45 protein-coding genes are annotated in these 47,209 nt (G+C 71.2%); 32 read left to right on the top strand and 13 right to left on the bottom strand.

Annotated elements, in window-relative coordinates; translation table 11 throughout:
- Nucleotides 1-289 precede the first annotated feature (289 nt).
- On the bottom strand, nucleotides 290-976 hold the full coding sequence (locus AC1DQF_RS07555) for an MBL fold metallo-hydrolase (protein ID WP_477524594.1): 687 nt from the start codon (nucleotides 974-976) through the stop codon (nucleotides 290-292).
- Nucleotides 970-1,710 (bottom strand): maleylpyruvate isomerase family mycothiol-dependent enzyme, encoded by a 741-nt coding sequence (locus AC1DQF_RS07550; RefSeq protein WP_477524593.1) that lies wholly within the window; start codon nucleotides 1,708-1,710, stop codon nucleotides 970-972. Before AC1DQF_RS07550 ends, AC1DQF_RS07555 begins: the two co-directional genes overlap by 7 nt.
- A 166-nt stretch (nucleotides 1,711-1,876) precedes the next feature.
- On the opposite strand from AC1DQF_RS07550, the gene uvrA reads away from it, so the two are divergent.
- The 12 genes from uvrA to AC1DQF_RS07490 all read left to right on the top strand — a co-directional run bounded on the left by uvrA (nucleotide 1,877) and on the right by AC1DQF_RS07490 (nucleotide 15,398).
- On the top strand, nucleotides 1,877-4,858 hold the full coding sequence (gene uvrA / locus AC1DQF_RS07545; RefSeq protein WP_477524592.1) for an excinuclease ABC subunit UvrA: 2,982 nt from the start codon (nucleotides 1,877-1,879) through the stop codon (nucleotides 4,856-4,858).
- Nucleotides 4,859-4,952: 94 nt separating this feature from the next.
- Nucleotides 4,953-5,387 carry a QcrA and Rieske domain-containing protein gene (locus AC1DQF_RS07540; protein ID WP_477524591.1) on the top strand — a complete coding sequence of 145 codons (435 nt, stop codon included), beginning with the start codon at nucleotides 4,953-4,955 and terminating at the stop codon, nucleotides 5,385-5,387.
- 89 nt (nucleotides 5,388-5,476) lie between these two features.
- Nucleotides 5,477-7,477, top strand: a complete 2,001-nt coding sequence (gene uvrC / locus AC1DQF_RS07535) for an excinuclease ABC subunit UvrC (RefSeq protein ID WP_477524590.1) — start codon at nucleotides 5,477-5,479, stop codon at nucleotides 7,475-7,477.
- Complete coding sequence (gene rapZ, locus AC1DQF_RS07530) at nucleotides 7,477-8,343, top strand: RNase adapter RapZ (protein WP_477524589.1); 867 nt, start codon at nucleotides 7,477-7,479, stop codon at nucleotides 8,341-8,343. Before uvrC ends, rapZ begins: the two co-directional genes overlap by 1 nt.
- A gap of 4 nt (nucleotides 8,344-8,347) precedes the next feature.
- A complete protein-coding gene (locus AC1DQF_RS07525; RefSeq protein ID WP_477524588.1) occupies nucleotides 8,348-9,316 on the top strand; it encodes a gluconeogenesis factor YvcK family protein in 969 nt (322 codons plus the stop codon).
- Between the two features lie 89 nt (nucleotides 9,317-9,405).
- Nucleotides 9,406-10,392: a DNA-binding protein WhiA gene (whiA, locus tag AC1DQF_RS07520; RefSeq protein WP_457205829.1), complete on the top strand. Its 987-nt coding sequence runs from the start codon at nucleotides 9,406-9,408 to the stop codon at nucleotides 10,390-10,392.
- Nucleotides 10,393-10,581: 189 nt separating this feature from the next.
- Nucleotides 10,582-11,577, top strand: coding sequence for a type I glyceraldehyde-3-phosphate dehydrogenase (gene gap, locus AC1DQF_RS07515; RefSeq protein WP_477524587.1), 996 nt, complete (start codon nucleotides 10,582-10,584; stop codon nucleotides 11,575-11,577).
- Between the two features lies 1 nt (nucleotide 11,578).
- Nucleotides 11,579-12,781, top strand: a complete 1,203-nt coding sequence (locus tag AC1DQF_RS07510) for a phosphoglycerate kinase (protein WP_477524586.1) — start codon at nucleotides 11,579-11,581, stop codon at nucleotides 12,779-12,781.
- A 4-nt stretch (nucleotides 12,782-12,785) separates the two neighbouring features.
- Nucleotides 12,786-13,574, top strand: a complete 789-nt coding sequence (tpiA, locus tag AC1DQF_RS07505) for a triose-phosphate isomerase (RefSeq protein WP_477524585.1) — start codon at nucleotides 12,786-12,788, stop codon at nucleotides 13,572-13,574.
- A 30-nt stretch (nucleotides 13,575-13,604) separates the two neighbouring features.
- Entirely contained in the window at nucleotides 13,605-13,838 is a 234-nt protein-coding gene (gene secG, locus AC1DQF_RS07500; protein WP_056924563.1) for a preprotein translocase subunit SecG, read from the top strand.
- Nucleotides 13,839-13,903: 65 nt separating this feature from the next.
- On the top strand, nucleotides 13,904-14,266 hold the full coding sequence (locus AC1DQF_RS07495; RefSeq protein ID WP_082623847.1) for an RNA polymerase-binding protein RbpA: 363 nt from the start codon (nucleotides 13,904-13,906) through the stop codon (nucleotides 14,264-14,266).
- A gap of 148 nt (nucleotides 14,267-14,414) precedes the next feature.
- Nucleotides 14,415-15,398: a type IV toxin-antitoxin system AbiEi family antitoxin domain-containing protein gene (locus AC1DQF_RS07490; protein ID WP_477524584.1), complete on the top strand. Its 984-nt coding sequence runs from the start codon at nucleotides 14,415-14,417 to the stop codon at nucleotides 15,396-15,398.
- A gap of 94 nt (nucleotides 15,399-15,492) precedes the next feature.
- Here AC1DQF_RS07490 and pgl read toward each other — a convergent pair whose 3' ends face one another.
- The 6 genes from pgl to tkt are packed head-to-tail and all read right to left on the bottom strand — an operon-like array spanning nucleotide 15,493 to nucleotide 23,577.
- The gene (pgl, locus tag AC1DQF_RS07485) at nucleotides 15,493-16,221 is read right to left on the bottom strand and encodes a 6-phosphogluconolactonase (protein ID WP_477524583.1); all 729 of its coding nucleotides are present in this window, start codon (nucleotides 16,219-16,221) and stop codon (nucleotides 15,493-15,495) included.
- 2 nt (nucleotides 16,222-16,223) lie between these two features.
- Nucleotides 16,224-17,141, bottom strand: coding sequence for a glucose-6-phosphate dehydrogenase assembly protein OpcA (locus tag AC1DQF_RS07480; protein WP_477524582.1), 918 nt, complete (start codon nucleotides 17,139-17,141; stop codon nucleotides 16,224-16,226).
- Entirely contained in the window at nucleotides 17,138-18,673 is a 1,536-nt protein-coding gene (gene zwf / locus AC1DQF_RS07475; protein ID WP_477524581.1) for a glucose-6-phosphate dehydrogenase, read from the bottom strand. Before zwf ends, AC1DQF_RS07480 begins: the two co-directional genes overlap by 4 nt.
- An 11-nt stretch (nucleotides 18,674-18,684) precedes the next feature.
- Nucleotides 18,685-20,379: a glucose-6-phosphate isomerase gene (pgi, locus tag AC1DQF_RS07470; RefSeq protein ID WP_477524580.1), complete on the bottom strand. Its 1,695-nt coding sequence runs from the start codon at nucleotides 20,377-20,379 to the stop codon at nucleotides 18,685-18,687.
- The gene (tal, locus tag AC1DQF_RS07465; RefSeq protein ID WP_477524579.1) at nucleotides 20,376-21,497 is read right to left on the bottom strand and encodes a transaldolase; all 1,122 of its coding nucleotides are present in this window, start codon (nucleotides 21,495-21,497) and stop codon (nucleotides 20,376-20,378) included. The genes pgi and tal overlap by 4 nt, the downstream gene beginning before the upstream one ends.
- Nucleotides 21,498-21,543: 46 nt before the next feature.
- Entirely contained in the window at nucleotides 21,544-23,577 is a 2,034-nt protein-coding gene (gene tkt, locus AC1DQF_RS07460; RefSeq protein WP_477524598.1) for a transketolase, read from the bottom strand.
- A 234-nt stretch (nucleotides 23,578-23,811) separates the two neighbouring features.
- Between tkt and AC1DQF_RS07455 the strand changes: the two genes are divergently transcribed.
- Nucleotides 23,812-24,720 carry a heme o synthase gene (locus AC1DQF_RS07455; RefSeq protein ID WP_477524578.1) on the top strand — a complete coding sequence of 303 codons (909 nt, stop codon included), beginning with the start codon at nucleotides 23,812-23,814 and terminating at the stop codon, nucleotides 24,718-24,720.
- Between the two features lie 34 nt (nucleotides 24,721-24,754).
- On the opposite strand, the gene AC1DQF_RS07450 is transcribed toward AC1DQF_RS07455, so the two are convergent.
- Genes AC1DQF_RS07450 through AC1DQF_RS07440 form a run of 3 tightly spaced genes read right to left on the bottom strand, consistent with a single transcriptional unit; the run spans nucleotide 24,755 to nucleotide 27,401 of the window.
- Complete coding sequence (locus AC1DQF_RS07450) at nucleotides 24,755-25,660, bottom strand: COX15/CtaA family protein (RefSeq protein ID WP_477524577.1); 906 nt, start codon at nucleotides 25,658-25,660, stop codon at nucleotides 24,755-24,757.
- Nucleotides 25,657-26,454 (bottom strand): ABC transporter permease, encoded by a 798-nt coding sequence (locus tag AC1DQF_RS07445; RefSeq protein WP_477524576.1) that lies wholly within the window; start codon nucleotides 26,452-26,454, stop codon nucleotides 25,657-25,659. The genes AC1DQF_RS07450 and AC1DQF_RS07445 overlap by 4 nt, the downstream gene beginning before the upstream one ends.
- A complete protein-coding gene (locus tag AC1DQF_RS07440; RefSeq protein WP_477524575.1) occupies nucleotides 26,451-27,401 on the bottom strand; it encodes an ABC transporter ATP-binding protein in 951 nt (316 codons plus the stop codon). The genes AC1DQF_RS07445 and AC1DQF_RS07440 overlap by 4 nt, the downstream gene beginning before the upstream one ends.
- A 73-nt stretch (nucleotides 27,402-27,474) precedes the next feature.
- Here AC1DQF_RS07440 and AC1DQF_RS07435 point away from each other — a divergent pair, with 73 nt between their 5' ends.
- Both AC1DQF_RS07435 and AC1DQF_RS07430 read left to right on the top strand, forming a co-directional pair.
- Nucleotides 27,475-28,479, top strand: coding sequence for an ATP-binding cassette domain-containing protein (locus AC1DQF_RS07435; protein ID WP_477524574.1), 1,005 nt, complete (start codon nucleotides 27,475-27,477; stop codon nucleotides 28,477-28,479).
- Nucleotides 28,476-29,300 carry an ABC transporter permease gene (locus tag AC1DQF_RS07430; RefSeq protein WP_477524573.1) on the top strand — a complete coding sequence of 275 codons (825 nt, stop codon included), beginning with the start codon at nucleotides 28,476-28,478 and terminating at the stop codon, nucleotides 29,298-29,300. Before AC1DQF_RS07435 ends, AC1DQF_RS07430 begins: the two co-directional genes overlap by 4 nt.
- A 44-nt stretch (nucleotides 29,301-29,344) precedes the next feature.
- On the opposite strand, the gene AC1DQF_RS07425 is transcribed toward AC1DQF_RS07430, so the two are convergent.
- A complete protein-coding gene (locus tag AC1DQF_RS07425) occupies nucleotides 29,345-30,055 on the bottom strand; it encodes a LamG-like jellyroll fold domain-containing protein (protein ID WP_477524572.1) in 711 nt (236 codons plus the stop codon).
- A 181-nt stretch (nucleotides 30,056-30,236) separates the two neighbouring features.
- On the opposite strand from AC1DQF_RS07425, the gene AC1DQF_RS07420 reads away from it, so the two are divergent.
- The 14 genes from AC1DQF_RS07420 (at nucleotide 30,237) to AC1DQF_RS07355 (ending at nucleotide 41,781) form a co-directional block, all read left to right on the top strand.
- Nucleotides 30,237-30,929, top strand: a complete 693-nt coding sequence (locus AC1DQF_RS07420) for a helix-turn-helix transcriptional regulator (RefSeq protein ID WP_477524571.1) — start codon at nucleotides 30,237-30,239, stop codon at nucleotides 30,927-30,929.
- Nucleotides 30,926-32,344 (top strand): Fe-S cluster assembly protein SufB, encoded by a 1,419-nt coding sequence (sufB, locus tag AC1DQF_RS07415; RefSeq protein WP_477524570.1) that lies wholly within the window; start codon nucleotides 30,926-30,928, stop codon nucleotides 32,342-32,344. Before AC1DQF_RS07420 ends, sufB begins: the two co-directional genes overlap by 4 nt.
- 61 nt (nucleotides 32,345-32,405) lie before the next feature.
- Nucleotides 32,406-33,584 carry a Fe-S cluster assembly protein SufD gene (gene sufD, locus AC1DQF_RS07410; RefSeq protein WP_477524569.1) on the top strand — a complete coding sequence of 393 codons (1,179 nt, stop codon included), beginning with the start codon at nucleotides 32,406-32,408 and terminating at the stop codon, nucleotides 33,582-33,584.
- The gene (locus AC1DQF_RS07405) at nucleotides 33,584-33,919 is read left to right on the top strand and encodes a non-heme iron oxygenase ferredoxin subunit (RefSeq protein WP_457208262.1); all 336 of its coding nucleotides are present in this window, start codon (nucleotides 33,584-33,586) and stop codon (nucleotides 33,917-33,919) included. The genes sufD and AC1DQF_RS07405 overlap by 1 nt, the downstream gene beginning before the upstream one ends.
- On the top strand, nucleotides 33,916-34,677 hold the full coding sequence (gene sufC, locus AC1DQF_RS07400; RefSeq protein ID WP_477524568.1) for a Fe-S cluster assembly ATPase SufC: 762 nt from the start codon (nucleotides 33,916-33,918) through the stop codon (nucleotides 34,675-34,677). Before AC1DQF_RS07405 ends, sufC begins: the two co-directional genes overlap by 4 nt.
- 44 nt (nucleotides 34,678-34,721) lie before the next feature.
- Nucleotides 34,722-35,984, top strand: a complete 1,263-nt coding sequence (locus AC1DQF_RS07395; protein WP_477524567.1) for a cysteine desulfurase — start codon at nucleotides 34,722-34,724, stop codon at nucleotides 35,982-35,984.
- Nucleotides 35,985-36,431, top strand: a complete 447-nt coding sequence (sufU, locus tag AC1DQF_RS07390) for a Fe-S cluster assembly sulfur transfer protein SufU (RefSeq protein WP_477524566.1) — start codon at nucleotides 35,985-35,987, stop codon at nucleotides 36,429-36,431. It abuts the gene before it with no gap.
- Nucleotides 36,432-36,451: 20 nt separating this feature from the next.
- Nucleotides 36,452-36,823 (top strand): metal-sulfur cluster assembly factor, encoded by a 372-nt coding sequence (locus AC1DQF_RS07385; RefSeq protein ID WP_477524597.1) that lies wholly within the window; start codon nucleotides 36,452-36,454, stop codon nucleotides 36,821-36,823.
- Nucleotides 36,824-36,845: 22 nt separating this feature from the next.
- Nucleotides 36,846-37,232: a hypothetical protein gene (locus AC1DQF_RS07380; RefSeq protein WP_477524565.1), complete on the top strand. Its 387-nt coding sequence runs from the start codon at nucleotides 36,846-36,848 to the stop codon at nucleotides 37,230-37,232.
- 2 nt (nucleotides 37,233-37,234) lie between these two features.
- Nucleotides 37,235-37,780, top strand: coding sequence for an NYN domain-containing protein (locus AC1DQF_RS07375; protein ID WP_477524564.1), 546 nt, complete (start codon nucleotides 37,235-37,237; stop codon nucleotides 37,778-37,780).
- Between the two features lie 3 nt (nucleotides 37,781-37,783).
- On the top strand, nucleotides 37,784-38,383 hold the full coding sequence (locus AC1DQF_RS07370; RefSeq protein WP_477524563.1) for an acVLRF1 family peptidyl-tRNA hydrolase: 600 nt from the start codon (nucleotides 37,784-37,786) through the stop codon (nucleotides 38,381-38,383).
- A gap of 32 nt (nucleotides 38,384-38,415) precedes the next feature.
- Complete coding sequence (locus tag AC1DQF_RS07365; RefSeq protein WP_477524562.1) at nucleotides 38,416-39,306, top strand: ABC transporter ATP-binding protein; 891 nt, start codon at nucleotides 38,416-38,418, stop codon at nucleotides 39,304-39,306.
- Nucleotides 39,303-40,868, top strand: a complete 1,566-nt coding sequence (locus AC1DQF_RS07360) for an ABC transporter permease (RefSeq protein ID WP_477524561.1) — start codon at nucleotides 39,303-39,305, stop codon at nucleotides 40,866-40,868. The genes AC1DQF_RS07365 and AC1DQF_RS07360 overlap by 4 nt, the downstream gene beginning before the upstream one ends.
- Before the next feature lie 10 nt (nucleotides 40,869-40,878).
- Nucleotides 40,879-41,781 carry a phosphotransferase gene (locus AC1DQF_RS07355; protein WP_477524560.1) on the top strand — a complete coding sequence of 301 codons (903 nt, stop codon included), beginning with the start codon at nucleotides 40,879-40,881 and terminating at the stop codon, nucleotides 41,779-41,781.
- Nucleotides 41,782-41,787: 6 nt separating this feature from the next.
- Here the strand turns inward: AC1DQF_RS07355 and ypfJ are convergent, their stop codons facing one another.
- Nucleotides 41,788-42,720 carry a KPN_02809 family neutral zinc metallopeptidase gene (ypfJ, locus tag AC1DQF_RS07350; protein WP_477524559.1) on the bottom strand — a complete coding sequence of 311 codons (933 nt, stop codon included), beginning with the start codon at nucleotides 42,718-42,720 and terminating at the stop codon, nucleotides 41,788-41,790.
- A 119-nt stretch (nucleotides 42,721-42,839) separates the two neighbouring features.
- On the opposite strand from ypfJ, the gene AC1DQF_RS07345 reads away from it, so the two are divergent.
- The 3 genes from AC1DQF_RS07345 (at nucleotide 42,840) to AC1DQF_RS07335 (ending at nucleotide 47,193) form a co-directional block, all read left to right on the top strand.
- Nucleotides 42,840-44,438 (top strand): ABC-F family ATP-binding cassette domain-containing protein, encoded by a 1,599-nt coding sequence (locus AC1DQF_RS07345; protein WP_477524596.1) that lies wholly within the window; start codon nucleotides 42,840-42,842, stop codon nucleotides 44,436-44,438.
- A gap of 94 nt (nucleotides 44,439-44,532) precedes the next feature.
- The gene (locus AC1DQF_RS07340; RefSeq protein WP_477524595.1) at nucleotides 44,533-46,416 is read left to right on the top strand and encodes an ABC transporter ATP-binding protein; all 1,884 of its coding nucleotides are present in this window, start codon (nucleotides 44,533-44,535) and stop codon (nucleotides 46,414-46,416) included.
- 21 nt (nucleotides 46,417-46,437) lie between these two features.
- A complete protein-coding gene (locus AC1DQF_RS07335) occupies nucleotides 46,438-47,193 on the top strand; it encodes an SDR family oxidoreductase (RefSeq protein WP_477524558.1) in 756 nt (251 codons plus the stop codon).
- The last annotated feature ends 16 nt before the right edge of the window (nucleotides 47,194-47,209 follow it).

The raw sequence follows: 47,209 nt of genomic DNA, 5'->3' as shown, positions 1-47,209 counted from the left end.
GGACGATGGCGTCAGGCTCGATGGTCGCCGGCATCAACGCGAAGTCAGCGGTTGAGGGGTTGTCGAGCAGGCCCTTCACGACGTTCGTACACGCCACCCGAGCGTCGGTGTCTCTTGCGCTCTGGCCGCTATCGCCGCCGCATCCGGTGAGCACGCCAATCGCCGTCGCCATCACAGCGACCCCCGTCCTCTTACGTTCCCCGTCACGCGGTCACGACAGGCAACAGCGGGGCACGGCGGGCCTGTTCGACCAACTCGGTCGCCTTAACTCAGGTCACGACCCGGGCGCTCACCAGCCGCGCTCGCGCCACTCGGCCACGTGTGGCCGCTCAGCGCCGAGGGTCGAGTCGTTGCCATGGCCRGGGTAGAACCACGTGCTGTCGGGGAGGGCGCCGAAGAGCTTGGTCTCCACGTCGCCGAGCAGCCGCTGGAAGGCGCCGGCGTCACCGCGGGTGTTGCCGACCCCGCCCGGGAAGAGAGAGTCGCCGGTGATGAGGTGTCCGCCGTCCTGCGGCCAGTACAGGCAGATCGAGCCCGGCGTGTGACCGGCCACGTGGATGACCTCGAGGTCGCACGTGCCGACGGCGATCCGGTCACCGTCACCGACCCGACGGGTCACCTCGACGCCGGTCTGCTCGGTGATGGCGTCGGCGTCCGCCTCACCGGCCACGACCGTCGCCCCGGTCGCGGCGACGACCTCGGCCAGCGCGCGGTGGTGGTCCCAGTGCTGGTGGGTCGTGACCACGGTGGTCAGCGACCGGTCCCCGATGAGCTCGAGCAGCCGGGGAGCCTCGGACGCGGCGTCGACGAGGACGAGCTCACCGGTCTCCGTGCACTCCAGGAGGTAGCAGTTGTTGGACATGTCGGCGTCGACCGCCACCTTGGTGACGGTCAGGCAGCGGATGCGGCGTACGTCGGGGGTGCCGCCGGGCGAGACGTCGCCCGTGTAGTCGTCCTGCTGGTCGTCGTTCACCACGAGGGCACCTCCGGGAGTCGGTCCTGGTCGACGGTGAGGTCCGCGCCGTCGCCGCGGCCGGTCAGCCACCACCCCAGGGAGGCGGCGTCGCCGGTGACGTTGGYCACGGCGGCGCCGTCGCCGAGGTCCCACGTCCGGGCCAGGTCGCGGGCCATCACGCGGAACGGCTGTGGGTAGGGACGCTTCGTCATCGACTCGATGAGCACGGCGCAGAACGCGTCGGGCCACTCGGTCGCCGAGTAGTCGGCGCCGAGGTCGGCGTGATGGATCTCCACCTCGCGCAGGCGCATCAGCGGCACGGAGGCCACCGCCATCGACTGGCCGCCGGGGGTCCGCTCGAAGTGGGCGTGCCAGGTGTCGCCGGCGAGCGCCGCCGCGGCCCGGTCGAAGGTGTGGGTCGAGGCCAGCAGACGCTCCCGCAGCTCGCTGACCTCGGCCTTTGCCAGCTCGTCGATGTCGGCGTCGCGCGACTCGGGGGAGGCGTACATGGGTCGCTCCTCGCCGCGCGCCGCGGCGCCCAGCACCTGCTCGAGGGCCTCGCCGTTGAGCGCCACGTGGGCCACGACGTGGGCTCGGGTCCACCCCGGCAGCAACGAGGGACGACGCATCTCGTCGTCGTCGAGGCCGTCCACCGTGCGCACGAGACGTGGGTTGGCCTCGGCCAGGAGGTCGAGCTGGGCGGGCACCCACGGTGGGGTCCCGGCCCCGGGTCGTGGGGGAGCGGTGTCGGTCATGGTTGTCATTCAACACACACGTAGGGGTGCTGTGCAGCCCCGTAGGATCGAGAACTGACCGCGCGGCGGGTTGCAACCCGGCGCGGTGTGACGAACACTTGTTCGAACCCATCGTCTGCTCGAGCGACCGCTCGGACCCGGACCCCCCTGTGCAGTGAGGACTACTGTGGCCGACCAGCTGATCATCCGCGGCGCCCGCGAGCACAACCTCAAGGACGTCTCGCTCGATCTCCCGCGCGACGCGCTCATCGTCTTCACGGGGCTCTCGGGCTCCGGCAAGTCGAGCCTCGCGTTCGACACGATCTTCGCCGAGGGCCAGCGTCGCTACGTCGAGTCGCTGTYGGCGTACGCACGCCAGTTCCTCGGCCAGATGGACAAGCCCGACGTCGACTTCATCGAGGGCCTGTCGCCCGCGGTGTCGATCGACCAGAAGTCGACCTCCAAGAACCCGCGCTCGACCGTCGGCACCATCACCGAGGTCTACGACTACCTCCGTCTGCTCTACGCGCGCGCCGGACGACCGCACTGCCCCGTCTGTGGGGCCCCGATCGAGCGGCAGACCCCGCAGCAGATCGTGGACAAGGTCCTGACCCTGGAGGAGGGTGCCCGCTTCCAGGTGCTGGCCCCGGTCATCCGTGGTCGCAAGGGCGAGTACGTCGAGCTGTTCCGGCAGCTGCAGACCGACGGCTTCAGCCGTGCCCGGGTCAACGGCGAGACCTACCAGCTCGCCGAGCCGCCCAAGCTGGACAAGCAGAAGAAGCACACCATCGAGGTCGTCGTCGACCGGCTCGCGGTCAAGGAGTCGAGCAAGCGCCGGCTGACCGACTCGGTCGAGACCGCGCTGCGCCTCGCGAGCGGACTGGTGGTCTTCGACTTCGTCGACCTCGACGCCAAGGACCCGGGCCGCGAGATGCGGTTCTCCGAGCGGATGGCGTGCCCCAACGAGCACACCATCGACACCGACGAGCTCGAGCCGCGCTCCTTCTCCTTCAACTCGCCCTTCGGTGCCTGCCCCCAGTGCCACGGCCTCGGCACCCGGATGGAGGTCGACCCGGAGCTGGTCGTCCCCGACCCTCGCGCCACCCTGGGCGAGGGGGCCATCCAGCCCTGGAGCAACGCCCACGTCGCCGACTACTTCCTGCGCCTGATGAACGCCCTCGGCGAGGAGCTCGGCTTCGACCTCAACACCCCGTGGGACGAGATCGGCCAGAAGGCCCGCACGGCGATCCTCGACGGCCACAAGACCAAGGTCCACGTGGTCACCAAGAACCGCTACGGTCGCCAGCGCTCCTACTACGCCGCCTTCGAGGGCGTCCGCCCCTACATCGAGCGGCGGCACAACGAGGCCGAGTCGGACACCAGCCGGGAGCGCTTCGAGGGCTTCATGCGCGAGGTGCCCTGCCCGGCCTGTCAGGGCAGCCGGCTCAAGCCCGTCTCGATGTCGGTGACCCTCGGCCAGCGCGAGGAGGGAGGCAAGAACATCGCCGAGGTCTGCGCCCTGCCGATCAACGAGGCCGCCGACTACCTCAACACCGTCGAGCTCTCCCAGCGGGAGAAGCAGATCGCCGAGCAGGTGCTCAAGGAGATCCAGCAGCGGCTCAACTTCCTGCTCGACGTCGGCCTCGACTACCTGTCGCTGGACCGGCCCTCCGGCTCGCTGTCCGGGGGAGAGGCGCAGCGCATCCGGCTGGCCACCCAGATCGGTGCCGGCCTCGTCGGGGTCCTCTACGTCCTCGACGAGCCCTCCATCGGTCTCCACCAGCGCGACAACCAGCGCCTCATCGAGACCCTGGTGCGCCTCAAGGAGCTCGGCAACACCCTCATCGTGGTCGAGCACGACGACGACACCATCCGCACGGCCGACTGGGTCGTCGACATCGGTCCCGGCGCCGGTGAGCACGGCGGCCAGGTCGTGCACAGCGGCAGCGTCAAGGACCTCTACGAGCACCCCGACTCGATTACCGGCCAGTACCTCTCGGGTCGCCGGCAGATCCCGGTCCCCGAGGTACGCCGCCCGCGCACGAAGGGTCGCGAGCTCACCGTGCACGGGGCCAAGGAGAACAACCTGCGCAACGTCGACGTGAGCTTCCCGCTCGGCGTCTTCTGTGCGGTGACCGGCGTCTCCGGCTCGGGCAAGTCGACCCTGGTCAACGACATCCTCTACACCTCGCTGGCCAAGCAGATCTACAACGCCCGGACCGTGCCCGGCCGGCACACCCGGATCAGCGGCACCGAGCACGTCGACAAGGTCATCCACGTCGACCAGTCGCCCATCGGACGCACGCCGCGGTCCAACCCCGCGACGTACACCGGTGTCTTCGACCACGTCCGCAAGCTCTTCGCGGCGACGCCCGAGGCCAAGGTGCGCGGCTACCTGCAGGGCAGGTTCTCCTTCAACGTCAAGGGCGGTCGCTGCGAGGCGTGCTCCGGCGACGGCACCATCAAGATCGAGATGAACTTCCTGCCGGACGTCTACGTCCCGTGCGAGGTCTGCCACGGCGCCCGCTACAACCGCGAGACGCTCGAGGTGCACTACAAGGGGAAGACCATTGCCGAGGTCCTCGACATGCCGATCGAGGAGGCCGCCGAGTTCTTCGCGGCCGTCCCGCCGATCGCGCGGCACATGAAGACGCTCTGCGAGGTGGGCCTCGGCTACGTCCGCCTCGGCCAGCCGGCCACGACGCTCTCGGGCGGCGAGGCCCAGCGCGTCAAGCTCTCCAGCGAGCTGCAGAAGCGCTCGACCGGCCGCACGGTCTACGTCCTCGACGAGCCCACCACCGGCCTGCACTTCGAGGACATCCGCAAGCTGCTGCTCGTGCTCGGCAAGCTCGTCGACGCCGGCAACACGGTGCTGGTGATCGAGCACAACCTCGACGTCATCAAGACCGCCGACTGGCTCGTCGACATGGGTCCCGAGGGTGGCTCGCGCGGCGGCATCGTGGTCGCCGAGGGCACCCCCGAGACCGTCGCCGCCCACCCCGACAGCCACACCGGGCGCTACCTGGTGCCGATGCTGGAGGGACGTGCGGCCAAGCAGCCCCGCGGACGCCTGTCGCCCAAGGAGGAGCCGCCCACGCGGCTGGCCAAGAAGGCCGCGAGGAATGCCGCGGCCAAGAAGTCGGCCGCCAAGCGCAAGGCGTCGACCTAGGAGCAGGTCCGGACGGCGCCTTCCGGCCGGGCCGCTGGGTGTCGTCGCCTACCGTGGACGACACCCGTTGACCTGATCGAGAGGCCACCCCCCCATGAGCACCGAGCACCCCGTCTCCCGTCGTCGCTTCACCGCGATCGCGTCCGCCGGGCTGACGCTCCCCGTCCTCGCCGCCTGCGGGTCCGGGGACTCGGGCACGGGGACCGACTCGTCCTCGGGTTCGTCCGGCGCGGGCTCGGCCGGCGGTGTCCTCGCGAGCACCTCCGACATCCCGGTGGGCGGGTGCGCGGTCTTCGAGGCCGACAAGGTCGTCGTCACCCAGCCGACCGAGGGCGACTTCAAGGCGTTCAGCTCCATCTGCACCCACCAGGGGTGCGCCGTCAGCGCGTCCACCGAGGGTGACATCCCGTGCAACTGCCACGGCAGCCGGTTCTCCCTGGAGGACGGCTCGGTCATCACCGGGCCCGCCACGGCCCCGCTCAACGGGGTCACGATCTCCGTCAAGGGCGACAAGATCACCTTGGCGTGACCGACCCCGGGCACCCGTTCGAGGGGGCCGTGCCGGGCCCCGGTCACCACCCCGCTGGGGCTGTCCCCGGCCGCCCGTAGGGTTGTCGTGTGGCCACCCCCAGCAGCTATCGACCCGCCCCCGGGTCGATCCCGACCGACCCGGGGGTCTACCGGTTCCGCGACGCCAAGGGGCGGGTGATCTACGTCGGCAAAGCCAAGAGCCTGCGTCCGCGCCTCTCGTCGTACTTCCAGGACATCGGCAACCTGCACCCCCGCACCGCGAGCATGGTGACCACCGGCGCGAGCGTCGAGTGGACCGTGGTCAAGACCGAGGTCGAGGCCCTCCAGCTGGAGTACAGCTGGATCAAGGAGTTCGACCCGCGCTTCAACGTGAAGTACCGCGACGACAAGTCCTACCCCTGGCTCGCCGTCACGCTCGGTGACGAGTTCCCACGGGTGATGGTGGGGCGTGGCGCCAAGCGCAAGGGCACCCGCTACTTCGGTCCCTACGGCCACGCCTGGGCCATTCGCGAGACCGTCGACCTGCTGCTGCGCGTGTTCCCCATGCGCTCGTGCAGCAACGGCGTCTTCAAGCGCTCCAGCCAGATCGGCCGTCCCTGCCTGCTCGGCTACATCGACAAGTGCGCGGCGCCCTGCGTCGGCAACGTCACCCCGGAGGAGCACCGGCGCATCGTCGAGGACTTCTGCGACTTCATGGCCGGCAACACCAATGCCTTCGTGCGCCGCATCGAGCGCGAGATGTATGCCGCCTCCGAGGCGATGGACTTCGAGAAGGCCGCCAGGCTCCGTGACGACCTCGGTGCGATGCGCAAGGCGCTGGAGAAGCAGGCGGTGGTGCTCGGCRACGGCACCGACGCCGACGTCATCGCGCTCGCCGAGGACCCGCTCGAGGTGGCGGTCCAGATCTTCTACGTGCGCGGCGGCCGGATCCGCGGCCAGCGTGGCTGGGTCGCCGACCGCTCCGACGACGGTGACACCCCCGCACTGGTCCAGGACTTCCTGCTCCAGCTCTACGGCGGCGCCGCGGCCGACGACGACGCCTCCTCGATCCCGCGCGAGGTGCTGGTGCCCGCCCTGCCCCCCGATGCGGCGGTGCTCGAGGACCTGCTCAGCGACATCCGGGGGAGCCGGGTGGCCATCCGGGTCCCGCAGCGGGGGGCCAAGCTCGACCTGCAGGGGACCGTCGGACGCAACGCGTCGCAGGCCCTCGCGCTCCACAAGACCAAGCGCGCCAGCGACCTGACCACCCGCAACCGTGCCCTCGAGGAGATCCAGAAGGCACTGGGCCTCGACGAGGTGCCGCTGCGCATCGAGTGCTACGACGTCTCCAACCTCCAGGGCACCGAGGTGGTGGCCTCGATGGTGGTCTTCGAGGACGGGCTGCCGCGCAAGGGGGAGTACCGCCGGTTCGTCATCAGGGGCGAGGACGGTGCCGAGCAGGTCGGGCAGAACGACGTCGCCCACATGCACCAGGTCATCACGCGCCGGTTCCGCCGGCTCCTCGACGAGCAGGCCCGCTCCGAGGCCGTGAGCACCGAGTCGGGTCCGATGCTGGTCGATCCCGAGACCGGTCGGCCACGCAAGTTCGCCTACGCACCCGGGCTGGTGGTCGTCGACGGCGGACCGCCCCAGGTGGCGGCGGCCCAGCAGGCCCTCGCCGAGCTCGGCATCGACGACATCCCGGTGTGCGGCCTGGCCAAGCGGCTCGAGGAGGTGTGGCTGCCCGACGAGGAGGACCCGGTGATCATGGCGCGCACCAGCGAGGGGCTCTACCTCCTCCAGCGGGTGCGTGACGAGGCCCACCGGTTCGCGATCACCCACCACCGCTCCCGGCGCTCCAAGACCATGGTGGAGAGCGTGCTCGACGACGTGCCCGGGCTGGGGGAGGTCCGTCGCAAGACCCTGCTCAAGCACTTCGGGTCCCTCAAGAAGCTCCGTGAGGCCGACACCGACGAGATCGCCCTGGTGCCGGGCATCGGCCCCCGCACCGCCGCGTCGATCAAGGAGGCGGTCGCCGGTGCGGCCGCGACCCGCAAGACTGGAGGCCCGCGGATCAACACCGCCACGGGCGAGATCGAGGAGGACTGATGGATCCGCAGCCGGCCGAGCTGGTCATCGTGACGGGCATGACGGGCGCCGGGCGCAGCACGGCGGCCAAGGAGCTCGAGGACCTCGGCTTCTTCGTCGTCGACAACCTGCCGCCCACCTTGGTGCGCGACGTCGTGCGCCTCGTCGACGACAACCACGGGATCGGCCAGCCCATCGCCGTGGTCGTCGACGTGCGCTCGGGCTCGTTCTTCGACTCCCTCCAGGCCAACCGCCACCAGGGCGTCACCGGGCGACCGACCACGTTGCTGTTCCTCGAGGCCACCGACGAGGTCCTCGTCCGCCGCCAGGAGGCCGCCCGGCGGCCCCACCCCCTGCAGGGCAGCGGCCGTCTCCTGCACGGCCTGCACCGGGAGCGTGAGGTGCTGGCCGAGCTGCGGGGCGACGCCGACGTGGTCATCGACACCACCAACCTCAACGTCCACCAGCTCACGGACCGCATCGCCGAGGCCTTCGGCACCGCGGAGTCGACGCGGCTCAAGGTCACCGTCACCAGCTTCGGCTTCAAGTACGGCATCCCGGTCGACGCCGACTTCGTGGCCGACATGCGCTTCCTGCCCAACCCGTTCTGGGTCCCGGAGCTGCGGGCGCTCAACGGGCGCGACGAGGCGGTCGCGACGTACGTCAAGGAGCGCCCCGGCGCCGCCGACTTCCTCGAGCAGTACGTCCCGGTGCTGGAGACCGCGGCGGAGGGCTACCTGCGCGAGGGCAAGCGATTCATGACGGTGGCCATCGGCTGCACCGGCGGCAAGCACCGCAGCGTGGCGATGACCGAGGAGATCGCCGCCCGCCTGCGCCACCTGGGTCACGACACCGGCGCCCGGCACCGCGACCTGGGCCGGGAGTGAGCTGATGGCACGCGACACCGCCCAGGCTGCCGTCGCCCTGGGTGGCGGGCACGGTCTGTTCGCCACCCTGAGCGCCCTGCGGCGCCTCGAGGCCGAGCTCACCATCGACTCGCTCACCGCGATCGTCACCGTCGCCGACAACGGCGGCTCCTCCGGTCGGCTCCGCGGGGAGTTCGGCGTGCTGCCGCCCGGCGACCTGCGGATGGCCCTGGCCGCCCTGTGCCGCGACGACGAGTGGGGTCGCACGTGGGCCGAGGTCGTCCAGCACCGCTTCAAGGGCGAGGGCGACATGCACGGCCACGTGATCGGCAACCTGCTGATCGTCGGGCTGTGGGAGCTGATGGGGGACCCCGTGCGGGCCCTCGACTGGGTCGGCCGGCTCCTCGGCGCCCAGGGTCGGGTGCTGCCGATGGCGGTGACTCCGATGGACATCACCGCCGAGGTGCGCGGGCTGGACGCCACGGACCGCGCCCGCACCACCACGGTGCGCGGCCAGGTGGAGGTCGCGACGACCGAGGGAGACATCGTCTCGGTGGCCCTGGACCCACCGACGCCGCAGGCCTGCCCGGAGTCCGTCGAGGCCATCATGGGCGCGGACTGGGTGTTCCTCGGCCCCGGCTCGTGGTTCACCTCGGTGATCCCGCACCTGATGGTCCCCGGCCTGCGCGAGGCCCTGGTGAGCACCGCGGCCCGGCTGGTCGTGGTCCTCAACCTCGAGCCGCAGGAGGGGGAGACCCCCGGCTTCGGGCCGGAGGACCACCTCTCTGCCCTGTTCGAGCACGCTCCCGACCTCAAGATCCACACGGTCCTCGCGGACCGGGGCAGCGTGGCGCACCCCGACGAGCTGCGCAGGCTCGTCACGTCCTCCGGCGCCGAGCTGGTGCTGGCCGACGTGGCGGCAGACGACGCCTCCGACCGGCACGACCACGCGCGCCTCGCGGCAGCCTTCGAGGAGATCGTCTCGCGCGTCTGAGACCCCCACCGCCCGTCGGGGTGAGGGGCGGCGACCGATCGCGTGCGTGATTGCCGGACATGATTGACCGGCATGGCAGGATCGGGGCCATGGCGATGACGGCACAGGTGAAGGCAGAGCTCGCCAACACCCAGATCACCAAGACCTGCTGCCGGAAGGCCGAAGTCGCCTCGATGTTGCGCTTCGCGGGCGGGCTCCACATCGTCAGTGGGCGCATCGTGGTGGAGGCCGAGCTGGACACCGGCGCTGCGGCCCGCCGCCTGCGCAAGGACATCGCCGAGGTCTACGGCCACCAGTCCGACGTGGTCATGGTCCAGGGCAACGGCATCCGCCGTGGCAGCCGCTACATCGTGCGCGTGGTCAAGGACGGTGAGGCGCTGGCGCGCCAGACCGGCCTGCTGGACCAGCGCGGGCGCCCGGTGCGTGGACTCCCGCCGGCCGTGGTCTCCGGCGGCGGCTGCGACGCCGTCGCCGCCTGGCGCGGTGCCTTCCTCGCCCACGGCTCGCTGACCGAGCCCGGTCGCTCCTCGTCCCTCGAGATCACCTGCCCCGGCCCCGAGGCCGCGCTCGCCATCGTCGGGGTGGCCCGCCGCCTGGGCATCTCCTCCAAGGCCCGCGAGGTCCGCGGCGTGGACCGCGTCGTGATCCGCGACGGGGACGCCATCGGTGCGTTGCTCACCCGTCTCGGGGCGCACGAGTCCCTGATGGCCTGGGAGGAGCGCCGGATGCGCCGCGAGGTCCGCGCCACCGCAAACCGGCTCGCCAACTTCGACGACGCCAACCTGCGCCGCTCCGCCCGCGCGGCCGTCGCCGCCGGGGCCCGCGTCGAGCGGGCCCTGGAGATCCTGGCCGAGGAGGTTCCCGACCACCTCAAGCTCGCCGGCCACCTGCGGCTCGAGCACAAGCAGGCCAGCCTCGAGGAGCTCGGGCAGCTCCACGACCCGGTGCTGACCAAGGACGCGATCGCCGGCCGGATCCGCCGGCTGCTCGCCATGGCCGACAAGCGCGCCGAGGAGCTCGGCATCCCCGACACCGAGGCGTCCCTGACGCCCGAGATGTTGGCCGAGGAAGCCTGAGCGGGACCGCGCCGGCGGACCCTGGGTCCGCGGTCCTGCGACCGTTCGCTGTTACCTGTACGTACGCCGATACGGCCCCCGGCACGCGACGAGCCAGCGCGATAGGGTCGTCGCAGACGCCGACGTGCGCGCCTGCGTGCCGTCGAGCCACCTGAACCCCACACGCTCGTTTCCCTGAGGAGTACCGCAGTGACTGTTCGCGTAGGTATCAACGGCTTCGGCCGCATCGGCCGCAACTTCTTCCGCGCCGTGCGCGCGTCGGGCGCCGACATTGAGATCGTCGGCGTCAACGACCTGACCGACAACGCGTCGCTCGCCCACCTGCTCAAGTACGACACGATCCTGGGCCGCCTCGACGCCGACGTGACCAGCGACGACACCTCGATCAAGGTCGGCGACCAGACGATCACGGCCTTCGCCGAGCGCGACCCGGCCAACCTCAAGTGGGGCGACCTCGGTGTCGACGTCGTCGTCGAGTCCACCGGCTTCTTCACCGACGCGACGAAGGCCCACGCCCACGTCGACGCCGGCGCCAAGAAGGTCATCATCTCGGCGCCCGCCTCCAACGAGGACATCACCGTCGTGATGGGCGTCAACCACGAGCTCTACGACCCGGCCAAGCACACGGTCATCTCCAACGCCTCGTGCACGACCAACTGCCTCGCCCCGATGGCCAAGGCCCTCCACGAGGAGTTCACGATCGTCAAGGGCCTGATGACGACCGTGCACGCCTACACGGCCGACCAGAACCTGCTCGACAACATCCACAAGGACCCGCGCCGCGCCCGCGCCGCCGCCCTCAACGTGGTGCCCACCTCGACCGGCGCCGCCAAGGCCATCGGCCTGGTCATGCCCGAGCTCAAGGGCAAGCTCGACGGCTACGCACTGCGCGTCCCGGTCCCGACCGGCTCCGCCACCGACCTCACGTTCGAGGCCGGCCGCGAGACCTCTGTCGAGGAGGTCAACGCCGCGGTCGAGAAGGCCGCCGACGGCCGCTACCTCAAGTACTCCACCGACCCGATCGTCTCCTCCGACATCGTCACCGACCCGGCGTCGTGCATCTTCGACGCACCGCTGACCAAGGTCATCGGCAACCAGGTCAAGGTCGTCGGCTGGTACGACAACGAGTGGGGCTACTCCAACCGTCTGGTCGACCTCATCGGTTACGTCGGCGAGACCCTCTGACGTGTCGGACATCGCCTCCCTGGGGGACCTGCGCGGCAAGCGCGTCCTGGTCCGCTCGGACCTCAACGTGCCGCTGGACGGCGGCCGCATCACCGACGACGGGCGGATCCGCGCGAGCGTCCCGACCATCACGCAGCTCTCCGAGGCCGGCGCCCGCGTCGTCGTGACCGCCCACCTGGGCCGTCCCGACGGCGCGCCGGACGCCAGGTACAGCCTGGCCCCGGTCGCCGCGCGCCTCGGCGAGCTGCTCGGGCAGGACGTCGCGTTCGCGACCGACACGGTGGGCGAGAGCGCCACCGAGACGGTCGCGGCGCTGCAGGACGGTCAGGTCGCCCTGCTCGAGAACGTCCGCTTCAACGCGGGCGAGACGAGCAAGGACGACGAGGTGCGCGCCTCGTTCGCCGGCCAGCTCTCCCAGCTCGCCGACGCGTTCGTCTCCGACGGCTTCGGCGTCGTGCACCGCAAGCAGGCCAGCGTGTACGACGTGGCGCTGCGCCTGCCGTCGGCCATGGGCGGCCTCGTGGCCAAGGAGATCGACGTGCTGCGTCGCCTCACGGTCGAGCCCGAGCGCCCGTACGTCGTCGTGCTCGGCGGGTCGAAGGTCTCCGACAAGCTCGGGGTGATCGACAACCTGCTGGGCAAGGCCGACAAGCTGCTCATCGGTGGCGGCATGGTCTTCACCTTCCTCAAGGCCCAGGGCCACGAGGTCGGCAAGAGCCTGCTCGAGGAGGACCAGCTCGACACCTGCCGGCGCTACCTCGCGGAGGCGACCGAGCGGGGTGTGGAGATCGTGCTGCCGACCGACGTCGTGGTGGACACCACGTTCCCGTCGGCCGACCACGATCCCGAGCCGCGGGTGGTGGCCGCCGACGCCATCCCCGCCGACGCGCTCGGTCTCGACATCGGACCCGACTCCGGTGCCGCGTTCGCGGCCGCGCTGGCCGACGCCCGGACGGTGTTCTGGAACGGCCCGATGGGCGTCTTCGAGGTCGACGCCTTCGCGGAGGGCACCCGTGCCGTCGCGCAGGCGCTCACCGAGGTCGACGGCCTGTCCGTGGTCGGTGGTGGCGACTCCGCCGCCGCGGTCCGCAAGCTGGGCTTCGACGAGGCCGCCTTCGGCCACATCTCCACCGGCGGCGGCGCCAGCCTCGAGTTCCTCGAGGGCAAAGAGCTGCCCGGCATCGCCGTACTCGAAAGGAAATGACCGCATGAGCCGCACCCCGATCATGGCCGGCAACTGGAAGAGCAACCTCAACCACCAGGAAGCCGTGGTGCTCGTCCAGAAGCTCGCCTGGACCCTGTCGGACAAGCGCCACGACTACGGCAAGGCCGAGGTGGTCGTGGTGCCGCCGTTCACCGACCTGCGCTCGGTGCAGACGATGGTCGACGGCGACCGTCTCTCCCTCAAGTACGGCGCCCAGGACGTGTCCATGCACGACGGCGGCGCCTACACGGGTGAGATCTCGGCGGCCATGCTGGCCAAGCTCGGCTGCTCGTACGTCGTCGTCGGGCACAGCGAGCGTCGCGAGCACCACGCCGAGTCCGACGAAACGGTCAACGCCAAGGCCCACAAGGCACTGGCCGCGGGCATGACGCCCATCGTGTGCGTCGGCGAGGGGCTCGAGGTCCGCAAGGCCGGCGAGCAGGTCCCCTACACCCTGGCCCAGGTCGACGGCTCGCTCGCGGGCTTCACCGCCGAGCAGGTCGCCGGCCTCGTGATCGCCTACGAGCCCGTGTGGGCCATCGGCACCGGTGAGGTCGCCACGCCCGAGGACGCGCAGGAGGTCTGCGGGGCGATCCGCGAGCGCATCCGCGAGGTCCACGGCGACGACGCGGCGGACGGCGTACGCATCCAGTACGGCGGCTCGGTGAAGGCGGCGAACGTCGCCGGGATCATGGCCAAGCCGGACGTCGACGGGTGTCTCGTCGGGGGTGCGAGCCTCCAGGTCGACGAGTTCGGCGGAATCTGCCGGTTCTACGAGATGCCGGTCCTCTGATCCGTGACCGTGTGACGTAGGCTTCCGCTCGTGATTCCGCTCTTCACCATCCTGCTCGTCATCACGAGCCTGATCCTCATCCTGCTGGTGCTGCTCCACAAGGGCCGCGGCGGCGGACTGTCGGACATGTTCGGTGGCGGGGTCTCCAGCACCCTGGGAGGTTCGTCCGTCGCCGAGCGCAACCTCGACCGGTTCACCATCGGGGTCGGCATCATCTGGTTCGCCTGCATCATCGCCTTGGGCCTGCTCAAGGCGTACACCTGACGTTCTGTTGACGGGGATCGTGTCCCCGGCGACCTCGTCGCCGGGTCTTGAGCAAGGAGAAACACGTGGCTGGTGGTGGCGGAAACGCGATCCGAGGTAGTCGGGTCGGTGCCGGCCCGATGGGCGAGGCGGAGCGCGGCGAGGCGGCTCCCCGCCAGGCGGTGACCTACTTCTGCTCGCACGAGCACCGGTCGGTGGTGACCTTCTCGGTCGAGGCCAACGTCCCCGAGTCGTGGGACTGCCCCAAGTGCGGCCTCCCGGCCAGCCTCGACAGTGACAACCCGCCGCCGGCGCCGAAGATCGAGCCGTACAAGACGCACCTCGCCTACGTGAAGGAGCGTCGCTCGGAGACCGAGGCGGCGGACATCCTCGACGAGGCGATCCAGCTGCTCCGCAGCCGCCGCAAGTCCGGCGACATCATCTTCTGACGCCGACCGGGCACTTCCTGGCGGTTCGCTGAGGCCGACCGGGCACTTCCGTGCCGTTTGAAGGCGCCGACCGGGCATCTCCGTGCGTTGTGCGCCGGCCTGTGGATGAAGGCCGACGTGTGACCCCGGATTCGGGCAGCGTGGGCGCATGGGCCGACGACTTCCAACCTGGTGTCGCGACGCGATCCTGCTCGGAACAGATGCGCCGTTCCCGGTCGACCGCCCGTTCACGGCGGCGTACGCCGAGTCGGCCGGCGTCGGTGCGCGCCTGAGACGTCGGCTCGTGGAGACCGGGCTGCTGCGTCCCGTGCTGCGGGGGGTGCTGGTCGCCACGCAGGTGCCCGACTCGCTGCGTCTCCGGGTGAGCGCGGTGCGGCTCGTGGTCCCCGACCACGCCGTCGCGGTGGACCGACTGGCGGCCTGGATCCACGGGGTCGATGCCCTGCCCCGCAGTGCGATCCACGAGATGCCGGCCCTCGACGTGTTCAGCCGGGACGGCAGCAGGATGCGGCGCGGTGGCGTCCACAGCGGCGTACGCGACCTGGTGCCGCGCGACGTCATGGTCATCGGCGGACTCCAGGTGACGACGCCACTGCGGACCGCGTGCGACCTCGGTCGGTTGCTCTGGAGGTACGACGCGCTGGGCGCGATCGACGGCTTCCTGCGGATCGGCGTCGACCAGGGCGAGGTGCTCCGTGAGGCGGAGCGCTTCAAGGGCTTCCGTGGAGTCGTCCAGCTCCGGGCGTTGGCGCCCCTGGGGGACAGCGGCGCGGAGTCGCAGCCGGAGAGCGCCCTCCGACTGCACTGGCACGAGGCGCAGCTGCCCAGGCCGCAGACCCAGATCTGGGTGTACGACGGCGACGTACCGCGGTTCCGCATCGACCTCGGTCACGAGGAGACGCGATACGGGGCGGAGTACTTCGGTGAGGAGTGGCACGACGAGGACCGGCGGGAGCACGACGAGGCGCGGATCCGCTGGCTGGAGGACGAGAGGGACTGGGTCATGGGCGTCTTCTTCAAGCACCACGTGTACGGCCAGGACCTCGTCGGTCTGCGCCTGCGGGAGGGGTTCGAGCTCGCGCGCCGGCAGCTCGGCCTGGGCGGGACGACGTACATCGATCTGGGTCGCTGACCATCCAAACGCGCGCAGGTGCCCGGTCGGCACGGTCCAGGCGCCAGGAAGTGCCCGGTCGGCACGGTCCAGGCGCCATGAAGTGCCCGGTCGGTCAGAGGGAGGACGCGGCAGCCTCGTCGAGAAGCCAGAGCGTCTCGTCCGTCCCGACCACACCCCGCGCGGGGATCTCGTGGACGTCGCCACCGGCGAGCGCGGAGGCGACGGCGTCGGCCTTCTCCGCCCCGCTGACCAGGAACCACACGGCCTTGGCGCGGTCCATGGCCTCGAAGGTCAGCGACACCCGGTCCGGCGGCGGCTTGGGAGAGTCGTGCACCGCGATCGCGATCTGGTCGGTCTCGTCCAGCCCCGGGTGACCGGGGAAGAGGGACGCGATGTGGCCGTCCGGCCCGACGCCGAGCATCAGGACCTCGAAGAACCCGACGCCCTGCGTGCGCATCGCGTGGGAGTACGCCGCCGCCGCGTCCTCCGCGGTCGCCACGGCGTCCGCGGCGGGGACCTCGTGCACGTTGTCCGGGTCCACACCCAGCCCGTCCAGCAGTGCCTCCCGGGCCTGGCGAGCGTTGCGGTCGGGGGAGTCGGCCTCCACGAAGCGCTCGTCACCCCACCAGAAGGCGACCCGGGTCCAGTCCACGGAGGAGTCCACCGCGCGACGGGCCACCTCGCGGTGGATGGCATCGGCGATGGTGCCGCCGGTGAGCCCGACGTGCGGGACCTCGCCCCGACCCTGTGCAGACTCGAGGCGGTCGAGCAGCAACGAGGCGACGTCGCCCGCCAACGTCTGGGCGTCCTCGTGCACGACGACGCGGGGAGCGTCGGCCATCGTCAGGCCTCCTTGTCGAGGGCGACGAGGCGCTTGGCGGTGGCGGCGTAGATGTCGTCCTCGTCGAGGCGGCGCAGCTCCTCGGTCAGCAGGGCCGGGACCTCGCGACGCTTGAGCGCGACCGGCCGGTCGGGGCGCCCGGGCGAGGAGAACGTGGCCAGCCGGCCGTCGTCGCGGGCGATGGTGATGGGGCCCTGCTTGGTGTCCATCACCACGTGGGTGATGCCCGGCCCGTCGGAGGTGTGCCGCTCGACGGGCACCTTGAGCCGGTCGTTGAGCCACGCCACGAGGAGGTCGGCGCTGGGACTGATGCGCTCCGCGGCCACCGAGGCCCGGGTCACCTTGAGCGGGTGCTGGTCCAGCGCCGCGGCCAGCAGCGCACGCCACGGGGTGAGTCGGGTCCAGCTCAGGTCGGTGTTGCCGGGCGCGTAGGCCTGGCACTGTCGCAGCATCACCGACGACTTGCCGCGCTTGGCGGCCGCCGAATCGGTGATCCGGCGCTTGGCGAGGGCGCCCAGCGGGTCCTCGGCCGGCTGGTCCGGCGGCTCGGTGGGCCACCAGATGGCGACGGGGGAGTCGGGCAGCAGCAGCGGCAGGACCACCGACTCGGCGTAGCGCACCACCTCGCCACTCAGGCGGATGAGGGCGTGCTCGCCACCCCACCCGCCGCCCGTGGCGACGGTCGCGTCCACCTGGGCCTTGCCCCGCCCGTCACCGAGGATGACGCCCAGCACCCGGGCGGGGTGCTCGCGCGAAGCCCGCTGAGCGGCCTGCATGGCGGTCTCCGCGTCGTCGTCGGGCACGACGATGATCAGCGTCATCACCATGCCCATGGCGGGCGAGCCGGCGCGGGTGCGGGCCCGCACGAACTCGGCCGCGATCCCCGAGGAGTTGGTGTTCTCGAGCTCGAAGGTGGTCATGGTCGCCTCCAGGTGCGTCCGTCGCGGGCGAGCATCTTGTCGGCCGACTCGGGCCCCCACGTGCCGGCCGGGTAGGCCTCCGGCTTCCCCTTGCGGGCCCAGTGCTCGAGGATCGGGTCGAGGATCTTCCACGACAGCTCGACCTCCTCGTGGCGCGGGAAGAGGGGCGGGTCGCCGAGCAGGACGTCGAGGATGAGCCGCTCGTAGGCCTCGGCGCTCGCCTCGGTGAAGGAGCCGCCGTACGCGAAGTCCATGTTGACGTCGCGGATCTCCATCGCGGTGCCCGGCACCTTGGAGCCGAACCGCATGGTGAGCCCCTCGTCGGGCTGCACCCGGATGACCAGCGCGTTCTGCGTGAGCTCCTCGGTCGCCGTGGCGTTGAAGGGCAGGTGCGGTGCGCGCTTGAAGACCACGGCCACCTCGGTGACCCGCCGCCCCAGGCGCTTGCCGGTGCGCAGGTAGAACGGCACCCCCGCCCAGCGGCGGGTGTCGACGTGCACGGTGATCGCGGCGTACGTCTCGGTCTTGGACGTGCGCCTGATGCCCTCCTCCTCGAGGAAGCCGATGACCTTCTCGCCCCCCTGCCAGCCCGGGGCGTACTGCCCGCGGGCCGTCGTGGTGTCGAGGCGCGACGGCAGGACCACCGACGAGAGCACCTTCTGCTTCTCGATCCGCAGCTGCTCGGCGTCGAAGGCGGTCGGCTCCTCCATGGCGACCAGCGCCATCAGCTGGAGGAGGTGGTTCTGGATGACGTCGCGGGCGGCGCCGATGCCGTCGTAGTAGCCGGCGCGCCCCCCGATGCCGATGTCCTCGGCCATGGTGATCTGCACGTGGTCGACGTAGTTGGCGTTCCAGATCGGCTCGAACATGTTGTTGGCGAAGCGCATCGCCAGGATGTTCTGGACGGTCTCCTTGCCGAGGTAGTGGTCGATCCGGAAGATCGATCCCGACGGGAAGACCGGAGCGAGTATGTCGTTCAGCTCACGCGCCGACTCGAGGTCGTGGCCGAAGGGCTTCTCCACGACCACGCGGCGCCACGAGGGCATCCCGGTGGAGTCGATGCTCGGCTCGGCGAGGCCGTGCTCCTTGAGCTGACCCACCACGGTGCCGAAGAAGCCCGGGGGGATCGCGAGGTAGAAGGCCGTGTTGCCGCCGGTGCCGCGCGCCTCGTCGAGCTCGCGCATCGTCCGGCCCAGGGTGGCGAACGCCTCGTCGTCGTCGAAGTTGCCCGGGACGAACCGGAAGCCCTCGGAGAGCTGGCGCCACACCTCCTCGCGGAAGGGCGTGCGCGCGTGCTCCTTGACCGCGTCGTACACAATCTGCGCGAAGTCCTGGTCGGCCCAGTCCCGGCGTGCGAAGCCGATCAGGGAGAAGCCCGGCGGCAGCAGCCCGCGGTTGGCCAGGTCGTAGATCGCCGGCATGACCTTCTTGCGGGACAGGTCGCCGGTGACGCCGAAGAGCACCAGGCTCGACGGTCCCGCGATGCGGGGGAGCCGCCGGTCCTGGGGATCCCGGAGGGGGTTGGTGCGCATCTCGCCGCCGATCAGCCGCGGTGGGCCAGGTAGTAGGAGACCAGGGAACGGGTGGAGGCGTCCTGCTCGGCCAGCGCGTCGGCGTCCCCGGCGACGGCCGGGCCCACCTGCTGGGCCAGCTGCTTGCCGAGCTCGACGCCCCACTGGTCGAAGCTGTCGATGCCCCACACCACGCCCTGGGTGAAGGTGATGTGCTCGTAGAGCGCGATGAGCTGTCCGAGCACGGAGGGGGTCAGCGACGGCGCCATGATCGACGTCGTCGGCCGGTTGCCGGTGAAGACCCGGGCGGGGACGACCGCCTCGTCGGTGCCCTCGGCACGCACCTCGTCGGCCGTCCTGCCGAAGGCCAGCGCCGCCGTCTGGGCGAAGAAGTTGGCGAGGAACAGCTCGTGCACGTCGGCACCCTGCCCGTCCCCGGCGGCATCGTCGCGCAGCGGGTACGCCGGGTTGGCGACGGCGATGAAGTCCGCCGGCACGAGCCGGGTGCCCTGGTGGATCAGCTGGTAGAAGGCGTGCTGCCCGTTGGTGCCGGGCTCTCCCCAGAAGACCTCGCCGGTCTCCGTGGTGACGGGGGTGCCGTCCCAGCGGACGCCCTTGCCGTTGGACTCCATGGTCAGCTGCTGGAGGTACGCCGGGAAGCGGTGCAGCAGCTGGCTGTAGGGGAGCACGGCGTGGGTCTCGGCGCCGAGGAAGTTGACGTACCAGACGTTGAGCAGCCCCATCAGCGCCGGCACGTTGTGCGCCAGGTCGGTGGTGCGGAAGTGCTCGTCCATGGCGTGCATGCCGGCCAGGAGGTCGGCGAACGCCTCCGGACCGATGGCGACGGCGAGCGAGGTCCCGATGGCGGAGTCCAGGGAGTAGCGCCCGCCGACCCAGTCCCAGAAGCCGAAGGCGTTGTCGGGGTCGATCCCGAAGTCGGCGACCTTGTCCAGTGCCGTGGAGACGGCCACGAAGTGCTTGGCCACGGCGTCGGCGTCGTCACCCTCCGACCCGTCGATCGACCCGGCGTCGCGCAGGYCGTCGAGCAGCCAGGCCTTGCACAGGCGGGCGTTGGTGAGCGTCTCGAGGGTGCCGAAGGTCTTGCTCGAGACGATGAAGAGCGTCGTGGCCGGGTCCAGGCCGGCCAGCGTGGTGGCGCAGTCCGTCGGGTCGATGTTGCTGATGAACCGGCACTCGAGGCCGTCCTGGACGTAGGGCGCCAGGGCCTCGTAGGCCATCACCGGACCCAGGTCGGACCCGCCGATGCCGATGTTGACGACCGTGGCGATCCGCTGCCCGGTCGCCCCGGTCCACTCCCCGGAGCGGACCCGCTCGGCGAACGCGTAGACCCGCTGGAGCACCTCGTGCACGTCCGGCACGACGTCGTGGCCGTCGACCTCGACGACCGCGCCCGCCGGCTGGCGCAGCGCGGTGTGCAGCACGGCCCGGTCCTCGGTGACGTTGATCCGCTCACCGCGGAGCATGGCGTCACGCCGCTCGGTCAGGCCCACCTGCTCGGCCAGCGCCAGCAGCGCCGCCAGGATCTCGTCGTCGACGAGGTTCTTGGAGAGGTCCACGAACAGGTCGCCGGCCGTGTGGGTGTGGCGCTCGACCCGCGAGGGGTCCTCGGCGAACCAGGCCCGGAGGTCCGGCGAGGAGCTCGCCGCGAGCGCGGCGAGCTCCGTCCATGCCGCGGTGGTCACCGCGTCGACGGGCGACGACGTCACGCCGGCGTGCCCTCACCCGCGGACTTGAGCTGGCCGGACACGGTGTCGAGCAGCTCGGCCCACGAGGCCTCGAACTTCTCCACGCCCTCCTGCTCGAGGGTGGCGATCACGTCGTCGTAGTCGACGCCGACGGCCGCGAGCCGGTCCATCACGGACTGTGCCTCGGCGTACGTCGTGGTGACCCGGTCGCCCTCGACCTCACCGTGGTCGGCGAAGGCCTCCATGGTCTTCTCCGGCATGGTGTTGACGGTGTCGCGGACCACCAGGTCGGTGATGTACATCGTGTCGCGGTAGTCGGGGTTCTTGACTCCCGTCGAGGCCCACAGCGGACGCTGGGCGTTCGCTCCGGCGGCCGCGAGCGCCTCCCAGCGCTCGCCGGAGAAGAACTCCTCGAAGTCGCGGTACGCGAGGACGGCGTTGGCCACGCCTGCCTTGCCGCGCAGGCCGAGAGCCTCGTCGCCGCCGATCGCCTCGAGCCGCTTGTCGATCTCGCTGTCCACCCGGGAGACGAAGAACGACGCGACGGAGTGGATCCGGGACAGGTCGTGGCCGTTGTCGCGGGCCTGCTCGAGACCGGCGACGTACGCCTCCATGACCCCGCGGTAGCGCTCGAGGCCGAAGATCAGCGTCACGTTGACGCTGATGCCCTTGCCCAGGACGGTGGTGATCGCCGGGGCGCCCTCGGTGGTGGCCGGGATCTTGATGAGCAGGTTGTCGCGATCGACCTCGGCCCACAGCTTCTCGGCCGCCGCGGTCGTGGCGTCGGTGTCGAAGGCCAGCGTCGGGGCGACCTCGATCGACACCCGACCGTCGACGCCGTTGCTGGCGTCGTACGCCGGCTTCAGGATGTCGCAGGCCTGGCGCACGTCGGTGGTGGTCAGCGCGAACACGGTGGCGTCCACGTCGGCGCCCTCGGCGGCGAGCTCACGCACCTGGGCGTCGTACCGCTCGCCCTCGGCCAGCGCGGCGGCGAAGATCGAGGGATTGGTGGTGACGCCGACGACGGAGCGCGACTCCATGAGCTCGGCGAGGTTGCCGGTCTCGATGCGCTCACGGGACAGGTCGTCGAGCCAGATGGACACGCCCGCGTCTGCGAGGGCCTTCATGCGATCACTCATGGTTCCTCCTGATGTCACTGCTTGAGGTGTCCGGCGAACCGGTGGTTCAGTCGGTGGAGACCCGGATGCTGTCGCGGGCGGCGTCGGCGACCGCCTCGCCGGTCAGGCCGTACTCCTGGTAGATCCGGGCGTAGTCGGCCGAGGCGCCGTAGGTGTCGATCGAGACGATGCGGCCGTGGTCGCCGACGATCTCGCGCCAGCCCTGGGCCACGCCGGCCTCGACGGAGACGCGGGCCTTGACGGTGGGCGGGATGACGCTCTCGCGGTAGGCCTGCTCCTGCTCGTCGAACCACTCGCGGCAGGGCATCGACACCACGCGGGCGCGGATGCCGTCCTCGGCGAGGAGGTCGCGGGCGGCCACGGCGATCTGGACCTCCGAGCCGGTGCCGACCAGGACCACGTCGGGCAGCCCGCCCTCGACGTCCAGCAGGACGTAGCCACCGCGGTGGACGTTGCTGGTGTCGCTGTAGCCCTCGGCTCCCCGGGGGAAGACCGGGACGTTCTGACGGGTCAGGGCGATGCCGGCGGGACGGTCGGTGTGCTGGAGCACCGCGTGCCAGGCGGCGGCCGTCTCGTTGGCGTCGGCGGGGCGTACGACGTCCAGGCCAGGGATGGCACGCAGCGCGGCGAGGTGCTCGATCGGCTGGTGGGTCGGGCCGTCCTCGCCGAGGCCGATGGAGTCGTGGGTCCACACGTAGGTGACGGGCAGTCCCATCAGCGCCGCGAGGCGCACCGAGCCGCGCATGTAGTCGGAGAACGTGAGGAACGTCCCACCGAAGACGCGGGTGCCGCCGTGCAGGGTGATGCCGTTGAGGATCGCGCCCATCCCGTGCTCGCGGATGCCGAAGTGCAGCACCCGGCCGGCCTCGGGGTCCCCGTCCCACTGGTCGGTCGAGCGGTCCTTGGGGATGAACGACGGCGCGTCGCTGATGGTCGTGTTGTTGGACTCGGCGAGGTCGGCCGACCCGCCCCACAGCTCGGGCATGACCGCGGCGACCGCGTTGATGACGGCCCCGGAGGCCTTGCGGGTCGCGACGCCCTTGGGGTCGGCGTCGTACGTCGGCAGGGCGTCGGCGAGGCCGTCGGGCAGGGCGCGGGTCTGCATGCGCTCCCAGGTGGCCAGCGTCTCCTTCGACGCGCTGTCGCGCCAGGCGGCGAACTGCTCGTCCCAGGCGGCCTGGGCCTCCTTGCCGCGGGCCACGAGCGACCGCGTCTGCTCCAGCACGTCCTCGGGCACCTCGAAGTGCTTCTCGGGGTCGAAGCCGAGGATCTTCTTGGTCGCCGCGACCTCGTCGGCGCCGAGGGCGGAGCCGTGCGCGGCGCCGGTGCCCTGCGCGTGCGGGGCCGGCCAGGCGATGACGGTGCGCATCACGATCAGGCTGGGCTGGTCGGTGACCGCCTCGGCGGCGCGCACGGCCTCGTGCAGCTGATCGATGTCCTCGACGTACTTCGTGCCGTCGTGGGTCCAGTCGACGGTCTGGACGTGCCAGCCGTAGGCCTCGTAGCGCTTGCCGACGTCCTCGGTGAAGGCGACGTCGGTGTCGCCCTCGATGGAGATGCGGTTGGCGTCGTAGATGACTGTGAGGTTGCCGAGCTGCTGGGTGCCGGCGATCGAGGAGGCCTCGGCGCTCACGCCCTCCTGCAGGTCGCCGTCGCTGCAGATGGCATAGACGTGGTGGTCGAAGGGCGATCCGCCCTCGGCGGCACCCGGGTCGAGGAGGCCTCGCTCACGCCGGGCGGCCATGGCCATGCCCACGGCATTGCCGACACCCTGTCCGAGCGGACCGGTGGTGGTCTCGACGCCCGCGGTGTGGCCGTGCTCGGGGTGGCCCGGGGTCTTGGATCCCCAGGTGCGCAGCGACTTGAGGTCCTCGAGCTCCAGGCCCCAACCGCCCAGGAAGAGCTGGGTGTAGAGGGTGATGGAGCTGTGGCCGGCCGAGAGCACGAACCGGTCGCGACCGGGCCAGTGCGGGTCGGCGGGGTTGTGCCGCATGACCTTCTGGAACAGCAGGTACGCCGCCGGCGCCAGGCTCATCGCCGTGCCGGGGTGGCCGTTGCCGACCTTCTGCACGGAGTCCATGGCCAGGACCCGCGCCGTGTCCACGGCCTTCGAGTCGAGTTCGTTCCAGTCGAGCGCGGGGGGAGTGGAAGGCACAGAGATCCTCTCGGACGTTCATGGGCAGGCACCTCCGAGCCTACTCATGTCGCGGGCTAGACTCGACAACGCATCAGTTCCCCTTCATCGAGGTTCCATACCGTGTCCCACGCCGGCCGATCGGCCTCCGCTGCCGTGCCGTCGACACCGTCGGGCGAGGTGGGTGGAGCTTCCGGGCGCGCACCCTTCCGCGACGTCGTCGCCGCGTACGTCGGCCTCACCAAGCCGCGCGTCATCGAGCTGCTGCTGCTCACCACCGTGCCCGTGATGTTCTTCGCCGCCCGCGGCATCCCGCCGCTGGGCCTGGTCGTCGCGACCGTCGTGGGCGGCGCCCTGTCGGCCGGCTCGGCGTCGACGTACAACTGCGTCTACGACCGCGACATCGACGAGCAGATGCGCCGCACGCGACGTCGCGCCCTGCCCCGGCACATCGTGTCGGCGCGGTCGGCGCTGGTGTTCGCGACCGTGCTGGCGGTCCTCTCGACCGTGGTGCTCGCGCTGTGGGTCAACTGGCTCTCGGCCGCCCTGTCGCTGGGGGCCAACGCCTTCTACGTGATCGTCTACACGATGGTCCTCAAGCGGCGCACCACCCAGAACATCGTCTGGGGCGGGCTGGCCGGCTGCTTCCCGGCGTTGATCGGCTGGACGGCCGTGACCGGCGAGCTCGCGTGGACGCCGGTCGTGCTCTTCCTCGTCGTCTTCTTCTGGACGCCCCCGCACACGTGGGCGCTGGCCCTGCGCTACCGCGAGGACTACGCGGGCGTGGACGTGCCGATGCTCCCCGTGGTCGCCCCGGCCGCCGAGGTGGGTCGCCAGATCCTGATCTACAGCTGGGTGATGGTGGCCACGTCGCTGCTGCTGTGGCCCGTCGCCGACACCGGCTGGTTCTACCCGGTGGCCGCGGGCGTGCTCGGCGCGGTCTTCCTGGTGGAGGCGCACCGCATGTGGCGCCGGGCCAAGGCCTCGGACGAGCTGTCGGAGATCGCCCCGATGCGGCTGTTCCACCACTCGAACCTGTACCTCAGCCTGCTGTTCGTCGCGGTCGCGCTGGACCCGCTCATCCGCTGACGAGAGCGACCAGCCCGGCGGGCAGCCGGATGCGTCAGGCGCGGTGCCGCGCCCGGGCGGCCAAGACCACCCAGGTGACGCTCGCGGAGATCAGTGCGGCGCCGAGCATGTGGATGCCGACCAGCACCTCGGGCAGGTCGGTGACGTACTGCACGAAGCCCACGAGGCCCTGCGCCACCTCGAGCACCAGCAGGACCAGCGCGGCCCGAGCCAGCGTCGGGGTCCCGACCCGGCGCGCGAGGACGACCAGGCCGAGCGTCAGGGCGAGCAGCAGGTAGACCGCCGCCGCGTGGACGTGTGACATGACCTGCGGGTCCAGTCCCGTACGACGCGAGTCCAGGTCGCCCGAGTGCGGGCCGCTGCCGGTCACCACCGTCCCGAGGTAGAGGACGACCCAGGTGACGGCGAAGACCGCCCAGGTCAGCGCCGCCACGCGGGGGGAGGCGTCCCGGTCGGGGGAGCGCAGCTCGTCGAGGAGCACCACGCAGACGCCGATGATGGCCATCGAGACCAGCAGGTGCAGCGACACGATCCACGGGTTGAGGTCGGTGTGCACCGTGATGCCGCCGATCACCGCCTGGGCGGGGATGCCGAGCGTCACCACGGTCGCGAGCCAGAACGGGCGCCATGCCCGCTCGCCGCGCCAGCTGCGGACGAGGCCGACCAGCATGGTCACCCACAGCGCCAGGGCCAGGACCACCAGCACGAACGTCAGCATCCGGTTGCCGAACTCGATCGCGCCGTGGAAGCCCAGCTCGCCGTGGGCGACGTACGAGTCGTCGGTGCAGCGCGGCCAGGTCGGGCAGCCGAGGCCGGAGCCGGTGAGGCGGACGGCACCGCCGGTGACGACGATGCCGATGTTGGCGACGAGGTTGGCCACGGCCAGGGCCCAGGCGAGTCGTCGGAAGCGGGTGGAGGGGTGCAGGCGGGTCAATGTCATTCCCAGGTGAAGGTGCGTGCGGTCAGCAGGGTGCCGATGGCACCCCAGGCGATCAGGACGAGCAGGGCGGTCAGGTCGAGGTGGGCGTCGACGAGCGCGGATCGCATCGCGTCGCCGAGGGCCGCCGAGGGCAGCCACTGGATCACGCCGGACGCGGCGCCGTACGACGACGTGGGCAGCACCACGCCGCCGGCGGCCATCAGGAGCAGGTAGACGAGGTTGGCCAGCGCCAGGGTCGCCTCGGCGCGCAGGACCCCCGCGACGAAGAGTCCCAGCGAGGCGAAGGCCCAGGTGCCGGCCGCGACGGCGAGCACCGCCGAGACGAGCGAGGTGGCCGGGGCCTCGAGCGTCGGCCGCCAGCCCAGGAGGAGGCCCACGACGACCAGCGACACCAGCTGGAGCGCCACCACGTTGAGCAGGGCCAGGACCTTGCCGAGCAGCAGGCCGTGGCGGGGGAGCGGTGAGGCGCCGAGCCGCTTGATCACGCCGTACCGGCGCTCGAAGCCGGTGGCGATGGCCACCGACGTGAACGCCGTCGACATGATCGCGAGGGCCAGCACGCCCGGGGTGAGGACGTCGACGGCGCGGTGCCCCTCGAGGTCGAGGCCCAGCCGGTCCGCGCCGGCGACGCCGCCGACGAGGACGATGACCGGGATGACGATGGCCAGGAGCAGCTGCTCGCCGTTGCGCAGCATCAGCCGCGACTCCATGCGGGCCTGCGCGACCACCTGGCGGCGCAGGGGCGCCGCTCCGGGGCGCGGGGTGAAGGTGCCCGTGCGTGGGGTGGGGTTCATCCGACCAGCTCGTGCCCGGTGAGCTCGAGGAAGACGTCCTCGAGGGTGCGGCGGCCCAGCGACAGCGACTCGGGCAGCACGTCGTGCCGCTCGCACCACGCCGAGACCGTGCCCAGGGTGCTGCCGTCGGCCGGGCCGGTGATGAGCATGCTGACCGCGTCGAGCTGGGTCACCTCGGCCCCGGGGCCGAGCGCCGTGCGCAGGGACTCGGGTGCGCCGTCGGGGAACGGCCGGGTGACCACGAGGCGGATCGTCGCGGACCGGCCGCCGCTCGTGAGCTCCGTCGGCGACCCGGAGGCGATCAGCCGGCCGTGATCGATGATGTGGATGGTGTCGGCGAGGTGCTCGGCCTCGTCCATGTGGTGGGTGGTCAGCACGACGGTGACCCCGTCGCGGCGCAGCTCCTCGAGCAGCTCCCAGGTGGCCCGTCGGGCCTGGGGGTCCATGCCGGCCGTCGGCTCGTCGACGAAGACGAGCTCGGGGCGCCCGACGAGGGCCATGGCCAGCCCGAGCCGCTGCTGCTGGCCCCCGGAGAGCCGGCGGTACGGCGTCCTGCCGCACTCGCCGAGCCCGAGCCGGTCGCTCAGCATCGCGGTGTCGAGCGGGTCCGAGTGCAGCGAGGCCACGTGGTCGAGCATCTCCATGGCCCGGACCCCGGACCACGCCCCACCGGCCTGCAGCATCACGCCGATGCGGGGGAGCAGCTCACGGCGGTCGGCGTGCGGGTCGAGGCCGAGCACCCGGACGGTGCCGGACCGGGGGCGCCGGTAGCCCTCGCAGGTCTCCAGGGTGGTGGTCTTGCCGGCGCCGTTGGGCCCGAGGACCGCCGTGATCGTGCCGCGCTCGACGCGCAGCGAGAGGCCGTCGACGGCCACCTTGTCGCCGTACCTCATGACCAGGCCGTCGATCTCGACGGCGGGGCCGTGAGCGGGGGATTCGGCGGGCACGCTGCGAAGTCTAGGAGCGGCCCCGAGGGAAAGCGGACGCGCCCTGTCCGCGCCGGTGGCTACCGTGGGCGTCATGACGGCCCACGCCATCGAGGCAGAGCACCTGGTCAAGCACTTCGACGACACCGTGGCGGTCGACGACGTGTCGTTCGTGGTCCCCGAGGGGACCGTCCTGGGCCTGCTCGGGCCCAACGGGGCGGGCAAGACCACCACCGTGCGGATGATGACCACGCTGACCCGGCCCACCTCGGGGACCGCACGGGTCGCCGGCCACGACGTGCTGACCGACCCGCGCTCGGTGCGCCGCAGCATGGGACTCACCGGACAGGCGGCCACGGTCGACGAGCTGCTCACCGGCCGGGAGAACCTCCGCCTGATYGGCCAGCTCTACGGGCTCGACAAGGGCTACATCGCGCGGGCCAGCGAGGACCTCCTGGAGCGCTTCTCGCTCGCCGATGCTGGCGACCGCATCGCCAAGACCTACTCGGGCGGCATGCGGCGGCGCCTCGACCTCGCCGTGAGCCTGATCGCCACCCCGCCGGTGCTGTTCCTCGACGAGCCGACGACGGGCCTGGACCCGAGATCGCGCGTGGAGCTGTGGGACGTGCTGCGCGAGCTGGTCGCCGACGGCACGACCCTGCTGCTCACCACGCAGTACCTCGAGGAGGCCGACCAGCTCGCCGACAACATCGTCGTGATCGACCGTGGCACCGTCATCGCCGAGGGCACCCCGCTGCAGCTCAAGGACCAGTCGGGGGCCGCCGCCCTGGTCGTCACGGTCTCCCAGGCACGCGACCTGGAGGCGGCCGAGGCGTTGATGCGTCCCTACGTGCGCGAGGTGCACGTCGATCCCGGTGCCCGCCAGCTCACCGCACCCGCCGAGGGCCTGGGCCACATGACCCGTGTCGCCGGCATCTTCGACGAGAGCGGCATCGTCCTCGACGACATCGGGCTCAAGCGGCCCAGCCTCGACGACGTGTTCCTGCACCTCACCGGCCACCGGGCCGAGACCGGCGACGCCGGCGCGGTCGAGGTCACCACCGACGACACCGACGACAGCAGGGAGACCGTGCGATGACCGCCCTGGAGCGCCCCGAGATCCGCCCCACCACCTTGATGGGCCAGTCGTGGTCCATCGCCCGACGCAACTTCCTGCACATCCGGCGGATGCCCGAGATGCTGCTGGACGTCACCATCCAGCCGGTGATGTTCGTGCTGCTCTTCGCCTTCGTCTTCGGCTCCTCGATCGCCGTCGACACCGCCGCGGGCTACCGCGCGTTCCTGCTGGCCGGGATCATGGCGCAGACGGTCACCTTCGCGTCCTTCATCGTGGCGGTCGGACTGACGGCCGACCTCGACAAGGGCATCGTCGACCGGATGCGGTCGCTGCCGATCAACCCCTCGGCGGTCCTCGTCGGGCGCAGCATCTCCAGCCTGTGCCACGCCTCGATCGGGCTCGTGGTGATGTCGCTGACCGGCCTGCTCATCGGGTGGCGCATCCACACCAGCATCCCCGAGGCGGTGCTGGGGTACCTGCTCCTGCTCGGATGGGGCTTCGCGATGATCTGGGTGGGGATCTGGGTCGGGTCGGCGATGCGCTCGGTGGAGGCGGTCAACGGCGTGATGTTCGCGACGATGTTCCCGATCACGTTCCTGGCCAACACCTTCGCGCCCACCGACCAGATGCCCACCTGGCTGCGCTTCGTCGCCGAGTGGAACCCGATCTCGTCGCTGACCCAGGCCGTCCGCGTCCTGTGGGGCAACGACCAGCCGCTGGCCCCGGGGGCCGCGTTCCCGATGCACCACCCGATCCCGTTCACCATCGGGTGGATCCTGCTCATCACCGCAGTCGTGGCGCCCCTGGCCGTGCGCACCTTCCGGCGCCGCACCGCGGAGTGATGCCGCGGCGTGGCGTCGGTCGTCGGTGAGCCGGGTCGCCCCGGTCAGCCCTTGGTCAGCCGCACGTAGTCGAGGTCGCCGGGGTAGTAATCGCAGCTGTCGGCGCCCACGGTCGGGTCGCTGGTGTCGCAGTCGAACTTCCCGCCGATGCTCCAGGGCTTGGTGTTGTCGATGTTGCCGGTGGTCTTGTTGATCCGGTTGCGCTGGACCCCGTCGACGTACATGGTCACGGAGGTGGGCGTGCGGTCGCACCGGATGGTGTGCCAGGTGCCGTCGTTCAGCGGCGTCTTGGAGCCGATGGCGGCCCGCCCGGTCGGCGACTTGAACATGCAGCTCACGACGCCCTTGGGCTGCTGGAACTTGACCTGTCCGCCGGCGGTCCTGGCCTGGCCCTTCTGGATGATGTTGCCGAACTTGTCCGTCGAGCGGTACCGGATCTCCACCGAGAAGTTCCCGGAGCCGGGGTCCAGCGACCCGTCGGCCGCGTCCGGCACCATGATCAGGTGGGCGGCGCCGTAGTAGATCCCGGCGTCCGGTGAGTGGCGGTCCCAGTCGGCGTACGAGCCGTTCATCCGCACGTGGCTCCCGATGGCCCCGTTGTGGCCCATCCCGGAGCTGTCCACGGCCACGGTCGAACCGGCCGGCTCGTTGAGCTCGAGGTCCAGCGTGGTGCTGGCGGCGTACGCGCTGGGTGCTACGAGCGCGAGGCACGCCACGGCACCCACGCTGCTGATCATGATCCGTGCTGTGCGCATGTCTCTCCTTGGGGTTGCCCCGGTCTCTCCTCGGGGTTGCCCCGGCGACCCGCATCCGATTGTTCTCCGGCCCGGAGCCGCCCTCCTCACGCTGTAGGAACATCCCCGATAGTGGGGTTTCGGGCCCCGGTTAGGGGACCCTTGCTTGAAGACGAGGAAGCATTAACGTCACACTTGCGTTGTGCAATTCGTGAGGACGACTGCTGCGGCGCCCGACAGGGACGCCCCGACCCGTGAGCGGGTGGCTCGGTCGATCCTCGAGAACGGACCCTCCACCGCCGTCGCGCTCGCCGAGAGGCTCGAGCTGACGCCGGCCGCCGTGCGCCGCCACCTCGAGCACCTCGCCGACAGCGGCACCGTCGAGGGGCGCGAGCAGAAGGTCTACGGCAGCCGTGGCCGCGGTCGTCCCGCCCGGGTCTTCGCGCTCACCGACTCCGGTCGCGACGCCTTCGACCAGCAGTACGACGACCTCGCGGTCGCCGCGCTGCGCTTCCTGGCCGAGACGCAGGGCGACGAGGCCGTCATGGAGTTCGCCCGGCGCCGGGTCGCCTTCGTCGAGCGCGACTACGCCGCCGTGACGGCACAGGACCCCACGCTCACCCCGGCCGAGGCGCTGGCCCACGTCTTCACCGCCGGTGGCTACGCCRCCACCGTGCGCGACCTGCCCATCGGCGACCAGCTGTGCCAGCAGCACTGCCCGGTCGCCCACGTGGCCCACGAGTTCCCGCAGCTGTGCGAGGCCGAGACCGAGGCCATCGGCCGGGTCCTCGGCACGCACGTCCAGCGGCTGGCGACCATCGCCCACGGCGACGGCGTCTGCACGACCTGCATCCCCAGCACCAACCAGACCCCGAGCACCAAGGAGAAGGCATGACCTCCATCGAAGAGCTCAACCCCGAGCTCCAGGGCATCGGCCGCTACGAGTTCGGCTGGTCCGACTCGGATGCCGCCGGCGCCTCCGCGACCCGCGGCCTGAACGAGGACGTCGTCCGCGACATCTCCGCGAAGAAGGACGAGCCGCAGTGGATGCTCGACCTGCGCCTGAAGGGCCTCAAGCTCTTCCACCGCAAGCCGATGCCGACCTGGGGCTCCGACCTCAGCACCATCGACTTCGACAACATCAAGTACTTCGTGCGCTCCAGCGAGAAGCAGGCGACCTCGTGGGAGGAGCTCCCCGAGGACATCAAGAACACCTACGACAAGCTCGGCATCCCCGAGGCGGAGAAGCAGCGCCTCGTCGCCGGCGTCGCCGCGCAGTACGAGTCCGAGGTCGTCTACCACTCGATCCGTGAGGACCTCGAGGAGCAGGGCGTCCTGTTCCTGGACACCGACACGGCGCTGAAGACGCACCCGGAGCTCTTCCAGGAGTACTTCGGCACCGTCATCCCGGTCGGCGACAACAAGTTCGCGGCGCTCAACACCAGCGTCTGGTCCGGCGGCTCGTTCATCTACGTGCCCAAGGGCGTCCACGTCGACATCCCGCTGCAGGCCTACTTCCGGATCAACACCGAGAACATGGGCCAGTTCGAGCGCACGCTGATCATCGTCGACGAGGACGCCTACGTGCACTACGTCGAGGGCTGCACCGCGCCGATCTACTCCTCCGACTCGCTGCACTCGGCGGTCGTGGAGATCATCGTCAAGAAGGGCGGTCGCTGCCGCTACACGACCATCCAGAACTGGTCGAACAACGTCTACAACCTCGTCACCAAGCGCGCCACGTGCGAGGCCGGCGCGACCATGGAGTGGGTCGACGGCAACATCGGCTCCAAGGTGACGATGAAGTACCCCGCGATCTACCTGATGGGCGAGCACGCCAAGGGCGAGACGCTCTCCATCGCCTTCGCGGGCGAGGGCCAGCACCAGGACGCCGGCGCCAAGATGGTGCACGCCGCGCCGCACACCTCGAGCTCGATCCTGAGCAAGTCGGTGGCGCGCGGCGGTGGCCGCACGTCGTACCGCGGCCTCATCCAGATCAACGAGGGTGCCCACGGCTCCAAGTCCAACGTGCTGTGCGACGCGCTGCTCGTCGACCAGATCTCGCGCTCGGACACCTACCCGTACGTCGACATCCGCGAGGACGACGTGTCGATGGGTCACGAGGCGAGCGTCTCCAAGGTCTCCGACGACCAGCTCTTCTACCTGATGTCGCGCGGCATGGAGCAGGACGAGGCGATGGCGATGATCGTCCGCGGCTTCGTCGAGCCCATCGCCAAGGAGCTCCCGATGGAGTACGCCCTCGAGCTCAACCGTCTGATCGAGCTTCAGATGGAGGGTGCGGTCGGCTGATCCTCCGGGATCGCACCGCCCCCGCCCACCCGTCGTACGAAGAAAGCGAAGTAGAGAAGTAGTGACTGTCACGGATTCCGTTCGCTCCGCCCTCGAGGTGGACAAGGTCGAGAGCCACCTGCATCCCGCAGGCTCCTTCGACGTCGCCGACCACGTGGTGCCCACCGGCCGCGAGGAGATCTGGCGCTTCACCCCGCTCAAGCGRCTCAAGGGCCTGCACGCGGACGCCGAGTTCGCGCCGAGCGCGACGGCGTGCACGTGGAACACCCCGGTCGGGGTGCGCGTCGAGGGTGTCGACGGCGACGAGGCCCGCGCGCTGCGCGGGGTGAGCGGCCTGGTTCCCAACACGCGCTTCGCGGCGCGGGTCCTCGCCGAGGTCCCCTCGACCCTGCTCGTCGACGTCCCGGCCGATGCCGACGTCCCGGAGCCGGTCGTGGTCGACCTCGTCGGGTCGGACGCGTCGGTCACCGAGGCGGGGCACGTCGTGCTCCGGTTCGGCAACCACTCGCGCGCCACGGTGGTGCTCAACCACACCGGCCACTCCGCGATGGCCCAGGTCGTCGAGGTCGTCGTGGGCGACGGCGCCCAGGCCTCGGTCATCTCCCTGCAGGACTGGGAGGACGACGCCGTCCACCTGACGCACCACGAGACGCGTGTGGGTCGCGACGCGACGTACAAGCACGTCGCGGTGAGCTTCGGCGGCGACGTCGTGCGGATGGACACCAATGTGTCCTACGCCGGTCCCGGCGGCTCCGCGGAGCTGCTCGGCCTCTACTTCGCCGACGCCGGACAGCACATCGAGCACCGGCTCTTCGCCGACCACGACGCCCCGCGCACCAAGAGCAACGTCCTCTACAAGGGCGCGCTCCAGGGCCAGGGCGCGCACACCGTGTGGGTCGGCAACGTGCTGATCCGCAAGGTCGCCGAGGGCATCGAGACTTACGAGGAGAACCGCAACCTCGTGCTCAGCGACGGCTGCCAGGCCGACTCGGTCCCCAACCTGGAGATCGAGACCGGTGAGATCACCGGGGCCGGGCACGCCAGCGCGACCGCCCGCTTCGACGACGAGCAGCTCTTCTACCTGCGCGCGCGCGGCATCGACGACAAGGAGGCCCGCCGCCTGGTCGTGCACGGGTTCTTCAACGACCTCATCCGCAAGATCGGCGTGCCGTCCATCGAGGACCGGCTGATGGGCACGRTCGAGGCCGAGCTGGCCAAGAACGTCCTCAAGGACCTCTGATGGCCTTCCTCCGCGCCTGCTCGCTCGACGAGGTGCCCACCGACGAGGCCCTCGGGGTCACGCTCGACGGGTACGACGTCGCCGTGGCCCGCGACGGCGACGAGATCTTCGCGATCGAGGACCAGTGCTCGCACGCCGCCGTCGCCCTGAGCGAGGGCGAGGTCGCCGACTGCACGGTCGAGTGCTGGCTGCACGGCTCGCGCTTCGACCTCCGCACCGGCAAGCCCATCGGGCTGCCGGCCACCGAACCCGTAGCAACCTTCCCCGTCGAGGTCCGCGACACCGACGTGTACGTCGACACCACCACCACCCTGAACGGAGTCACCCCCGCATGAGCAAGCTCGAGATCACCGACCTCCAGGTCTCCGTCGACACCGAGGACGGCCCCAAGCAGATCCTCAAGGGCGTCACGCTGACGATCAACGACGGCGAGACCCACGCGATCATGGGCCCCAACGGGTCGGGCAAGTCCACGCTGGCCTACTCGATCGCCGGCCACCCGAAGTACACGATCACCGGCGGGACGGTCACCCTCGACGGTGCGGACGTCCTGGCGATGACCGTCGACKAGCGCGCCCGCGCCGGCCTCTTCCTGGCCATGCAGTACCCCGTCGAGGTCCCCGGCGTCTCGGTGTCCAACTTCCTGCGCACCGCCAAGACGGCGATCGACGGCGAGGCCCCCAAGCTCCGCACGTGGGTCAAGGACGTCAACGCCGCCCTCGAGCAGCTCAACCTCGACCCGACCTTCGGCACCCGCAACGTCAACGAGGGCTTCTCCGGTGGCGAGAAGAAGCGCCACGAGATCGCCCAGCTCGAGCTGCTGAACCCGAAGGTCGCGATCCTCGACGAGACCGACTCCGGCCTCGACATCGACGCGCTCAAGGTCGTCAGCGAGGGCGTCAACCGTTTCCGCTCGCAGGAGGGCAAGGGTGTCCTGCTGATCACCCACTACACCCGCATCCTGCGCTACATCACGCCCGACTTCGTGCACGTCTTCGTCGACGGCCGGATCGCCGAGCAGGGCGGCCCCGAGCTGGCCGACCAGCTCGAGGCCGAGGGCTACGACAAGTACACCAAGGCCGCGTCGGTCTGACCGACCGTCCGCACCCCACGACGTACGACGAGAGGAGACCAGCGATGAGCATCCCGGGACTGCTTCCCGAGCTGGAGGTCATCCGCAAGGACTTCCCGATCCTCGCGCGCGTGCTCGACGGTGGGCACCCGCTGGTCTACCTCGACAGCGCCAACACCTCGCAGAAGCCGCAGGTCGTCATCGACACGATGGTCGACCACCTCGAGAACCACAACGCCAACGTCGCCCGCGCCATGCACCAGCTGGGCGCGGAGTCGTCGGAGGCGTTCGAGGCCGGCCGGGACCGCGTGGCGGCCTTCATCAACGCGCCGAGCCGCGACGAGGTGATCTTCACCAAGAACGCCTCGGAGGCGCTCAACCTGGTGGCCAACACGCTCGCGTGGCGTGGTGACCTCCAGGTCGGCGAGGGCGACGAGGTCGTCATCACCGAGATGGAGCACCACTCCAACATCGTGCCGTGGCAGCTCCTCACCGAGCGCACCGGGGCGACGCTGCGGTGGTTCGGCCTGACCGACGACGGCCGCCTCGACCTGTCGGACATCGACGAGCTGATCACCGAGCGCACCAAGGTCGTCTCGCTGACCTGGGTGTCCAACATGCTGGGCACCATCAACCCGGTCCGCGAGATCGCCGATCGCGCGCACCAGGTCGGCGCGATCGTGGTCGTCGACGCGTCCCAAGCTGCCCCGCAGCTGCCGGTCGACGTGGTGGCCAGCGGCGCCGACGTGCTCGTCTTCACCGGCCACAAGGTGGTCGGGCCGACCGGCATCGGCGTCCTGTGGGGGCGCCGCGAGGTGCTGGACGCCCTGCCGCCGTTCCTCGGCGGCGGCGAGATGATCGAGACCGTCCGGATGGACCGCTCGACGTACGCCGGGATCCCTCACAAGTTCGAGGCCGGCACGCCGCCGATCGTCGAGGCCGTCGGCCTCGGCGCCGCCGTGGACTACCTCGCCCATGTGGGGATGGAGGCGATCCACGCCCACGAGCAGGCCATCACGGCGTACGCGCTGGAAGGCCTGCAGACCGTCCCCGGGCTGACCGTGATGGGTCCCCTCGACGCCGCCTCACGCGGCGGTGCGATCTCGTTCGAGCTCGCCGGCGTGCACCCGCACGACGTGGCCCAGGTGCTCGACTCGCGCGGCATCGCGGTGCGGGCCGGTCACCACTGCGCCAAGCCCGCGCACGCCCGCTTCGGGGTGCAGAGCTCGACCCGGATGTCGTCGTACCTCTACACGACCCCCGCCGAGATCGACGCCCTCGTCGACGGGCTCAACTACACCCGTTCCTACTTCAAGCTGGGGGAGTAGATGGACCTCGACACGCTCTACCAGGAGATCATCCTGGACCACTACAAGCACCCCCACCACGCGGGTCTGCGCGACCCGTTCGAGGCGGAGGTGCACCACGTCAACCCCACCTGCGGCGACGAGCTGACGCTGCGCGTGCACCTCGCCGACGGCGTGGTCTCCGACGTGTCGTACGACGCCATGGGCTGCTCGATCTCGCAGGCCTCCGCGTCGGTGATGGCCGACCTGCTCATCGGCAAGGCCGTCGACGAGGCCATGACGATCCACCAGACGTTCCTGGAGCTGATGCAGGGCAAGGGACAGGTCGAGCCCGACGAGGACGTCCTCGAGGACGGCATCGCGTTCGCCGGTGTCGCCAAGTTCCCCGCCCGCGTCAAGTGCGCCCTCCTCTCCTGGATGGCGTGGAAGGACGCGACCGCACAGAGTCTCGAGAAGGAGAAGGCATGACCAACGACAGCACCGGTGCCATGGAGCACCCCGTCGACCACGGCGACCTGCCCGACGTCCCCGCCGCCGGCGGTGGCACCAGCACCGTCACCGTCGAGGACGTCACCGAGGCGATGAAGGACGTCGTCGACCCCGAGCTCGGCATCAACGTCGTCGACCTCGGCCTGGTCTACGGCGTGCACGTCGACGAGGGCCACAACGCCGTCATCGACATGACGCTGACCTCGGCCGCGTGCCCGCTGACCGACGTGATCCAGGACCAGACCAACTCCGCACTCGAGGGCCTCGTCAACGACGTCGCCATCAACTGGGTCTGGATGCCGCCGTGGGGTCCGGACAAGATCACCGACGACGGTCGCGAGCAGCTGCGCGCGCTCGGCTTCAACGTCTGAGCCGTCCGGCTAGGCTCCGGTCATGAGCGAGCCAGACGTGACCGTGACGGAGCCCGACCACCCGGAGGTCCGCGCCTTCTGGAACGTCGCGCGCATGCACGCCAACATGAACGCCGCCCCGTCGTACTTCGGGCCGACGCCGCTCGAGTCGGTCCCGCCGCCGGCCTGGTCCTACGGCACCGACCCGGCGGAGGCCGACGCGTTCGTGGCGGCCGCGCTCGCCGACGAGGAGGGCACGACCACCGCGCCGCTCGTCGACCACGACGGCACGCTGCCCGAGGAGGGCGTGCTCTCCATCCTGTGCGACTCCGAGGGACGCCCACGGGCGCTCCTCGAGGTCACCACCGTCGAGGTCGTCGGCGACGAGGTGCGCGAGCACTTCCGCGTCGTCTACCAGGGCGGCGCCTGACGATGGCCGGTCGCACGACGTACCTCCTCGTCGACGGCGAGAACATCGACGCCACCCTCGGCAACTCGATCCTCGGCCGCCGCCCGCGCCCCGAGGAGCGGCCGCGGTGGGACCGGCTGCTCGAGTGGACCGAGCGGGCCTTCGACCAGGATGTCGTGGGCCTGTTCTTCCTGGCGGTCGGCTCGGACCTGCCGACCACCTTTGTCCAGGCCCTGATCGCGATCGGCTTCAAGCCGGTCCCGCTCAGCGGCGCGGGCAAGGTCGTCGACATCGCCATCCAGCGCACGGCGGAGGCGCTCGTCCAGCGTGACGCCGACGTGATGCTGGTCAGCCACGACGGTGACTTCGTCGACCAGGTCTCGCGCCTGTGCGACGGCAGCCGCCAGGTGGGCGTCGTCGGGTTCAGCGAGTTCGTCAACGGGGCGTTCCGGGGCCTGCCCGGACTGCGCATCATCGACCTCGAGCACGACGTCGGTGCCTTCACCTCGTCGCTCCCGCGGGTGCGCGTCATCCCCATCGACGAGTTCGACCCGCTCGACTTCCTCTGAACCGTGCCCCTCGTCCTCGTCCCGCCCGCGCGCCTCGAGCGCTGGGTCGACAACTTCGTCGCCCGGCACGGTGCGACGTCGTACGCCGTCGTGGACGGTGCGCTGCGCGGGGACGCCGACGACGGCTCCTCGTTCGTCGCCCGGCTGCCCCTCGCCACGACGTACGACGGCGTCCCCGACGTGGCCGGGCTGCTCGCCGCGGCCACCCCCGACCGGTGGGGCGTGCTGCTCGTGCGCAAGGGTGGCTTCGCCGTCGCCCGGCTGGAGGGGCCTCGGATGGTCGAGCACAAGATCGGCCAGCGCCACGTGCAGGGGCGGACCAAGGCCGGCGGGCAGAGCCAGCAGCGCTTCGCGCGCCGCCGTGACAACCAGGCGCGCCAGGCCTACGAGGCGGCCGCCGACCACGCGGCCCGCATCCTGCGCCCGGGACTGCTCGTGACCGGGGGCGACCGGACGGCCGTCGACGAGGTGCTCGCCGACGCCCGGCTGGTGGGGATGCGGGTCGTCGAGCCGTGGCTGGCCGTGCCCGACCCCCGACGGGCCGTCCTCGACCAGGCGATCGCCGACGCCCGGTCCGTCTCCGTGGACGTCACGAACGCCTGAGGGCGAGCGGCGCGCGGGACTACGCTCGAGGCGTGGGGAACCCGATCGAGATCCATGACCTCGTCAAGACCTTCGGCACCGTCCGCGCGCTCGACGACCTGGACCTGACGGTGGCCCCCGGGGAGGTGCACGGCTTCCTGGGACCCAACGGTGCGGGCAAGTCCACCACCCTGCGCGTGCTGCTCGGGCTGCTGCGGATCGACAGCGGGTCCGCGACGGTCTTCGGGCTGGACCCWTGGCGCGACGCCACCGAGATCCACGGCCGGCTCGCCTACGTGCCCGGCGACGTYAGCCTGTGGCCCAACCTCTCGGGCGGGGAGACGATCGACCTGCTGCTCCGCATGCGCGGCGTCAGGCCCGCCGACAGCCGCCGCGAGGCGCTGCTCGAGCGCTTCGGACTGGACCCGACCAAGAAGGGGCGCGCCTACTCCAAGGGCAACCGGCAGAAGGTCGCCCTGGTCGCGGCCTTCGCCGCACCCGTCGACCTGCTGGTGCTCGACGAGCCCACGTCGGGGCTCGACCCCCTCATGGAGCAGGTGTTCAACGAGTGCCTCGCGGAGCACAAGGCCGACGGCACCACCGTGCTGCTGTCCAGCCACATCCTCAGCGAGGTCGAGCGCCTGGCCGACCGCGTCACCATCATCCGCGAGGGCCGCACGGTGGAGAGCGGGACGCTGGCGGACCTGCGACACCTGCGACGCAACCGGGTCCGGGCCGAGGTGTCGGGTGTCGTGCCCGACCTCGCCCCGGTGCCCGGCGTCCACGAGGTCGTCGTCGACGGGCGGGTCGTGACCTGCACCGTCGACCCGGCCGGGCTGCCTGCGCTGCTGGAGGCCCTGCACGACGCCGGCGTGGTCTCGCTGACGAGCACCCCGCCCACCCTCGAGGAGCTCTTCCTCGACGCCTACCGGAGCCCCCGGTGACCGACCGGCTGCGTGGCACGGGACTGCTGGTCCGCTTCGCTCTCCGGCGCGACCGGGTGCTGCTCACGTCGTGGGTGGTCGTCCTGGCCGCGGTGGTGGTGGCGAGCGCCGCAGGCACCACCAGCCTGTACGCCGACCCCGCCGAGCGGATCGCCGCGGCGGAGACGATCAACGCGAGTCCGGCGATCGTCGCCCTCTACGGCCCGATCCTCGACCCGTCCAGCGCGGGCGAGCTGGCGATGACCAAGATGACCGTCCTGTACGCCGTCTTCGTGGCCTTCATGGGCGTCGTGCTGGTCCGGCGCCACACCCGCGTCGAGGAGGAGAGCGGCCGCGCCGAGCTGGTCGCCGCCACCGCCGTGGGGGCCGACGCGCCGGTCGCCGCCGCACTCGTCGAGGCGGCAGCGGCGGGCGTCCTGCTGGGCGTCCTCGCTGCGGCCGGCAACGTGGCGAGCGGCCTCCCGCTGGCCGGTTCGGTGCTCTTCGGGGCGTCCTGGACCGGGATCGCCCTGGTCGGTGCGGCCGTGGGGCTGCTGGCCGCCCAGGTCTCGAGCAGCGCCCGCACCGTGGGCTTCGTGGCCTCGGGCGTCATCGGGGCGCTCTACCTGCTGCGCGCGGTGGGGGACACCACCGTGTGGTGGCTGGGCTGGCTGAGCCCGTTCGGGTGGGGCACCCGGCTGAGTGCCTGGTCGGAGCCGCGCGTGTGGGTGCTCCTCCTCCACCCGCTCCTGGCGGCCGGGCTCGTCCTCGTCGCGCTAACCCTGCGGCGCCACCGCGACCTCGGCGCCGGCCTGCTGCCGGACCGGCCGGGCCCGGCCCACGGCTCGCCGCGGCTGCGGGACGCCGTCGCCCTGGCCTGGCGCAACCAGTCCACCGCCCTGCTCGGCTGGACGGTCGGGGTCGCCGGGATGGGGGTGCTCCTGGGCTCGGTCGTGCCCAGCATGGGCTCGATGCTGGAGTCCTCCGACGCCCGCGCGGTGATCGAGGCGATGGGCGGCCTCGGCGCCCTGCAGGACGCGCTGGTCTTCGCGCTGGCCTCGGTGATCGCTGTGGTGATCACCTGCTTCGGGATCGCCGCGATCACCCGTGCCGCGGGCGACGAGCACGCAGGCCGTACCGAGACCGTGCTCGCCACCGCGACCACCCGCGACCGCGTCCTGCTGGCCGTGGGCGGACTGGCGCTGGTCGGCAGCACGTGGCTGCTCCTGGTCTCGGGGACCGCCACGGCCATCGGTCGGGGTGACGGCGTCGACGCCGTGTGGGCCGCGCTCGTCCAGGCCCCCGCCGTCTGGCTCGTGCTCGGGCTGGGACTGGTGCTGCTGACGCTCCGCAGCCGGTGGGCCATCGCCGGGTGGGCGCTGCTCGCCGCCTTCGTGAGCGTCGGCCAGCTGGGGGAGACCGTGCGGCTGCCGGAGTGGGTCATCGGGCTGTCTCCCTACCACCACGTGCCCAAGTACCCCGCGGAGGCGTTCGTGTGGCGACCCGAGCTGGTGATGACCGGCCTGGCGGCCGCGTCACTGCTCGTCGCCTGGTTGCGCTTCCGCAGCCGTGACATCGGCTAGCGTCCTTGCCATGTGGCAGCCCGAGCCCGGTTGGCAGCGCCTCCCGGGCGCCGGCCCGTCCACCTTCGGGGTGTGGTCCGCGGTCGAGGACGGCCGCGAGGTCGTGGTCAAGAGGCTGGCCGCCCCGGAGCCGCCCGACCCGCCCGGACTGCGCGATCCCCACGACGCCAACTACTGGCGCCGGGCGGCCGACGTCGCGATGTCGGGGGTCGTACGCCGCACCGCCGGGCTGCGCGAGGCGCCCGTCGTACGCGTCGAGGAGGACGACGACGGGGTGACGGTCGTCCACGAGCGGGTGCTGGGGGAGGCGCCCGGTGGTCTCTTCATCGCCCGGAGCCTGGGGCGTTTCGCCGGTGCCGACCTCGGTCGCCAGCCGTGGCTGGCGACCGGGCAGCTGCGCACCCGGCTGAGGCTGGTCGAGCGGCGGGGCGGCTGGCTCACCCTGGCGCGCACGCCGACCGCGGACATCGCGGAGCACCTGTGGACCCGCCGCGAGTGGTGGCTCTCGCGGTGCGACGACCTCCCGCGCGTCGCCCAGCACGGTGACCCGGTCGCGGCCAACGTGCCGGTCCGTGACGGGGACGACGCGGTGGCCATCGACTGGTCGCACCTGGGCACGGGTCCGGTGGGCGCCGACCTGGGCTACCTGTCACTGTCGTCGCGCGAGGGCTTCGAGCCGTTGCTCGACGCCTACCTCCTCGGCCTCCCCGAGGACCTCGCGACCCGTGAGGAGGCCGAGCTCGGGGCGCGGGTGACGGCCGTCTACACCGCGCTCACCCGCGTGGACTGGGCGCTCGGCCGGGTCGCCGACGGGGAGGGGGCCCTGGCCGGCAAGTTCCGCCACCCCGCCGTGGCGCCGTACATCATGGCGATGCAGCGGCAGGTGACCCAGATCGAGGCCCTGCTCGGCTGAGGAGACTCAGAGCTGACTGGCCGCGAAGGTGTCGCAGGCCTCGAGGGTGCCCTGCTCGTAGCCGGTGGTGAACCAGCGCACGCGCTGCTCGGACGACCCGTGGGTCCAGCCCTCGGGGTCGACCCGCTGGCCCGACTTCTGCTGGATCCGGTCGTCGCCGACGGTCTTGGCCGAGTCGATGGCCTCGTTGATGTCGCCCTCGTCGAGGTCGGCGAGGATGCCGTCGCCGTCAGCGGCGTCGCGGGTCCACATGCCGGCGTAGCAGTCGGCCTGGAGCTCGAGTCGCACCGCGTCGGACTCGGGGCCCTGCTGCGTGCGGACCTTGCCCATGGTGCCGAGCAGGTTCTGGATGTGGTGGCCGTACTCGTGACCCAGGACGTAGGGCTCCACGAAGTCGCCGCCCTGGCCGCCGAGCTGGCCCTCCAGGACGTCGGAGAAGAACGTGGTGTCCAGGTAGACCTGCTGGTCGGCCGGGCAGTAGAACGGGCCGACCTGCGAGGTGGCCTGGCCGCAGCCGGTGTTGATGCCGCCGCTGAAGGTGACGATCTGGGCCGGGGTGAACTCGGTGCCTCCCTGCTCGGGCAGGGTCTTGGCCCAGTACTGCTCGAGGGAGTAGGCCACGGCCTTGCGCGCGCAGTCCACGTCCGTGTTGGCGTCGGCGCCGGTCTTGCAGTTGGCGTAGCGGTCGCTGTCCTGGTCCAGGCCCGACGGGTTGCCGCCCTGGCCGGAGGGGTCGACGCCCGTGCCCGTGCCGCCGCCGCCTATGCACTGGGTGAGCACGAGGAACAGGATGATCACCAGGACGCCACCGATGCCGCCCCCGGCCTTGGTGCCGCCCGGCATCGGGATCCGCATCGGGCCGCCGCCACCGCGACCTCCGCCGCCACCGGCGTCGCCGACGCGACCCCTGCTGATGTCAGCCTTCGGGTTGAACCGCATGATGGGAGCGCCTTTCGACGGAGCAGGGGGGACCGGGGGGCAGGTTAACCCTCTCCGGGCGGTTCGTGGGTCAGCGCCGATTCCTAGGGGTGGGTCCGGTCTCCGTACACTTGCCGATGATGATCACCGCCCAGCAGCTCGAGGTCCGCGCGGGCGCTCGTCTCCTCATGGAGAACGTCAGCTTCCGCATCGCAGCAGGCGACAAGGTCGGCCTCGTGGGCCGCAACGGCGCCGGCAAGACCACCCTCACCAAGATCCTCGCCGGCGAGGCCCAGCCGGCCTCCGGCACCGTCCTGTCCAACGGCGAGGTCGGCTACCTGCCGCAGGACCCCCGCATCGGCAACCCCGAGGTCCTGGCCCGCGAGCGGATCCTGTCCGCGCGTGGTCTGGACGACGTCGTACGCCGGATGCGCGACGCCGAGGTCGACATGGCGTCGGAGGACCCCGTCGTCCACGAGCGCGGCATGAAGCGCTGGGCGCGGGCCGACGCCGAGCTGCACGCCGGCGGCGGTTACGCCGCGGAGTCCGAGGCCGCCCAGATCGCCAGCAGCCTGGGCATCGAGACCCGGTTGCTCGACCAGCCCCTCAAGACGCTCTCCGGCGGCCAGCGCCGCCGGGTCGAGCTGGCCCGCATCCTGTTCTCCGGCGCCGAGACGCTGCTCCTCGACGAGCCGACCAACCACCTCGACGCCGACTCGATCGTGTGGCTGCGCGGGTTCCTGTCCTCCCACCGCGGGGGACTCATCGTGATCAGCCACGACAACGCCCTCCTCGAGGCCACGGTCAACAAGGTCATGCACCTCGACGCCAATCGTGGCGTGATCGACGTCTACAACATGGGCTGGAAGAACTACCTCTCCCAGCGCGAGACCGACGAGCGGCGACGCAAGCGCGAGCGGGCCAACGCCGAGAGCAAGGCCAAGACGCTCACCGACCAGGCCAACAAGATGCGGGCCAAGGCCTCCAAGGCCACCGCCGCGCAGTCGATGCTCAAGCGGGCCGAGAAGATGGTCGCGGGGCTCGAGGGCGAGCGCGCGTCCGACAAGGTGGCGCGGATCAAGTTCCCCGCGCCCGCCCCGTGCGGCAAGACCCCCATCACCGGCGAGGAGCTGTCGAAGTCCTACGGCTCGCTCGAGGTCTTCACCGACGTGGACCTGGCCATCGACAAGGGCTCGCGCGTGGTGATCCTGGGCCTCAACGGTGCCGGCAAGACCACGATGCTGCGGATCCTCGCCGGCGTCGACCAGTCCGACACCGGTCGCGTGCTGCCCGGGCACGGCCTCAAGCTCGGCTACTACGCCCAGGAGCACGAGACCCTCGACACCGGTCGCACGGTGCTCGAGAACATGCAGTCGGCCGCGCCCCAGCTCACCGACAGCGAGGCGCGCAGCGTGCTCGGCTCCTTCCTCTTCTCCGGCGACGACGCGCACAAGTCCGCGGCCGTGCTGTCGGGTGGCGAGAAGACGCGCCTGGCCCTCGCCGCCCTGGTGGTCTCCAGCGCCAACGTGCTGCTGCTCGACGAGCCCACCAACAACCTCGACCCGGCGTCGCGGGAAGAAGTGCTGGCCGCGATCCGTTCCTACGAAGGAGCGATCATCCTCGTCACCCACGACGAGGGGGCCGTGCGGGCCCTCGAACCCGACCGGGTCCTGCTGCTCCCCGACGGGGACGAGGACCTGTGGAACGAGGGCTACCTCGACCTCGTGTCGCTCGCCTGAGCAGCAGTCGCACCACCGCACGTCTCCACCCGGAGACATGTCGTCCCGGCCTCGGGCCGAGGGCACGCAGCACGACCGAGGAGGTCACATGTCGATGATGGGTGGTGCCGGACGCGGCGCGGTCTTCCGCCACATGCGTACGGACCGGTCCGAGGTCCCGCGCGGCGTGAGCCGCCAGACCGTACGCCGCGTGCTGTCCTTCGCGCGTCCGCACCGGCGGCTGATCGCGGTGTTCCTGCTCCTGACGGTGATCGACGCCTGCCTGGTCGTGGTCAACCCGCTCCTCGTGCAGCGCCTCGTGGACGACGGCATCAACGGCGACGACGGCACCCTGGTCACCCTGCTCGCCCTGGCCATGGCCGGAGTGGCGGTGGTCAGCGCGGCTCTCGCGGTGGTGGGCGGCTGGTTCTCCTCGCGCATCGGCGAGGGCCTGATCTTCGACCTGCGCACGCAGGTCTTCGGCCACGTGCAGCGCCAGAGCCTGGCGTTCTTCACCCGCACCCAGACCGGCGCGCTGGTGTCCCGGCTCAACAACGACGTGATCGGCGCCCAGCGCGCCTTCACCTCCACCCTGTCGAGCACGGTCTCCAACTCGATCTCGGTGGTCGTGGTCGGCATCGCGATGCTCGCCCTCAGCTGGCAGGTCACCCTGATGTGCCTGCTGCTCTTCCCGATCCTGCTCCTCACCTCGCGGGTCGTCGGCACCAAGCTGGCCGGCCTGACCCGCAACCAGATGGACGGCAACGCCGACCTCGGCAACGCCATGACCGAGCGCTTCAACGTCGGCGGCGCGATGCTCCTCAAGCTCTTCGGCCGCCGTGACGAGGAGGACGCCGTCTTCGCCACCAAAGCGGGCGTCGTCCGCGACCTGGGCGTGCGGATCTCCCTCATCACGCGCATCTTCGGTGCCGCCATGATGCTCGTCCCGGCGCTGGCCACCGCGCTCGTCTACGGGGTCGGCGGCCACCTGGCGCTGAACGGCACGCTGACCGTCGGCACCCTCTTCGCCCTCGCGACGCTGCTGCTGCGCCTGCTCGGTCCCCTCCAGGGCCTGTCCAACGTCCGCATCGACGTGATGACGGCCCTGGTCAGCTTCGAGCGCGTCTTCGAGGTGCTCGACCTGCCGTCGCTGGTGGCCGAGAAGCCCGACGCCCTCGTGCTGCCCCGTACCGCCTCGCGGCTCGAGTTCGACGACGTGTCCTTCACCTACCCGGGCGCCGACGAGGTGTCGCTCGCGTCCCTGGAGAACGTCGCCCGGCTCGAGTCCCGCGACACCGGCGAGGTCCTCAGCGGCGTCTCCTTCACCGCGGCGCCCGGGCAGATGGTGGCGCTGGTCGGCCCGTCCGGCGCCGGCAAGACGACGGTCACCCACCTCGTCGCCCGTCTGTACGACGCCACGTCCGGCGTCGTGCGCGTCGGCGGCCAGGACGTCCGCGACCTCACCCTGGACTCCCTGGAGGACGCAGTCGGCTACGTCACCCAGGACGCCCACATGTTCCACGACACCATCCGCGCCAACCTCGTCTACGCCCGCCCGGGCTCCGGCGACACCGAGATCTGGGCGGCCCTCGAGGCGGCCCAGGTGGGTCCCCTGGTGCGCGGTCTGCCCGACGGCCTCGACACCGTCGTCGGCGACCGCGGCTACCGGCTCTCCGGCGGCGAGCGACAGCGCCTGGCCATCGCCCGGCTGCTGCTCAAGTCGCCGTCCATCGTGGTGCTCGACGAGGCCACCGCCCACCTCGACAGCGAGTCGGAGGCCGCCGTCCAGCGTGCCCTCGACGCGGCGCTCGAGGAGCGGACCTCCCTGGTCATCGCGCACCGCCTCTCGACCGTCCGCAACGCAGACCAGATCCTGGTGATGGACGGCGGGCGGGTCGTGCAGTCCGGGACGCACGCCTCGCTGCTCGCCGAGGGCGGCCTGTACGCCGACCTGTACGCCACGCAGTTCCGCGAGGACGCGGCCCCGGTCGAGGCCTGAGGTCCGTCTAGGGTCGGGACCATGGACCTGTCGCTCACGGATCGTGTCTACGTCGTCACCGGGGGAGCGCGGGGACTCGGCCGTGCCACCGCCGACTGCCTGGTCGCGGAAGGCGCGCGCGTCGTCCTCTCCGGCCGGTCGGCGGAGTCGCTCGAGGCGGCGGCCGCCGAGCTCGGTGAGGCCGCCGTCACCGTCGAGGCCGACAACGCCGACCCGGCCACCCCGGGCCGGCTGATCGCCGCCGCCCAGGAGCGCTGGGGCCGCCTCGACGGCGCCCTCATCTCGGTCGGCGGGCCGCCCAAGGGGCCGGTCACCGACATGACCGACGAGCAGTGGACCGACGCGTTCGGCTCGGTGTTCCTCGGCGCCGTGCGGCTCGCCCGCGAGATCGGGTCCGCGCTCGGCGACGGCGGGTCGCTGGCCCTGGTGCTGAGCTCGAGCGTGCGGGCCCCGCTCGCCGACATGGCCATCTCCAACGGGCTGCGTCCCGGTCTGGCCATGGTGGCCAAGACCCTGTCCGACGAGCTCGGACCGCGGRGCGTGCGGGTCAACGGCCTGCTGCCGGGCCGGGTGTCCACCGAGCGGGTCGCCGAGCTGGACGCCCTGTCGGGCGATGCCGCGCGGGCCCGGGCGGCCGCCGAGGCGACGATCCCGCTCCGGCGCTACGGGGAGCCGGAGGAGTTCGGTCGGGCGGCGGCCTTCCTGCTGTCGCCGGCCGCGTCGTTCGTCAACGGCGTCATGCTCCCGGTCGACGGCGGGATGCTGCGGGCGCTCTGACTGCCCTCGGGGCCGC

It is taken from the genome of Nocardioides sp. P4_G4 (assembly GCF_056401085.1).
Note: the sequence above shows the minus strand (reverse complement) of the source record. Positions and strands in the feature narration are given on the sequence as shown.

Bases quoted from the DNA above. Each gene is read 5' to 3' on its own strand.
- sufU (WP_477524566.1), top strand. From the start codon at position 35,985: ATGGACCTCGACACGCTCTACCAGGAGATCATCCTGGACCACTACAAG.
- AC1DQF_RS07525 (WP_477524588.1), top strand. From the start codon at position 8,348: ATGGCACGCGACACCGCCCAGGCTGCCGTCGCCCTGGGTGGCGGGCAC.
- sufB (WP_477524570.1), top strand. From the start codon at position 30,926: ATGACCTCCATCGAAGAGCTCAACCCCGAGCTCCAGGGCATCGGCCGC.
- AC1DQF_RS07540 (WP_477524591.1), top strand. From the start codon at position 4,953: ATGAGCACCGAGCACCCCGTCTCCCGTCGTCGCTTCACCGCGATCGCG.
- tal (WP_477524579.1), bottom strand. From the start codon at position 21,497: ATGAGTGATCGCATGAAGGCCCTCGCAGACGCGGGCGTGTCCATCTGG.
- AC1DQF_RS07380 (WP_477524565.1), top strand. From the start codon at position 36,846: ATGAGCGAGCCAGACGTGACCGTGACGGAGCCCGACCACCCGGAGGTC.
- AC1DQF_RS07395 (WP_477524567.1), top strand. From the start codon at position 34,722: ATGAGCATCCCGGGACTGCTTCCCGAGCTGGAGGTCATCCGCAAGGAC.
- AC1DQF_RS07385 (WP_477524597.1), top strand. From the start codon at position 36,452: ATGGAGCACCCCGTCGACCACGGCGACCTGCCCGACGTCCCCGCCGCC.
- AC1DQF_RS07430 (WP_477524573.1), top strand. From the start codon at position 28,476: ATGACCGCCCTGGAGCGCCCCGAGATCCGCCCCACCACCTTGATGGGC.
- whiA (WP_457205829.1), top strand. From the start codon at position 9,406: ATGGCGATGACGGCACAGGTGAAGGCAGAGCTCGCCAACACCCAGATC.
- ypfJ (WP_477524559.1), bottom strand. From the start codon at position 42,720: ATGCGGTTCAACCCGAAGGCTGACATCAGCAGGGGTCGCGTCGGCGAC.
- AC1DQF_RS07450 (WP_477524577.1), bottom strand. From the start codon at position 25,660: ATGACATTGACCCGCCTGCACCCCTCCACCCGCTTCCGACGACTCGCC.
- rapZ (WP_477524589.1), top strand. From the start codon at position 7,477: ATGGATCCGCAGCCGGCCGAGCTGGTCATCGTGACGGGCATGACGGGC.
- AC1DQF_RS07445 (WP_477524576.1), bottom strand. From the start codon at position 26,454: ATGAACCCCACCCCACGCACGGGCACCTTCACCCCGCGCCCCGGAGCG.
- zwf (WP_477524581.1), bottom strand. From the start codon at position 18,673: ATGCGCACCAACCCCCTCCGGGATCCCCAGGACCGGCGGCTCCCCCGC.
- AC1DQF_RS07490 (WP_477524584.1), top strand. From the start codon at position 14,415: ATGGGCCGACGACTTCCAACCTGGTGTCGCGACGCGATCCTGCTCGGA.
- AC1DQF_RS07345 (WP_477524596.1), top strand. From the start codon at position 42,840: ATGATCACCGCCCAGCAGCTCGAGGTCCGCGCGGGCGCTCGTCTCCTC.
- tkt (WP_477524598.1), bottom strand. From the start codon at position 23,577: ATGGACTCCGTGCAGAAGGTCGGCAACGGCCACCCCGGCACGGCGATG.
- AC1DQF_RS07405 (WP_457208262.1), top strand. From the start codon at position 33,584: ATGGCCTTCCTCCGCGCCTGCTCGCTCGACGAGGTGCCCACCGACGAG.
- tpiA (WP_477524585.1), top strand. From the start codon at position 12,786: ATGAGCCGCACCCCGATCATGGCCGGCAACTGGAAGAGCAACCTCAAC.
- AC1DQF_RS07355 (WP_477524560.1), top strand. From the start codon at position 40,879: ATGTGGCAGCCCGAGCCCGGTTGGCAGCGCCTCCCGGGCGCCGGCCCG.
- AC1DQF_RS07340 (WP_477524595.1), top strand. From the start codon at position 44,533: ATGATGGGTGGTGCCGGACGCGGCGCGGTCTTCCGCCACATGCGTACG.
- AC1DQF_RS07480 (WP_477524582.1), bottom strand. From the start codon at position 17,141: ATGACCACCTTCGAGCTCGAGAACACCAACTCCTCGGGGATCGCGGCC.
- AC1DQF_RS07375 (WP_477524564.1), top strand. From the start codon at position 37,235: ATGGCCGGTCGCACGACGTACCTCCTCGTCGACGGCGAGAACATCGAC.
- AC1DQF_RS07425 (WP_477524572.1), bottom strand. From the start codon at position 30,055: ATGCGCACAGCACGGATCATGATCAGCAGCGTGGGTGCCGTGGCGTGC.
- pgl (WP_477524583.1), bottom strand. From the start codon at position 16,221: ATGGCCGACGCTCCCCGCGTCGTCGTGCACGAGGACGCCCAGACGTTG.